Genomic DNA, 56180 nt, shown 5'->3' with positions numbered 1-56180 from the left:
TTCTCGCCCAGGATCAGCACGTTCGCGTCGGTCGGCCCGGCGCGCTCGATCAGCGAATGGACGCGCGCCATCGCGGGCGAATTGCCGAGCAGGGGAGGGCCATCGCCCGGCGCCGCGCTCGCCACCACCAGCTTGGCCCGCTCGGTCGCCACCGCCCCGCGTGACCGGCGCAGCGTCGCGGCGGTGCGCACAGTGGCCAGCAGCCGCTCGTTCGACCAGGGCTTGGACACGAAATCGGTTGCGCCATGCTTCATTGCCTCGACGGCGACCTGAACCCCGGCATGGGCGGTGATCATCACCACTACCGTGTCGGGGTCGCGCGCCAGCAGCCGGTCGAGCCAGGCGAGCCCTTCCTTCGCATCGGTCGCGCCGCGCGCGAAATTGGCGTCGAGCAGCACCACGTCGGGCACCCGCGATCCCATGCCCGCCATCGCTTCCTCGGGCGAGCGCGCCGTCAGCACTTCCGCGAACAGCCGTTTCAGCAGGAGGCGGGCGGCCAGCAGGATGTCGTCGTCATCGTCGACGACCACGCATAGATCGAATTCGGTCCCGCTCATGTCCGCTCCCGTACAGACTCTGTCCGGAATCGGACAATCAATTTGCGTGCCAGAACGGCGTGGACGCCCATCTTCCCTGCAAAACCCCGTTTGGCACGCCTCATGCTTTTACCGTTCCCGACAGCACGCAAGCGGCTGCGGAGGAAGATCATGCAAGGCGGACCGAATATCAGGATGTGGGGACGGACGGTGCTGTTGCTGGCGGCCGCGCTCTTCGCAGCGACCACCTTCAGCTCGCAGTCCGCCGGCCTCCAGCTCGCTGTCAACAACGATGGCGTGAAGTTCGAACTCAAGGCCGCTTTCGTTCGGATTGCGTTCGATATCGGACAGTCCTGTTCGAAATCGGACAGTTGTGGGGGCCTGCTCGCATGAGCGTGCTCAACCTCAAGCGTCAGGCGGAACCGGGCGGAGCAGTGTCCGGCAGCGGGATGGATCGCGTCGTCGAGCACCGCACGATCCCGATGAAGTGGAAGATCGGTGCCGGCGTCGTGCTGCTGGTCCTCGCTGCCGGTCTGTTCCTGTGGTTCGCCCCGCGCGGCAACAGCCAGACGGTGGAAGCCAGCCGCATGACCATCTCGCAGGTCAAGCAGGGAACGTTCGACGATTTCATTCCGCTGCGTGCCCGCGTCACCCCACTGCTCACCGTCTATATCGACGCGGTAGAGGGCGGCCGGGTGGAGACGATGCTGGTCGAGGACGGCGCGACGGTGGAGAAAGGCCAGCCGATCGCGGTTCTTTCCAACGCAGAGCTCCAGCTTTCGACGCTCGCCCGCCAGACCGAAGTCGAGCAGCAGATCAACAATATGCGCAGCCAGGAATTGCTGCTTGCCCAGACGCGCCTGTCGAACGAGCGTGCGATCCTCGAAGCCGAACTCGCCGTCCAGCGCGCGCGCCGCCAATATGAGCGCGAAAAGCCGCTCGCCCAGCGCGGCTTCGTCTCCGGCCGCCAGTTCGCCGATACCGAAGACGAATATGCCTATCAGCGCCGCCGCCTCGCCGCGCTCCAGCGGGGGCAGGCGAGCGACGAGCGGTTGCAGGGCAGCCAGTATTCGCAGCAGCAGCAGGCCGCCAAGTCGATGCGTTCGGGCCTGACCATCGCCCGCGCCAATCTCGACGCGCTTCAGCTTCGCGCGCCGGTCGCGGGCAAGCTCTCGGGCTTTTCGGTGCAGGTCGGCCAGTCGCTCCAGCGCGGCGAGCGCGTCGGCCAGATCGACTCGCCGGGCCGCAACAAGCTGATCGCCGGCGTCGACGAATTCTATCTCGGCCGCATCCAGATCGGCCAGCAGGCCGAAGTCGAGGCGGGCGGCAAGCGCTTCAAGGTGCGCGTCACGAAGATTTATCCGCAGGTGCAGAACGGCCAGTTCGAAGTCGATCTCCAGTTCGTCGGCGACGAGCCCGCCAATCTCCAGCGCGGGCAGACGCTTCAGGCGAAGCTGACGCTCGGCGATCCCGCCCCGGCGCGGCTGATCCCCAACGGCGCCTTCTACAACGAGACCGGTGGTTCCTGGGTATTCGTCGTCTCGCCCGACGGGCGCAGCGCGGTGAAGCGTCAGGTCCGGCTCGGCCGCCGCAACACCGATTTCATCGAAGTGCTGGACGGGCTCGATCCCGGCGAGCGCGTCATCACCAGCCCCTATACCGGGTTCGCCGACAAGGATCGGCTCGACCTGACCACGAACTGATCCACGGAGGACCTACGATGCTTCACATGCGCAATCTCTCCCGCGTCTATCGCACCGACATGGTCGAGACGACCGCGATCGACGGGATCGATCTCGATATCGAACAGGGCGAATTCGTCGCCATCATGGGCCCGTCCGGCTGCGGCAAATCGACGTTGCTCAACCTGATCGGGATGCTCGACAGCCCCTCGGGCGGTTCGTACGTCTTCAATGGCCAGGAGGTGGCCGGCCTGAGCGAAAGCAAGCTCTCCGACACGCGCAAAGCCAATATCGGCTTCATCTTCCAGAGCTTCAATCTGGTCGACGAGCTGTCTGTTCGCGAGAATGTCGAGCTGGCTCTGCTCTATCACGACGTCTCCGCCTCGGAGCGCAAGCGCCGCGCCGATGAAGTGATGGACCGTGTCGGCATCGCCCACCGCGCCAAGCATCGCCCGAGCCAGCTTTCGGGCGGGCAGCAGCAGCGCGTCGCGGTGGCGCGCGCGCTGGTGGCCGAGCCCAAGCTGATCCTCGCCGACGAACCGACCGGCAATCTCGACACCCAGCATGGCGAAGAAGTGATGAAGATGATCCAGCAGCTTAACGCCGAAGGATCGACCATCGTCATGGTCACCCACTCGCCAAGCCATGCCGACTACGCGACCCGCGTCGTCAACATGCTCGATGGCCGCATCCTGCAGGAACGCCGCCGCGCGGCCTGAGGCAAGCAAAGGGAGGATCGGGCCATGTGGCGCAATACGCTGATGATGACGCTCCGGCGGCTGACGCTCAATCGTGCCTATGCCGCGATCAACATCGGCGGGCTCGCGCTGGGGCTGGCGGGGTGCCTGATAATCCTGGGCTATGTCCGCTACGAGCAGAGCTATGATAGCTGGCTGCCCGATCACGGGCGCATGTATCAGATCCAGTCGACGATCCGTCCCCCTGGCCAGCCGGTCCTGCAGACGCAGGCAAGCCCGTTCCCCTTGCACGATCTGCTGCCCGGCGGGTTTCCGCAGATCGAGGCGCTGACTTCGGTCGCTTCGGGAAAGACCGTCACCGAGCGTAGCGGCCAGCCGATGTTCCTCGACGCGACCACCGTGGACGACGCCTTTTTCAAGGTCTTCGCGCTGCCCTTCGCGCAGGGCTCGGCGGCAACTGCATTGCCCGACACCAACTCGATCGTGCTGACCGAGAGCGAGGCGGTTCGCCAGTTCGGCACCGCCAACGCGCTGGGCAAGCTGCTGAGCCTCGGCGCTGGCGACGGCAAGCGCGACTATCGCGTCACCGGCGTGCTGCGTGATCTGCCGCGCAACACCAGTCTGAAGCTGGGCGTTCTGTTCCGCCAGGATCTGGCGCAGATCCAGTATCGCGGCTGGGGCAATATCAATCAGCAGCATTTCGTGAAGCTGCGCCCCGGTGCCAGTGCCGTGGCGATCAATGCCGCGCTCCCCGCCTGGGAAAAGCGCGCGATCCCGCCCGAAATGATCGGCGGCAAGCCGGCGGCGATGTCCGATATCCTCGACTTCCAGCTGGTTTCGCTGGGCGACGTCCATCTGGGCGCGGCGCAGGAAGCGGCGATGCGGCCCGGCGGCGATCCACGCTCGCTTGCCACCTTCGCGATCATCGCCTTGCTGACGCTCGGTATGGCGGTGATGAACTTCGTCAACCTGACCACTGCGCGGGCCGTCCAGCGCGCGCGCGAAGTGGCGCTGCGCAAGGTGCTCGGAGCGACGCGTGGCCAGCTGTTCGTCCAGTTTTTCGGCGAAAGCGTGCTGATTTCCGCCGCCGCGATGCTGATCGGGCTGAGCGCCGCCGAACTGGCGACGCCGTGGATCGCGCATATGCTCGAGGCCGACCTGCAGATGGCGTATCTGGGCGAGCGCGGCATGGCGCTGCCGGCGCTCGGGCTGTTCGCAGTCACCGCGCTGGCGGGCGGTCTCTATCCGGCTTTCTATCTCAGCCGGTTCAATCCCGCCGCGGTGCTGCGCGGGGCCAATCGCGCCTCAGCCGAGACGCCGGGTAGCGGACGCCTCCGCGCCGCGCTTGTCGTGGTCCAGTTCGCGATCGCCATCGGGCTGATCGCCAGCACGTCGATCATCTGGTCGCAGACGCGCTTCGTCGAAACCGTGGACCCCGGCTATCGCCGCGACGGTCTGGTGCAGATCGCCAATGCCTGGCGCTTCACTCAGGGGTCCGAATATGAGGCCGCGCGCAAGGAGATGCTTGCGATCCCGGGCGTCACCGGTACCGGCCGGACCGGGCTGGGGCTCGCCTCCACCGACAAGTCGGTGCGGCTGATGCGCGCGCCCGGCGCGACGGAGTATCTCTCGATGGGGATTTTCGGCATCGACGCCGATTTCCTTCAGACGATGGACATTCATCTGCTTGCCGGCCGCCTGCTCGGCGATCGCTTCGCTACCGACCGGATCACCGGCGCTGCGCCTCCCGAACTTGCCGCACGCGGGATCAACGTGGTGGTCAATCGCACCGCCGCGGCCAGGTTCGGCTATCGCACGCCACAGGCGGCGCTGGGCAAGCCGGTGCAGATCGCGTTCGATGGCTGGGTGATGGTCCCGTCGACGATCGTGGGGGTGGTCGAGGATACGCGGTTCCGCACGGCGCGCGATGCGATCGAACCGATCGTCTATGTCTATGATCCCGCGCGTACCAGCCAGGTGCTCGTCCGCTATACCAATGCGCGCCCCGGCGAAGTCATGGCGGCGCTGAACAAGGTCTGGCGCAGGTTCGAGCCCGAGATTCCGTTCGAAGCGCGCTTCGCCGACGATATCGTCCGCGAACTCTACGCTGCGGATCGCGCACGGACCCTGCTCTTTGCGGGCTTCTCTGGTCTCGCGATCCTGATCGCCTGCCTGGGCCTCTACAGCCTGGCTGCCTTCGCCACCCAGCGGCGCACGAAGGAGATCGGTATCCGCAAGGTGGTGGGCGCGCGCGTGCGCGACATCGTGCGGCTGCTGGTGTGGCAATTCTCGAAGCCGGTGGTCATCGCCAATCTGATCGCCTGGCCGGTCGCCTGGTGGGCGATGCGCGACTGGCTCAACACCTTCGACGCCCGCATCGATCTTGGCCCCGGACCCTTCGCCGTCGCGGGCATCCTCGCTTTCGCAATCGCCGTCGCGACCGTCGCGGGACAGGCGATCCGGGCCGCCCGGATGAACCCCATTCACGCACTTCGTTACGAATAGGACACGAACTATGTGGCGCAATTATCTGGTCGTGGGCGTGCGGGCGCTGGTGAAGAACCGCACCTACGCGCTGATCAACATCCTCGGCCTCGCCATCGGCATGGCGGCGTGCCTGATGATCCTGCTCTTCGTCCGCTATGAGTTCAGCTACGACAAGTGGCTGGAGAACAGTGAGAATGTCTATCAGCTCCAGAGCTGGTACGATCCCTCGGTCAATACCGGCGGCAATTCGAAGCTGCAGATGTCGCCCTATCCCAGCGCCGCGGCGCTGAAGAAGGATTTTCCGCAGGTTGAGCGGCTGGTCTATGCTCAGCCGAGCGAACCGGTGGTGATGAAGGACGGTCAGGCCTCGACCGCGCAGAACTTCCTCTATGCCAACGACGATTTCCTCGCGGTGGTGCCGCTGCCGATGTTGCACGGCAGCCAGAATGCGCTGGCTCAGCCCAACAGCGCGGTGGTGACCCGGTCAGAGGCGTTACGCCGCTTCGGCACCGAGAATGCCATCGGACGCACGCTTACCGTGATCAGCCGTGGCCAGATGCGCGATTTTCGCATCACTGGCGTGCTGCGCGACTTGCCGACCAATTCGCACATGCGGATCAATACGATCGCACGCATCGATTATGAGAGCTGGTACGCCAACGGGTCGAACAATCTCAATTGCTGGGGCTGCCAGAATGGCTGGGTATGGGCCAAGTTGAAGCCCGGTTCCGATGCGAAGGCGATGGAGGCGCAGTTCCCGGCCTGGGAGAAGCGCAACATCCCCACCGAAATGGCGGGCGATTCGCGCTTCAATGCTGGCGACGAGCAGGACTGGCGGCTGATCCCGCTGCACGAAATTCATCTGGGTCAGGGGCAGGGCGGAGCGATGACTCCCGGCAACGACAGCCGCACGATCCTGACCTTTGCAGTGATCGCACTGCTGATCCTCGGCATGGCGGTGATCAACTTCACCAACCTCGCCACCGCCCGCGCCAGCCAGCGCGCCCGCGAAGTGGCGTTGCGCAAGGTGCTGGGCGCGACGCGTCGTCAGCTGATCTTCCAGTTCATCGCCGAATCGGTGCTGATCTCGATGATCGCGATGCTGATCGCGCTGGCGTTCGTCGAACTGCTGATGCCGGGCCTTGCCCGCTTCCTCGAGGCGGATATCCCCGTCCGCTATTTCGGCGCGGGCGGAATCCTGCTGCCGGTCATCGGACTGATGCTGACGGTCGGGGTGCTGAGCGGCATTTATCCCGCCTTCTTCCTCTCGCGCTTCCAGCCTGCAACGGTGCTCAAGGCGAACAAGTCGGCTGCCGAGGCCGGGGGGACCGGCCGGTTGCGCAATATCCTCGTGGTCGGCCAGTTCGCGGTTTCGATCGGGCTGATCGTGTGCACGATCGTGGTCTATGCGCAGACGGTTTACGCGCGCACGGTCGATCCCGGCTACAAGCGGGATCACATCCTGCAGGTCGAGGAACTCAACCGCTACACCGTGTTCGACAAGGCGGAAGCGATTGCGGCGCAGACCGCACGCCTGCCCGGCGTCAAGGCTGTCGGGCTGACCGCCATCGGCATTGCGACCCGCAACAATAACGGCACCAACGTGATGGTGCAGGGCAACCCCGATCCGATCGCGCTGGGCAATTATCCGGTCGATATCGGTCTGAAGGACGCGATGGGGTTGGAACTGCTGGCCGGACGCTGGTTCGACGAGCGCGAGATGGACGACATGACCCTGCCGCTGAACCCCGACCTCGAGAAGGAAAGGGTGCTGGTGGCGCGAGGGGCGAATATCGTCGTCAATGAAAGCGCGGCGAAGCGGATGGGCTTTGCCACCCCCGCCGAGGCGGTCGGCAAGACCGTGCGCGCGGCGCTGGTCGACAATAGCCTCGGGCTGGTGCCGGTTACGATCGTCGGCGTGATGAAGGATGCCCGCTTCCGTTCGGTGCGGCAGACGCAGGACGCACTGTTCTTTTACAAGACCCGCGCCGGACAATCGCACATGATCGTGCGGTTTGAGGGCGATCCGGCGGTGGTGCGCGCCAATGTCGAGCGGATGTGGAAGGGGATGGTTCCCGACGTGCCGTTCAACGCAAGGTTCAGCGAAGAAGTGATGCTCGAACTGTACCGCGCCGAGGATTCACGCGCCAAGAGTTTCGCCGGTTTCGCGGTGCTGGCGGTCATCGTCGCCTGTCTCGGCCTGTTCGGCCTGGCTGCCTTTACCGCCGAGCGCCGCACCAAGGAGATCGGGGTGCGCAAGGTGCTCGGCGCGCGCACCTGGGACATTGTCAGGCTGCTGGTGTGGCAATTCTCGAAGCCGGTGGTGATCGCCAATCTGATTGCATGGCCCGTCGCATGGTGGGTGATGCGCGACTGGCTCAACGGCTTTGACGGGCGGATCACGCTGGGACCGGTGCCGTTCCTGATCGCCGGCGTTCTCGCGCTCTGCATCGCGGTCGGCACGATCGGCGCTCATGCCTTCCGCGTGGCGCGCGCCAATCCGATCAACGCCCTGCGCTACGAATAGGAAGTCCGGAACAGCCGATCGGCGGGCAGACCCTGAATCCCCCGCCGATCGCGCCTTCCGTCCGGGATTCGCTCGCCACCTGCCTCAAGTTGGCGGATCCCGGACGGACCCTTGTTCCAAACCCTCCCTCGCGAGGGGGAGGATTTTCTTCACGCAAACGAAAAGGGCGCCCCGTGAGGGGCGCCCTTCGTGCATCGCAAATCCCGGCACCGAAGCGCCGGGAAGCCGATTACATGGTGTTGCCTTCGGTGACGTTGGCTTCGACCGGTGCAACCGCGTTGTCGACGGTGGTGTTCGAGACGACGTCGATGTCGACGACGTTCTCGACAACCGTGTTCTCGACGACGGTGGTGTTGTTGGTGGCGGTCGGCTGGCAGGCGGCGAGAGTCATCAGGCCGGCGGCAGCAGCAACAATGAGGACCTTCTTCATTTCATTGCTCCCAATGGAAACGTTCAAGTTTCGCGGCCGGCCCGAATGCCGACGCGAAGTCCGATGCAATAACGGTCGTTACGCCTGCGTCAATTGCAATTCGATGGCCGGAATGGGGCGATTGCCTCGCTCCGTCGCAAAGTGCGTCTTCCGCACTGCAAAATGAACGACTTACAACGCAAAAGGGGCGCCCCGAAGGACGCCCCCTGATCGTTCCCGGCTCGCGAGGAGCGGGAAGGCGATTAGAGCGTGTTGCCCGTGGTGTTCTCTTCCACGACGTTCTCGACCGGAAGCACTTCGTTCTCGACGGTGTTGGTGTCGTAGTCCGAAACGTTCGCCTCGACGGTGTTGGCTTCGGTGGTGTTGTTGGTGGCGCCACCGCAAGCGGCGAGCGACAGCAGACCGGCCGAAGCCGCGACGATGAGGATCTTCTTCATTTAATAGCTCCCAATGCAAACCCAGTCACCACCCCCCAGGCTTAAACCCTATGGCGTGACGGGTGATTGCATACCGCACCGCGCCATAGGGTCAATCGTAAATTGAGCCCAGCAGGCAGAATTGGACATATTTTTGCCCAATTTACGCCACGAGTCCGCCTCGGGTCTTCCTTGGCGCGGTTTCAGAGCCCCGGGCGGGGCGTGACGGGGCCGATATCCTCCGGCGCATTGGCGACGATCGCCAGCATCGCCGTCCATGCCGCGACATTCTGGCGCAGCTGTTCCGGGTCGATCTTGTCCAGCGTATCGTCCGGCGTGTGGTGCAGGTCGAAATAGCGTGTCCCGGTCTGGGCCAGATCGATCGCGGCGACACCGGTGCGCATGATCGGACCGACATCGGCGCCATCCCCGGCGATGTCGCGGCCGCGCGTGATGCCCAGCGGGGCAAGTGCCGTCGCCAGACGGTCGGCGACCGGCGCGGCGCTTGCCGGGAGGTTCACGTCGAACTTCCAGATCCGGTCCGCGCCGAAATCGGATTCGGCCGCCAGCACATGTTTGTCGCCCTTGTGCGCTTCGGCATAGGCCCTGCCGCCGAAGATGCCGACTTCCTCCGCGCCGAACCACACCACGCGGATCGTGCGGCGCGGCTGGCCCGCGTCCATCACCCGCTTCGCGGCGGCGGCGGTGATCGCCACGCCGGCCGCGTCGTCGAACGCGCCGGTGCCCAGGTCCCAGCTGTCGAGGTGGCCGCCGATCAGCACGATCCCGGCGTCGGGATCGCTGCCCGGCACTTCGGCGATGACGTTGCCCGATTCGCGCTGGCCGACGAATTCAGGGGTCAGCAGCAAGCGGACACGCACCGGCTGGCCGCGCTTGATCACGCGCTCGAGCTGCTCCGAATCGGGCAGCGACAGCGCGGCTGCGGGAATGGGCTTCACGCCCTCGGGCCAGCTGGTGCCGCCGGCGTGCGGATTGCGGTGATAGTCGGTGCCGATCGAGCGGATGAGGATCGCGACGGCACCCTTCTTCGCGGCGGCGGCCGGGCCGGCGCGGCGCACCTGTCCGAACGGGCCGTAGGACGATCCGTCCTGCGTCGCATGCATGGCGTGGCTGACGAAGGCGATCTTCCCCTTCAGGCTGCCCTCGGGCGCGGCCTGCAGGTCGGCGAAGGTCGGGAAATAGACGATCTCGGCTTCGATACCCTTGGGACCCGTCGAGCCCGAATTGCCCAGCGCGGTGAGGATCAGCGGCTGCGGAAAGGGCGAAACGATCGCTGCCTTCTCTTCCCCGCGCACCCATACCGGCATCATGTACGTCTCGATCCGAACGTTCTGGAATCCCATCGCCTTGAGCTTCTTCACCGCCCAGTCACGGGCGCGCGCTTCGGCTTCGGTCCCGGCCAGGCGGGGCCCGATCTCGGTGGTCAGCCCCTCGGTGATGTCCCAGGCGTAATCGTCCTTCAGCGCGGCGTCGCGCAGTTCGGCGGGCGAGGTCTGGGCAAATGCGCAGAGCGGAGCGGAAAGGGAGAAGGCGAGGGCCGTCGCGGCGAGGATCGTTTTCAGCATTGCCCCTGCATATCGCCGCCGGATCGGAGCGTCACCCGTTAAGTCCCGCCAGATGCCCGTCAACTCGCGCCTCGCGGCGGAGATCCGGCGTTCCTGGGCGACGGCGTGCCGAACGGGCATTTCGAGATCGACCGCGATCTTGTGCGCAACCACGCCTATGACACCGCGTTGCGCGCGCCGGTGCGTCCGGGCATGCGTATGCTCGAGATCGACACGGGCACCGGGCATCCTCGCGCGTCCGCGTTGCCAATCGGCTGACCCGTCGCTACATCGCGGCCAACTTTCCTGCAGTCCATTTTCGTACAACGGAGCTTCCCGTGGCCGCTCAATACGCCTTCGTCATGAAGGATATGACCAAGACCTTCCCCGGCGCGCCCAAGCCGGTGCTGAGCAACATCAACATCCAGTTCTATCAGGGTGCCAAGATCGGCATCGTCGGCCCCAACGGCGCCGGCAAGTCGACCCTGATGAAGATCATGGCCGGCGTGGACAAGGATTTCACTGGCGAGGCATGGCCGGGCGAGTACATCACCGTCGGCTATCTGGAGCAGGAGCCGCAGCTCGATCCGACCAAGACCGTGCTGGAAAACGTCAAGGAAGGCGCGCGCGAGACCGCCGATCTGGTCGATCGCTTCAACGCGATTTCGGCCGAGATGGGCGATCCGAAGGACGACACCGATTTCGACGCGCTGATGGAGGAGATGGGCGAGCTCCAGACCAAGATCGACGCAGTCGACGGCTGGAGCCTCGACAATCAGCTCGAGATCGCGATGGAAGCACTGCGCTGCCCGCCGGGCGACTGGCCGGTCGAGAATCTCTCGGGCGGTGAACGCCGCCGCGTCGCGCTCACCCGCCTGCTGATCCAGAAGCCGTCGATCCTGCTGCTCGACGAACCGACCAACCATCTCGACGCCGAAAGCGTTGAATGGCTGGAAAATCATCTCAAGGAATATGCCGGCGCGGTGCTGATGATCACCCACGACCGCTACTTCCTCGACAATGTCGTCGGCTGGATCCTCGAAATCGATCGCGGCAAGTATTTCCCCTACGAAGGCAATTACTCCACCTATCTGGAGAAGAAAGCCAAGCGTCTGGAGCAGGAGGATCGCGAAGAGTCCGGCCGCGCCAAGGCTATCAAGGACGAACTGGAGTGGATCCGTCAGGGGCCGAAGGGCCGCCAGACCAAGTCCAAGGCGCGTATCGCCAAGTTCGACCAGCTGGTCGAGCAGCAGAAGAACCGCGCGCCCGGTAAGGCCCAGATCGTCATCCAGGTGCCCGAGCGTCTGGGCGGCAAGGTGATCGAGGTCGAGAACATCTCGAAGGCCTATGGCGACAAGCTGTTGTTCGAGAATCTCTCGTTCACCCTACCCGCCGGCGGCATCGTCGGCGTGATCGGTCCGAACGGCGCCGGTAAGTCGACCCTGTTCAAGATGATCACCGGTCAGGAAACGCCGGATACCGGCACGATCGAAATGGGTTCGACCGTGCGTCTGGGCTATGTCGACCAGAGCCGCGACCATCTCGATCCGTCGAAGAATGTCTGGGAGGAAATCTCGGACGGCCTCGATTACATGAAGGTCAACGGCCACGACGCCTCGACCCGCGCCTATGTCGGCGCGTTCAACTTCAAGGGCGCCGACCAGCAGAAGAATGTCGGCAAGCTCTCGGGCGGTGAGCGCAACCGCGTGAACATCGCCAAGATGCTCAAGCGCGGCGGCAACGTGCTGCTTCTCGACGAACCGACCAACGATCTCGACGTGGAAACGCTGGGCGCGCTGGAAGAAGCGATCGAGAATTTCGCAGGCTGCGCCGTGGTCATCAGCCACGACCGCTTCTTCCTCGATCGTCTCGCGACGCACATCCTGGCGTTCGAAGGCAATTCGCACGTCGAATGGTTCGAGGGGAACTTCGAGGCGTATGAGGAAGACAAGCGGCGCCGTCTGGGCGATGCAGCGGATCGTCCTACGGCGCTGTCGTACAAGAAGCTGACCCGCTGATGACGAACCGGGCGCCTGCGTAATGGCTCGCAAGGTGCCCGGCTTCGGCGAAACGCTCGACCAGTGGCTGGTCGCCGAGGGGTTGGTTCCTGACGACAATGGCGCGTCCGCCATCGCCGATGTGCGGCGCGTTCGCGCGATGCTGATCGCGGCGGCGCGCGAGCGGCGGGTGATCAGCTATTCCGAGGCGCTGGGCGGACTGGGCCTGCGCTTCACTCGCCCCAAGATGCGGGGATTCTGCAAGACCCTCGACAAGATCGACGAAGCCGGCGCTGCGGCGGGCGAACCCGGCCTCGCGGTGCTGGTCGTCCGCGAGAGCGACCGCCTGCCCGGGCAGGGCTGGTGGAATGGCGCGCGCGAGGCTTATGGCTATGACGGCGAGTGGACCGGACCGGAAGCCGCGAAGCTTGTGAAGCGGTTGCAGGAAACGGTGTTCGACTTTTGGGCGGAGCGGGCATGAGCATCACCTGTTATCGCTGGGTCGAACCGATCGAGACCGTCGTCGAGCCGCTTCTTACCCTATACCGCGCCATCTTCGAGGATGCGGACGACGCCTATCTCACCTCCCGCCTGCCCGAACTCGTCGATCCGATGCTATGGATCGCGGAGGATGGCGAGGGCTGGGTGGGGTTCAAGCTCGCCTATCGGCGCGGGGCGTCGTTGCTCTATTCGTGGCTGGGCGGAGTGCATCCGCGCGTGCGGGGGCGGGGTGTCGCCGCGGCGCTGATGCTGCGCCAGCATGAGGCTGCGCTGGCGGACGGGTACACCCATGTCGAAACCCGCACCCGCGCCGCCAACAATGCGATGCTGATCGCGAACCTGCGTCACGGCTTCCATGTCTGCGGCCATGAAGTCGATGCGCGCGGCATCCCGGTGGTGACGCTCCGCAAAGCGCTTGCTTGAACTGGCAGGTTCCCTTGATTCATGTTAACCCACATCCCTGTGCAGGCTTCAGGGGGGCACGCATGAACATCTATCATTATATCGTGATCGGTCTGTTCGTCGCCTTTGTCGCGGCGGACCATTTCGGCCGCCGGACGCAGTTTCCGGACGTGCGCTACTGGCGGGTGATGGGGGTGATTTCCTTCATCCTCTATTTCACCATCGCCACCTATGCGCCGTTCCTGTGGGACAGCTGGTTCGGCGCGAACCAGTTGATCGACGGATCCAAGCTGCCCTTCTGGGCGCAGATCGTCACCGGCTTCCTGATCCTCGAATTCGGCATCTATTTCTGGCACCGGCTGATGCACAGCTGGGATCCGCTGTGGCGCGTCACGCACCAGATGCACCATGCAGCCGAACGGGTGGATATCTGGGGCGCCTATTATTTCCATCCCGTGGACATGCTGGGCTGGGCGCTGCTCGGCTCGGCCTGTCTGGTCGGCATCTTCGGGATGACGCCCGAGGCGACGCTGATCGTCGCGATCTTGACCAGCATCCCCGGCATGTTCCAGCATGTGAACGTCCGCACGCCGCACTGGCTCGGCTATTTCGTCCAGCGTCCGGAAAGCCACATGATCCATCACCAGCGCGGCGTGCACGCCTATAATTACGGCGATATTCCGCTGCCGGACATGATCTTCGGCACCTTCCGCAACCCGCGCGAGTGGGACGGCGAGAATGGCTTTCATCCCGGATCGACGCATCAGATCGGCGAGATGCTGGTGTTCCGGAAGATCAGCTGAACGCCGTCCTCGTCTGGATCGCCGAGCGCCGCGCGAAGCTGATGCCGCTCGCGCTGGTGCTGGCGATCTTCGCGGCGCCGGTGCTTGCCACCCTGTGGATGACGGCGGTGCCCGGCAAGAGCTGGTCCGGGCCGCTACCTGCCCTCACCGGTGCCGAGCGCGATCTTGCCCGGCACCTGCGCGGCCATGTCGAGACGATCGCGGCCAGGCCGCATAATCTCGGTCATCCCGAAGCGCTGGAGGAAGCCGCCGGCTATCTCGAAACCACGCTTGCGGGCATGGGCTATACCGTCAACCGCCAGCCCTTCGACGAGGGCCGCGCGCGCAATCTCGACGTGGTGATCGAGCCCGCCGACAAGTCCGCTCCCACGCTGGTGATCGGCGCCCACTACGACAGCGCCTTCACCGCGCCCGGCGCGAACGACAATGGCAGCGGCACCGCCGCCACATTGGAGTTGGCCCGCCGCGTCGCCGATCTGCGCGGCAAGGCGCCGGTGCGCATCCGGCTGGCCTTTTTCGTCAACGAGGAGCCGCCCTTCTTCCAGACCGAGATGATGGGCAGCCTCGTCTATGCCCGCCGGCTGAAGGCCAGCGGCGAGCGCGTCGACGCGATGCTCTCGCTCGAAACGATGGGCTATTTCCGCGATACGCCGGGCAGCCAGCGCTATCCGTTCCCGCTGAGCCTGCTCTATCCGGACACGGGCAATTTCATCGCCTTTGTCGGCACCGTCTCGTCACGCCCGCTGGTGCGCCGCACCGTTGCGTCGTTCCGCGAGGTTGCGCACTTCCCCAGCGTCGGCGGCACCGCACCGGCATTCGTGCAGGGGATCGACTGGTCCGATCACTGGGCGTTCGAACAGGCGGGCTTCCCCGCGCTGATGATCACCGACACCGCGCCGTTCCGCTACCCGCACTATCACGGCGTGAAGGACACGCCCGACAAGCTGGATTACGACCGGCTGGCGCGTGTGGTCACCGGCCTGGAGCAGGTGATCCGCAGATGGCGTCCCGCGAGTTAGTGCGCCGCGGCAAGCTGGGTGATGCAGCCGCCTTCCAGCTTCACCGTCGCCTGCCCGGCGTTGCCTTCACTGCTCTTGAAATCCAGCGTGACGCTGTTGCCCTCGGCCGACTTCACATTGCTGACATCGATCCGAGCGCCGGGCGACAGGCTGCCGAGGAACCCCGCCAGCTCAAGCTGGTCCCCAGGTCCGATCACGAACATCGCGCCGGGCTTGAGATAGCTGCCCATGCCCTCCTGATCGGCAGCGTTCAGCGCGGTGAAGAACTTCTCGACCACCTGCGAATTGGTGTTGTCGGGGTTGGCCGAGGGAACGCACGTTGCGGTCACGGCGAGCAGGCTGAGCATCAACGGCATGGAATCCTCCCTTGGTTGCGGCGGAAGGTGCAGCCATTACCGGGGCTTGTCGAGCCTTCCGTAACATGAAGGAAGGTGCGATTGCCGCTGGTCGGCTACGCCTCTAGCATCGCCGCATGACCCATGATCCAGCCCTCGTCACCCGCGCCTATGAGCTCGCCCGAAAGTCGTATGACGAGGGTGGTTGCCCGATCGGTTCGGTCCTCGCGCGCGGGTCCGAAATATTGGGGGAGGGGCATAATCAACGCGTCCAGAAGGGCGATCCGATCGCGCATGGCGAAATGGACGCGCTGCGCAATGCGGGGCGTCAGGCCAGCTATGCCGGGACGACGCTCTACACTTCGCTCAGCCCGTGCATGATGTGCGCGGGGACGATCGTGCAGTTCAAGATTCCGCACGTCGTGATCGCGGAGAACACGACGTTCGGCGGAAACGAGGACTTTCTGCGCAGCCACGGCGTCACGGTCGAGATCGTGAACGACGCGCGCTGCATCGACCTGATGCAGCGCTTCATCGCCGAGAAGCCGGCGCTGTGGAACGAGGATATCGCCGAGGACTAGCGCCGCGCCGCCGCGCTCGCTTCGCGGATATTCTCGAACTCGAACCCCGCCCGCCAGCGCGGCCATTCGCGCGAATTGGCGAGTTGCTCGCCCATGTCCAGGAACAGATCGACATCCTGCGCCGCCGCCGCGAAGTTCCACTTCGGGTCCCACGCGTCGCAGGCCTGATGATAGCATTTCATATAGCCGTCGAGCCATGCCTGACCCGCGGTCGTCCCGCCCTCGCGCAGGTCGGGCGCGCCGCCCAGCTGCATGATCAGCAGCGACGGCACGCCGCGCCGCGCGACCGAGAAATGATCGGCGCGGAAAAACAGGCCGCGCTCGGAAAAGGTCTCCGGCGTCACCACGCGCTCCTGCAGCTTCGCCGCATCGGTCAGCAGATGGTCCAGCGTCGAATTGCCGTTGCCCACCAGCACGACATTCTTCGAAAAGCCGCCGGTGTTGAGGATGTCGAGCGTCAGGTTCGCGACGGTCTTTTCCAGCGGATAGAGCGGGTGGCTGCCATAATATTCGGAGCCGAGCAGCCCGCGTTCCTCGCCGGTCCACAGCGCGAACACCATCGTGCGTTCGGGCGGCTTGGCGGCCTTGAACAGTCGCGCCAGTTCCAGCACGCCGGCCGTGCCCAGCGCATCGTCGTTCGCGCCCGGCCGGATCGTGCCGTCCGCCGCCTTGCCATAGGCGTCCCAATGCGCGCCGAACATCACCGTCTCTTTGGGATACAGGCTGCCGCTGATCTTCGCGATCACATTGGCAGTCTGGATCCGCTCGACGCTGACGTTCAGATTGGCGGTGAAGTTCACGCCCTTCATCTCGACCGGGCGGAAGCTCGCCGAGCGCGCCTGTACCCGCAGCGCCTTCAGGTCGAGCCTGGCGCGAGCGAACAGTCCGTCCGACGCTTCGTTGGCGATCCAGCCCTGGAGCGGGATCTTGCTGTCGCCCGCGGCGCGGACGATGTCGTAATTCTCGCCATTGTTGGCGGTGACCGTCGACCAGCCATAGCCGACCCCGGCGCTATCGTGGACGATCAGCGCAGCCACCGCGCCGCGCTTCGCCGCTTCGTCGAACTTGTAGGTCCAGCGGCCATAATAGGTCATCCGGCGATCGCCGAACTTGCCCTTGGCATCCTCGCCGTCGAGCGCTTCGAAGTCGGGGTCGTTGATGAGGAAGACCGCGACCTTGCCCTTCAGGTCGACGCCCTTGAAATCGTCCCAGCCCGCCTCGGGCGCATGGACGCCATAGCCGACGAATACCGTCGGCGCATTGACCGCGATCCTCTCCTTCGCGCCCACCGTGGTGACGCTGATCGCCTTGCCCTGCTCGACGGTTTCACCGCCGAACGCCATCGTTCCGCCGGTGATCTTCGTATGCACCATCGGCACGCGCTGGACGAAGGTGCCGTTGTCGCCGCCCGGTTCCAGCCCCAGCGCCTTGAAGCGATCGACCAGATACGCGACCGTCTTCTCCTCGCCCGGCGTCCCCGGCCCGCGGCCTTCGAACTCGGGCGAGGCGAGGGTCTTCACCATCTCGGACAGGCGCGCCGGATCGGTCTTGCGCTCCGGCGCGCTGGCCGCCGCCAGCAGGAGAAGGGGAAGAGACAGGGCAAATAAACGCATCACTTACGCTCCAGCAAACTCATGGCGACGATCGCGATCCACGCTGCGATAAAGCCGGGCACGATCTCGTACAGGCTTGCGCTCCAGCCAAGCTGGATCCATGCGATCACCACGCCCGCGCCGACGACCATTCCGGCCATCGCGCCGTTGCGGGTCATGCGCTCCCAGGTCAGGCTCAGGATGATCACCGGCCCGAACGCTGCGCCGAACCCGGCCCATGCGTTCGACACCAGCCCGAGCACCGACGATCCCGGATCCCATGCCAGCGCCAGCGCGACCAAAGCCACTGCCAGCACCGAAAGCCGCCCGACGGTCACCAACTCGCGCTGGCTCGCGTCGCGCCGCACGAAGCGGCGGTAATAATCCTCGGTCAGCGACGAAGAGGTGACGAGCAGCTGTGCCGCGATGGTCGACATGATCGCCGCGAGGATCGCGGCATAGAGGAAGCCGGTGATCAGCGGATGGAACAACAGGTGCGAGAGGATGATGAACACCTTCTCGCCATCGTCGATCGGGACGCCCTTGATCGTCGAATAGGCGAAGCCGCTCATCCCCACGCCGATCGCGCCGATCAGCGCCACGGTCATCCACACCATGCAGATGTTCCGCGCGATCGGCATTTCCTTCACGTCGCGGATCGCCATGAAGCGGACGATGATGTGCGGCTGGCCGAAATAGCCGAGCCCCCATGCGGCGGCCGAGATGATCCCCAGCACGCTGGTTCCCGCGAACCAGTCGAGCCGCGCGGGATCGGCCGATCGGATCGCGTCGGTCGCGGCGCCCAGGCCGCCGACTTCGCTGATCGCGATCACCGGCACCAGCACCATCGCGACGAACATGATGCAGCCCTGCACGAAATCGGTGAGGCTCACCGCCAGGAAGCCGCCGAACATCGTATAGACCACCACGACCGCGGCGGTAATGAACAGGCCGGTCGCATAGCCCTGTCCGAACGCGCTCTCGAACAGCTTGCCGCCCGCCACCATGCCGCTGGCGGTGTAGATGGCGAAGAACAGGATGATCACCGTGGACGAGACCAGGCGCAGGCCGTCGCCATTGGCCCAGCGCTTGCCTAGATAATCGGGGATGGTGAGGGCGTCGCCCACCTCGACGGTTCGAGTGCGCAGCCGCGGGGCAACGATGATCCAGTTGAGCAGCGCGCCGACGACCAGGCCGACCGCGATCCATCCGGCCGAGAAGCCGGTGGCGTAGAGCGCGCCGGGCAGGCCCATCATCAGCCAGCCCGACATGTCCGATGCGCCCGCTGCGAGCGCAGTCACCGCCGGCCCGAGCGATCTCCCGCCGAGCATATAGCCGTCGATATCGCTGGTCGATTTGCGCCACGCATAGATGCCGATGCCCAGCATCAGCGTGAAATACACGCCAAGGCTGATGATCACTCCGGTTTCCATTGGCCCGCTCCCCCTACATCGTCACCCCGGCCTTGTGCCGGGGTCCACCGGGCAGTCCGGTGATGTCTTTTCGCCTCTCGCTTCAGCGTCACCACACGCCCCGCCTGTTCACCGCGTGTGGTACAGTGGCCCCCGGCGCAAGGCCGGGGCGACGAAAGGGCAAGGCGATGAATTGGTCTCAATTGATCCGCTTCACGAACATCCGCCCGTCGCGCAGCTCGGACTGGAAATTCGGCACCTTGTTCATCAGGTCCGACAGACGCTTGAAGCCATAATTGCGCACGTCGAAGCTCGACCGGTTGCCCGCGAGCGATCCGATCTCGGACAGGGCGGCAAAGCCGCGCTCGTCGCGCTTCGCGGCGTTGTAGGCGTCGATCAGCAGCGCCAGCATCCCGGCGTCGACGCCATTCTCGGCCTTGACCGGCGGTGCGGACTGTTCCGCCTCGTGCGCCCTGGTGAGCGCGGCGACATCGATGAACCGGGTACAGGCTTCGCGAAAGCCCTCCGGCGTCTTCATCGTACCGAAGCCATAGACCGGGATGCCTTCCTGGCGGATGCGCATCGCCAGCGGCGTAAAGTCGGAATCGGAGGACATGATGCCGAAGCCGGTGACGCGCCCGCCGAACAGCAGGTCCATCGCGTCGATCGTCATCTTCATGTCGGTGGCGTTCTTGCCCTTGGTCAGGTCGAACTGCTGATAGGGTTCGATGCCGTGGGTCAGCGTCTTGTCGGCCCAGGTCTTGAGCGCGGGCTTTTTCCAGTTGCCATAGATTCGGCGGATGTTGACGGTGCCCAGCTCGGCAAGGACGGTCAGCACCGGATCGAGCGATGCGGGCGACGCATTGTCCGCGTCGATCAGCAGCGCGATGTTGCCCGTTACCGGTGGGGCTGCCGCCATCGAAACGCTCTCCCGGGGCGCCGGGACGAGAACCGCCGGGCGCTAACCCCTCGCTAACGCGGGGAAAGCGCCCGGGGCAAGGTCAATCAGGCTTTGCCGAGTTTCGCATCCACGCTCAGCGTCCCGCCGCCGGCGGCCGCGAGGTAGAGGAAGATGAAGCAGTAGAGCAGGATGGTCTCGCCGCCATTGTTGATCGGCATGAAATCCTTGGGCGCATGGGCGATGAAATAGCCCACGGCCGACATGCCCGAAGCGATGAACGCCACCGGACGCGTGAACAGGCCGATCACGATCAGCGCGCCGCCCACCAGCTCGATCACGCCCGCACCCGTCAGCAGCGGGTTGAGCGGCATGGGAAAGGGCGGAAAGCCGAGCAGTTTCGACGTGCCATGCTGCATGAAGGCGAGCCCCGAGACGATGCGGAGCACGCTGAGCAGCCAGCCGGACCAGGTTGCGGGAATAGGCATTGGAACTCCTCCCTCTGTGACGAAGCCGAAACGTCTCACAGGGGGAAGGGACGGTCAATCATACCATCGGAAACCCAGGGTTTCGTCGGGCCGCGCCTGCCTTCTTCTCCCGCTCCCGCCTTCGCGGGAGAGGGTTGGGGTGAGGGCCTTCTTCTTTCTTCTCTGTAACCCGGACCGAAGCAGAAGACCCTCACCGCTGCGACCAAGGCAGCAAGCTGCCAAGTCTCGCTGCCTCTCCCGCGAAGGCGGGATAGGTGAATCCGTCAGACGTTCGCGGTAAACCGTTTCGTGAAGCCCTTTCCGGCCTTGTCGGTATCCGCCGTCGCCGAGACATGATCGACCCTCGCCAGCGGCGGGCCCTGATGGCAGGCCTCGATCAGTCGCCCGATCGCTTCTTCCTCCCCTTCGGCGAGAATCTCGACCCGGCCGTCGCTCAGGTTTCGCACCCAGCCGGTCAGGCCGAACTTCTTGGCGGTGCGAACGGTCCAGTCGCGATAACTGACTGCCTGCACACGCCCCGACACGATAATACGCTGTGTCGCCATCTTCCCCTCACTCTCACTCACTCACCCGCCGGAATGGTTGCCGGCCGGGTCAGGTTAGCACGAAGGAGCAGGGAACGAGCCGGGGTTACGTCGCGATTCACCGCAAGCTCGCCATTTTCCGGCGCTTTTTCGCGTCTGAGGGTATGATCCGTTAGGGGTAGCTGACCGCCATCACTTCATATTCGCGCTCGCCCGCGGGCAGCATCACCCGGCGCAGGTCGCCCACCGCCGCACCGCGCAGGGCCCGCGCCAGCGGCGAGTTCCAGCCGACCCGGCCCGCGCCGGCATCGGCTTCGTCGTCGCCCACCAGCGTCAGCGTGCGGTGATTGTCGTCCTCGTCGGCGATCGTCACCGTCGCGCCGAAGAACACGCGGTTGCGATCCTCCTGCTTCGCCGGATCGACCACCTTCGCCGCCTTCATCCGCTTCGCCAGCCAGCCCAGCCGCCGGTCGATCTCGCGCAGGCGTTTGCGGCCATAGATATAGTCGCCATTCTCCGAACGATCGCCATTGCCCGCCGCCCAGCTGATCGTCTCGACCAGCTTGGGCCGCTCGCCCGCGAAGAGGGAGTCGTATTCGGCCTTGAGCGCGGAATAGCCGGCAGGGGTAATGTAATTGGGGCGGTCCATCGGCTGACCCTACCGTGCCACAAACACCCCGTCACCCCGGCCGGTGACGATAGAATATTGCCTCAACCCGGCCGGTTCTTGCCCAGATACCAGCTCAGGTTCGAGGGGCCCTGGCTGCGCGCGCGCTGCGGGTTGAGCAGGTCATAGACCACGGCGTTTTCCAGCACGCGCTGGACGTAATTCTTGGTCTCGAAGATCGGGATCTGCTCGACCCAGCGGACGATGTCGCCGCCCGGCAGGCGCGGATCGCCATTGGCGCGGATCCACTTGTTCACGTTCCCGGGCCCGGCGTTATAGGCCGCCACCGCCAGCGGATAGCTGCCATATTGGGCGTGCATCCGCTTGAAATAGGTCGATCCCAGCTGGATGTTGTAGTCGGTATCCACCGTCAGCGCGTCGCGATTATACCCCAGGCCGATCTTGCCTGCGGTCTCGCGCGCGGTTCCCGGCATCAGCTGCATCAGCCCGCGCGCGCCGGCATGGCTCACCGCGGCGCGATCGAACTGGCTTTCCTGCCGGGCGATGGCGTGGATGATCGTCCAGTAATCCTGCTGCGCCTCGGGCACGCGGACCGAGGGGTAGCCTGCGGCGGTATAGTCCGACAGGCCGTTCTGCAGCGCGCTGCGGCCCACCATCACGCCCAGATCCGGCCGGCCGATCGCGCGGCTCAGTTCGGCGGCGAGCAGATGGTCGGTATCGCTGGTCGCGTCGCTTGCGATCTGGCGGATGAACAGGCCCTGCTCGTCATAGCGGTTGAGCGTGCCGAGCAGCTGCGCCGCGCGCACTGTCTCGCGCTTGTAGAAGGCGTCGCGCACCGCTGCGTCGCTGACGCGCCCCACGAAACTCGGCGGCGCCTTGAGCGGGCGGCCGGTCCGCTCGAGCGCGAGCTGGCCGTAGAACAGGTCGGGGAAGCCGGCAGCCTTGTCGTAGAAGACCGACGCGGCGGCATCCTGCCCGGCGGCTTCGGCGGCGCGCCCGGCCCAATAGAGCCCCTTCGAGTTGGTCTGCGGCGTCTTCGATCCGTGCCCGTAGCGATCGAACATGCCGATCGCGTCGGAAGGCCGGTTCAGATTGTAGAAGGCGACCGTGCCGGCCAGCCAGGTGAGGCTGGTATAATCGTCGCGTTCGCCAAGCGGCCGGTCGCTCACGTCGGTGCCCGCCGGATAGGCGTCGTCCACCTGGCTCGCGATGCGATAGGCGAGATCATACTGGCCGTCGGCCTGCGCCCCGCGCGCGGCAGTCAGCAGCACCTCGTACCATTTCTCGACATTGCCCGGCCGCGCCGAAAGCCGCCGGGGCTGGCCGAGATAGGCGCGGGCAGCCATGCCCTGATTGCTGGCGCGCAGCCAGGTCGCGCGATCGGCGATGTACCCGGCGTCGCTCCGCCCGGCGGCATCGACCGCGGCGCCCTTGTCGGCCGCGTCGGGCGCATTGGTGCGATAGGCGATCCGCGCGTCGTACAGCGCGCGCTTGCGCTGCGGGACCAGTCCCAGCAGCCGCGACGCGGCAGTGGTCGATCCGTTCCAGATCAGCAGGTCCGCGCGAACGTCATGATCGTCGGCGGTCAGCGCGCCGGGGAAGGTCGCCAGCAGCGCGGTTTCGTCCACCGGACGCATCGATCCCTTGCGCCAGGCTTGCCGCGCCTGCTCCTCGGCTTCGCCGCGCCGGCCCGACGCCAGCAGCGCTTCGGCATAGCGCAGCTTGCCCGCGGCGGTCAGCGGCGGGAAGCGTTCGAAGAAGCGCGTGATCAGCCCCGGCGCGTCGCTGCCGTTCGCCAGCACCGTCTCGGCGGCGGCGCGGCGGCTCGTTTCGCCGGGCCAGCCGGGATGCGCGATCAGGAAATTGGCATAGTCCGCGAACGGCCAATTGTCGGATTGCTGCAGCCGCCGCCATTCGTCGAGAACGGGAGCCAGCCGGCTGTCCTGGATATAGGGTGGCGCGGTTTTCGGCACGCCGCTTTCGATCGCGGTGCGATACCATTCCATCTGGCCCTGCGCCATCTGCGAGGAGGCGGCGAGGCCGGCAACGCCGACGAGCAACAGCGCGCTCTTGGTCACGGGAGCAAGCATACTGGACATGATACGGAATCGAGGCCTATTGGCCAGCCCCTGATTTCTCGAATTAAGGACTTTTCCGGGACCATGTTTTCGGGCTCCATTCCCGCGCTCGTCACGCCGTTCCGTAACGGCAGTTTCGACGAAGCAGCCTATCGCGATCTGGTTGAATGGCAGATTAGCGAAGGCTCCACCGGGCTGGTGCCCTGCGGCACCACGGGCGAGTCCGCGACGATGCCGAAGGACGAGCATTTCGAGGTCGTCCGCGTCTGCGTCGACCAGACGAAGGGCAGGGTGCCCGTCATCGCCGGGGCGGGTTCGAACGATACCGCCGTCGCGATCGCCAATGTGAAGGCTGCAGCGGCGGCCGGCGCCGATGCCGTGCTGATGGTCCCGCCTTATTACAACCGCCCGAGCCAGGAAGGCATCTTCCGCCATTTCGAGGCAGTCGTGGCGGAATGCGCGCTGCCGATCATGCTCTACAATGTGCCCGGCCGCACCGTGACCGACATCCAGCCCGCGACGATGGGCCGGCTGGTCAAGGCGTTCCCGGGCAAGTTTCCCGCAGTGAAGGACGCCACCGGCAATCTGACCCGCGTCAGCGAACAGCGCGCGGCCTGCGGCGCGGACTTCATCCAGCTATCGGGCAATGATGAGACCGCGCTGGCGTTCAACGCGATGGGCGGGGTGGGGTGCATCTCGGTCACCGCGAACGTCGCGCCGCGCCTGTGCGCCGAATTCCAGGCGGCGCTGGCCGCCGGCGATTACACGAAGGCGCTGGACTATCAGGATCGCCTGTTCCCGCTCCACGTCGCGATGTTCACCGATGCCTCGCCGGGGCCGGTCAAGTACGCGCTGGGCAAGGTCCGCCCGGGCTTCCCGACCGAACTCCGCCTGCCGATGACGCCCGCCGGCGAAGCGAGCCAGGCAGCGGTGGATGCGGCGTTGGCGTTTGCGGGGCTGATCTGACGTCCCCGCAAACCCCGCGCGGTCATTTTACCCGCGCGTTGGTGGCCGTGGCCCGTCCGGTGATCATCCGGCAGGGCGAGCGGATTTCGGTCCGTTCGAACTTGACCATGCAGCCGTCGCGATACGACAGGTAGTTGTAGATGCCGGAACCGGAGAGATCGTCTCCATTCCGGTTCCAGGTCGCGAACTTCCACGGGCCCTGCATCAGCCCGCCCACGAAGCTTCCGAAGTGATCGGCGTAGAGCGTTTCGCCGTCCTGCGTGTAATAGATGCCCATCTCGCCTTCGCCTTCGGCGAGCCCGTCCTTGCCGCATTTGCCGGACCAGGTCACCTTCGTGACTTCGCTGCCGACAAAACCATAGACCGCACCCACATTGACCACGACCTTGCAGGTGCTGGTCGGATAGACGAGCCATTCATTGGCGAATTTCGTCACGACCTGGGCCGAGGCCTGGCCCGGCAACACGAAAAGGATCGCGATCAGCGACGGCAGCAAGATACGCAGCATGGTCCATCCCCCTTGCCGCGCCCCACGCACGGCGACGGAATGATCATATGGCCGGTTGCGCCGGTCAAGCGATCGAGACGATCGGGCTTTCCCTTTATCGCCCGCGTCCCTACATCGCCCGGATCATGTCCCGTCCGCTTCCCCCCAAATTCGAGAAAGTGAAGACCGTCGCCGAGAACCGGCGCGCGCGGTACGATTATTTCATCGAGACCGTTTACGAGGCGGGCATCGCCCTGACGGGCACCGAAGTGAAATCGCTCCGTTTCGGCGAGGGATCGATCGCAGAAAGCTATGCCGAGGTGGGCGAAAACGGCGTCTGGCTGATCAACGCCAACATCCCGGAATTTTCGCACGGCAACCGATATAATCACGAAGCCAAGCGCCCCCGTAAATTGCTCCTTCATGAGCGCGAGATAAACAAGCTCCACGGCGCGGTGGCGCGGGAGGGGATGACGCTCGTTCCGCTGTCCATCTATTTCAACGGACGGGGACGCGCGAAGGTCGAACTCGCGCTCGCCAAGGGCAAGAAGACGCATGACAAGCGCGAGTCGATCAAGGAACGGGACTGGAAGCGCGATCAGCAGCGGATCATGCGCGATCGTGGTTGACGACGAGATCGATCCGCGCACCCGGATGCAGCGCTGGGTCGACAAGAATGTGCCGACCCGCGAAGCGATCGAGAGCAATCGCTGGTTGCGCCCCGTGGCCAGCCGCTTGCTCCATTCGTCGTTGTGGCGCTTCACCCGCCGTTCGGTCCCCCGCGGCGTTGCGCTGGGCATGGTGACGGGCATCATGGTGCCGATGGGCCAGATTCCCGCTTCGGCCGTACTCGCGCTGCCGCTGCGCGCGAACATTCCGGCCGCCGCCGCCACAACCTTCTTCACCAATCCGCTCACCACGCCGCCGCTGTGGATTTTCGCCTATTGGCTGGGCAGCAAGATGCTGGGCGAGCGCGCCAATCCCGCAGCGCTTCAGACGGCGAAGGAACAGGGCTGGTTCGACTGGCTGTTCCACGATGCGGGGCCCGCGCTGCTGCTGGGCCTTTCGACGGTCACGGTGATCCTCACGGTCATCGGCTATTTCGCCACCCGCCTGGGGTGGCGCTGGTGGATCGCACGAAAATGGAAGAAACGGCAGATTTTGCGCAAGGAAAATGCGCGAAATCCCTCGCTTTTGTAATGGTTTCATATCGCAATCGCTTTGATTGACGGGGCGTGATAGCTGGCTAAGACGGCGCATCCATTTTCATGGGGAAATCATGATGCGCTTTGCCCTCCTTGCCACCACGATGCTCGCCGGATCGGCGTTGCTCGCTTCCTGCGCCACCAAAGAAGCTCCGGTCCCCGTGACGCCGGCTGCGGTCGTCGAAGCCCCGGCGCCTGCGCCCGAACCCGCGAAGCCCGCGCCGCAACTCGGCGCCTTCGGCTTCGACGAGGCGGGCATGGACAAGGGCGTCAGCCCGGGCGACAGCTTCTACAATTACGCCAATGGCACCTGGGCGAAGAATACGCCGATCCCGTCGGACCGGTCGAACTACGGCATGTTCACTGTCCTCGCCGACCTGTCGCAGAAGCGTACCCAGGGCATTCTCGAGGAAGTGAAGGCCAATCCCAATTCGAAGATCGGCGTCGCTTACTCGACCTATCTCGACACCGGCACGATTGAGAGCAAGGGCCTCGCGCCGATCCAGCCCTGGCTCAATCAGGTCAAGGGCCTGAAGTCCAAGGCCGGCTATGCCGCGCTGCTCGCTCAGGCGGACCGCAACGGCGTGAGCATCCCCTTTGGCAGCTATGTCGGCCAGGACGACAAGAACCCCGAAGTCTATGCGCTGAACCTGTCGCAGAGCGGTCTCGGCATGCCGGACCGCGATTATTATCTCTCGGCCGACGCCAAGCAGGTCGCGAATCGCGCCGCCTATGAGAAGCATCTGACCAACGTGCTGACGCTGGCCGGCGAGCCCAATGCCGCCGCCCGCGCCAAGGCGATCCTCGCCTATGAGACCGAGATCGCCCGCGTCCACTGGACCCGTGTCGACAGCCGCGATGCGACCAAGACCTACAACAAGATGACGCTCGCGGAACTGACGAAGAAGGCGCCGGGCTTCGACTTCGGCGGCTATTTCACCGGCATCGGCGCGAAGGTCGATTATGTGCTGGTGTCCCAGCCCAGCGCGGTCACCGGCATCGCCAAGCTGATCCGCTCGACTCCGATCGCGGTGCTCAAGGATCAGCTGCTGGTCCGCAGCCTCGATCGCTTCTCGGCGGTGCTGCCGGATGCCTTCGACAAGGAGAATTTCTCCTTCTACGGCACCACCCTGTCGGGCACGCCCGAGCAGCAGGCCCGCTGGAAGCGCGCGACCGACTGGACCGCGGGCGCGCTAGAGGATGAAGTCTCGAAGATCTATGTCGCCAAATATTATCCGCCCGAGACCAAGGCGGTGATGGACGAGATGATCAAGAACATCATCGCCGCGATGGGCCGCCGCATCGATGCGCTCGAATGGATGTCGCCCGAAACCAAGGTGAAGGCCCATGCCAAGCTGGCCGCCTTCACGCCCAAGATCGGCTATCCCGATCGCTGGCGCGACTATTCGGATCTCAACATCGTTTCCGGCGACGCGCTGGGCAATGTGATCCGCGCCAACAACTGGGCGCACGAAGAGAATGTGAACCATCTCGGCAAGCCGCTGCAGCGCTGGGAATGGGGCATGACCCCGATGGAAGTGAACGCCTATGCCAATTTCGGCATGGTCGAGATCGTCTTCCCCGCCGCGATCCTCCAGCCGCCCTTCTTCGATCCCAACGCCGATCCGGCGGTGAACTATGGCGGCATCGGCGCGGTGATCGGCCATGAGCTGAGCCATCACTTCGACGATCAGGGCGCGAAGTACGACGCGTCTGGCACGCTCACCGACTGGTGGACTCCGGCCGACGTCGCCGCGTTCAAGGCGCGTACCGATGCGCTGGTGGCGCAGTACGATCTGTACGAGCCGCTGCCGGGGATGCACGTGAAGGGCGCGCTTACGCTCGGCGAGAATGTCGGGGATCTCGCCGGCCTGACGGTCGCCTATGACGCCTATCGTCACTCGCTGGGCGGCAAGGCCGCGCCGGTGATCGGTGGCTATTCGGGCGATCAGCGCTTCTATCTCGGCTGGGCGCAGGTGTGGCGCCGCAACTTCCGCGAACCGGCGATGCGCCAGCGCATCCTGACCGATCCGCACAGCCCGTCCGAATATCGCGCCGCGGTCGTCCGCAACCTCGATCCCTGGTACGCGGCGTTCGCGCCGGAAGCCGGGCAGAAGCTGTTCCTCCAGCCCGACCAGCGCGTCCGGATCTGGTAAGCTTCGACTTTCCCTCTCCCCTACCGGGGGGAGAGGGAAGGGGCCCGCTTGCGAAGCGAGTGGGACGGGTGAGGGGCCCGATGATCCACACCTTGCAAACCCTCACCCTTCCGCCGACGGTATCGGCTCCCTCCCTCTCCCCAAGGAGAGAGGGATTGTGTGCTTGGCACCGGGGCGTCGCTCACAAAATCCTCATCCTCATCTCATGACGAAGGCGCGCGAACCCGCGACAACGCTTCCACGCAAAGGGGAGAAGGTTCGTGTCGGCAATCATGCCCGAAGCCGAGGATGTACCGCATCATGATCGCCTGACGCCCTGGCCCGCGTGCGCCTCCTTGGCTGGCGTTTTCGTCATGCTGCTTCTGTGCAGCTTACCGCGCGGGCCAGGCGCCATATTTATCTTGATCGTGGTCCTTGGCTGGCCTGTCCCCCTCCTCGGGCTCTGCGGATGGGCCGTTATGAAGTGGTGGCGCGGGATGCGGCACGCCGCGCTCTCCATAGTGCTGGCGACCCTCGCGCCTATCATGTTCTTCAAACCAATCGTCTGGCTCACCGATTGCGCGCATGTCGGTCTGACGATGGGTTTCGGTATCGGCGAATGGGGGCCTGCGTTCGTGGCGGAGAATGGCCGGTTCGAGGTCCATGATTGGTCGATCGGGTTCGCAGGCGGCCCAGTCACCTTCCTCATCTACGACGCGACCGACCAGATCGCCCGGCCTCCCTACGACCGACATGGTATCACCTGCGCATGGCCGCCGCGCCACCTATTCGGCCACTACTATATCTGCAGGTTCTGAGCGCGTACCGAGACTGCTTGACCCGGCACGAAGCTCGGAACACAGAAAAGCATGGCGACCCTCCCGGCACCGACTCCCGCACCCAGACCGCTGCTGCCGCTATTGGCTGCGATCCTGGCCGGGTTCGCCGCGGGCGCGGTGATCCTGATCGCGCTCGACGAGCGCGCCATTGCCATCGGTTTCGTCGCCGCCGGCATTCTCGCGGCCGGCGCGATCTTCGCGGCGCGGCGCCTGTTCCAGCAGGGCGAAGCGCCCGAAGCCGCGATCGACTGGTCGGTCGCGCAGGCGCTCGCCGCCGCCAGCGACGATGCGCTTGCCGTCACCGATCGCGCGGGCCGTCTCGTCTGCGCGAACGATCGCTACGAGATTCTCTTCGCCGGCTTTCCCACGCCGCCGGGCCTTCCGGTCAGCGACGCCGCCAATGCCCGCCTCACCGAAGCCGGCCACGCCGCGTGGCGCGACGGCGAAGCGCGGCTCGAGGGGATCGACGTGTTCGGCGCGCCCGTCGCCACGCGGATCGCGCGGGTGGGCGAGGATACGCTGGTCTGGCGCTTCATCGGCGTGCAGGCGCTCGATCTCGCGGCGCAGGTCGAGGCGCTGATCGCCGGCCATACCGGCGACCGGATGGGCGGGGCGGGGATCATGACCGTCATGGTCTCGCCCGAAGGCCGCATCCGCTCGGCCAACCGCGTGTTCCGCGCCCGCGCGATGGGCAATGGCGAAGCCAATGTGGAGGGCCGCGATTTCGCGCGCCTGCTCGTCACCGACACCGGCGGCCTCGTCCATTTCGAGCGCGAGGGGCTGACCGGGACGCCATTGCGCGTCCTCCAGATCCCGTTCCTCGACGGCGAGGACGCACCGATGCTCGTCGCGCTGCTCGACGAGGAGCCGGGCCATGCCGTCACGCCCGCGATCGGCGCATCGGCCAGCGCGCATGTCCGCTCGCTGATTGCGCTGCTGCCCTCGGGGATCGCTTTGGTCGACCGCGACGGCCGCTTCGTCAGCATGAACGACGCGTTCGTCCGCGCCGCCCGGATCAACGCCGCCGCTCCGCCGCTCTATCCGGGCGATCTGGTGGTGCGCGAGGACAAGGCCGCGCTTGCCGACGCCGTGCGCCGTTTCGGCAGCGGCGCGCCCCAATCCGCGGAGATGACGGTCCGCTTCACCGACGCGCCCGACGAAGGCGTCGCGATCAAGATCGCCGGCGCGCGCGGGCTGGGCGATGCCGCCGTTCTCATCAGCCTTCGTGATTCGGGCGAGGAGGGGAAGCTAAAGCGCCAGATCGCGCAGGCGACCAAGATGCAGGCGGTCGGCCAGCTCGCCGGCGGCGTCGCGCACGATTTCAACAACATCCTGACCGCGATCATCGGCCATTGCGACCTGATGATGTCGCGCCATTCGCCCGGCGACAGCGACTATGACGACATCCAGCAGATCCGCGCCAATTCCAACCGCGCCGCGTCGCTGACCCGCCAGCTGCTCGCCTTCTCGCGCCAGCAGACGCTCCGTCCGCAGGTGCTCCAGTTGCCCGACGTGATCTCCGAAGTCTCGAACCTGCTCAAGCGGCTGCTGGGCGAAACCGTCCGGCTCGAAGTCAATCATGGCCGCAATCTCGGCCCCGTCCGCGCCGATCCCGGCCAGCTCGAGCAGGTGATCGTCAATCTCGCGGTCAATGCCCGCGACGCGATGCTTTCGAAGAGCCCCAATGGTGGCGGCACGGTGACGATCGAGACCGCCGGGGTCACCGCCGCGCAGGTCCGCCAGATGGACGACGATATCCTGCCCGTCGGCGACTATACCGCGCTGCGCATCGCCGACACCGGCACCGGCATCCCGCCCGAGCTTCTGGGCAAGATCTTCGAGCCCTTCTTCACCACCAAGGAAGTCGGCAAGGGTACCGGCCTCGGCCTCTCGACCGTGTACGGCATCGTCAAGCAGTCGGGCGGCTATATCTTTGCCGACAATATCCCCGGCGGCGGGGCCGAGTTCGTCATCTACCTGCCCGTCCACACCGCCGCCGAAGCGACCGTCGCCAAGGCGCCCTTGCCCGCGAAGGAAAAGCCCGCCGACACCTGGGGCAGCGGCACCGTGCTGGTGGTCGAGGACGAGGACATGGTCCGCGCCATCGCCGAACGCGCGCTCGCGCGGCAGGGCTATACCGTGATCACCGCCGAAAATGGCGAAGTTGCGCTGGAATTGCTGGAAACCGTGGACAAGCCCGATCTGCTCGTCTCGGACGTCGTCATGCCGCTGATGGACGGCCCGACAATGGCCCGCCACGTCCGCAAGAAATATCCCGACCTGCCGATCCTGTTCATGTCGGGCTATGCCGAGGAGCAGCTGCGCAAGTCGATCGACCTCGACAATGTCGCCTTCCTACCGAAACCCTTTTCGGTTCAGCAACTTGCGGAAGCCACTCGGGACGCTTTAACAACGAAATAGGCTTGGCGCGCGGAATCGAATCTGCGAAGCATCGGTCATGGCATCCCCGCAGCGCATCCTCATCGTCGAAGACGAACCCCTCATCGCGATGATGCTCGAGGATTTCCTCGAGATGCTCGATCGCGAGCTTGCGGGCAGCGCCGATACGGTCGCCGCCGCGCTCGATCTGATCGCGGCGGGCGGCATCGACGCCGCGATCCTCGACGTGAATTTGCGGGCGGGCGAACAGAGCTGGCCCATCGCCGACAAGCTCGCCGAACTCGGCATCCCGTTCGTCCTGGCGACCGGCGGCAGCGGCGACAGCGTGGCCGAGCAGCACCGCGACCGCCCCGTGCTGGGCAAGCCCTTCACGATGGACGCGGTCGAAAAGGCGCTCGACGCGCTGGGTTAGAATCTGATTCGCTCACACGGATGCGGTGCCGGCCCGCTCCCCCACCCGGCCACCCAACGACAGTGTATTCTATGGGTGGCCGGGTGGGGGAGCGGGCCGGCGCCGCAAGATGCAGCGAATCTGAATCCGGCTCTAGATCACGAAATGCCGGAGGAATTCCGGCATGTTCGGCAACACATCGATCGCGCCATGCAGCAGCACCACCAGCAACAGGCTGCGCGTCCGCGCCCAGACCACGCCGAAGAAGATGCTGAGCGGCGAGAGCGTCGCGATGGTGAAGGCGATCACCTGCACCAGATCGGTCGCCCAGCCGTCCACCTCCGGCCCGCCGCGCAGATACAGGCCCGGCACATGCGCCAGCGCGAAGACGATCGACGCCAGCGGCACTGCCGCCATCGGTGAACGCAGCACGGCCGCGATCCGGCTCTGCAGCACCGCGCGATAGAGGAATTCCTCGCATAGCCCGGCTTCCAGCGAGACCCACAGCCATGAAAGCGGCGCGGCCCACAGCAATGTCGTCGCGGGCACGTTCAGCTCTGCGATCTGCTTCAGCGACGGGCTGACTACCGCCAGCAGTCCGACGAAGATCGCGCTCAGCACGACCAGCACCGGCCAGAATCCGCGCCGTCCGATCCCGGTGTCGAACAGGGGCGCGATCCGCGCGCCGAGCAGCAGCAACAGGCCCGCGGGCAGCACCACATGCACCACCAGCTTGGTGCCGATCACGATCAAATCCTGCTCGGCGCCTGCCTCGGCCAGCGTCCTGATCGCGCCGATGCCCCAGCCGAGGAACGCCAGCGCATAGACGGCCAGATAGCCCAGCACCGCCGCCAGCTCCACGCCGGGGCGCGCCACCGGCACTTCGGGCGCATCGCTCTTTCGCGTCAGCCACCAGGCGATGCCGGTGCAGCCGATTCCGAAGATGCCCAGCGAGATGAACGGGAACACCCAGTCCGCGCCCTTTAAGGCAAGATATCCGGTCGCGGCTGCCCACAGGATCGCGAACAGGCCCCAGCTCGCGCTGTTGGTGCGTGTCATAAACCTCTCCCTCCGTCCGAGGTGATTTACACAACTAACACACTAAAGTACAGTCTGGCTTGAGCGGCGGGGCGGGGGATGCCAGACCCGCATCATGGCACGCTTCCTCACTCGCCGCCATCTGGCCCTTGCGGGGCTCGTCCTCGTCCTGTTGCTCGCTTGCCTCTACGCGCTGTTCGAGATCAGCCGCGCGAAATGCTGGCAGCTGGTCGGCACGCCTGTCTGTCGTGTCGACACGCAGGAAAAGCTGGTCGCACTGACCTTCGACGACGGCCCCACCCGGGGCGGCGTCGATGCGGTCCTGCCGATCCTCGCCGCGCACGATGCCCATGCAACCTTCTTCCTGATCGGCAACGATCTGGCGAGGAATCCGGGGCAGGCGCGCCGCCTGCTCGATGCGGGGCACGAGCTGGGCAATCACAGCTATACGCATGGCCGGATGTGGGGCCTGTTCCCCGGCGGCTATGAGGACGAGGTCCGCCGCACCGATGCGCTGCTCCGCGCTGAGGGCGCCGCGCCCGCCTTCTTCCGCCCGCCCTATGGCAAGCGCCTCACCGGCCTGCCCATCGCCGTCGACCGCACCGGTTATCGCACGATCATGTGGACCTTCGAGGACCCGATGGCCGAGACGGATCCGCGCCGCTATGCCGATACCATCCTCTCGCAAATCCGCCCGGGCGCAGTGGTGATCATGCATGTCATGTATCGCGGCAATCAGGTCGCCCGCGACGCACTGCCGCTGATCCTGGAAGGGCTGAAGGTGAGGGGCTATCGCGCGGTGAGTGTCGGGGAATTGTTGAAGCATGAGGGGCGCTGACGATGCGCAGGACGACATTCCTGTTCGTTTCCGGAATCGCGATCTCGCTCGTCGTGGCAGTCGCATTGGCGAATAGGGAAGGCTTGCTGTTCGTCTCTGCGGTGGCGTCGTCCGAATCGCGACCGGCCCTGCTGAACGATGCCGAATGGAACCGCCCCGAGACCGCGCGGGCGTTCGGGCGCGAATTCGCGCGGGGCACTCCGGAACCGGCGCTCCTCCGTTGGCTCCAGGCCAATGCCTTCGTGATCGATCCGGCCGCGCGAACGGCGAGGCGCCGGATCAAGGGCCTGCCCTGTAACGAAATGGTCGATATCGCATGGTCCGTCGGCAGTGCGGGCCGGATCGAAGCTGCCAGCGCCACGGTGCGCGAGGCCGGCTGTCTTTGAGACGAAGCCACGCCCGTTAGGGGCTGTCCCTCCACGCCGCTCGGGCCTATCGCGCCCGCAATGGACCTCACCTTCGAACTGATCGCTCTCCTCATGGCCGTCGCCGTCGTCGCGGGCACGATCGACGCAATGGCGGGCGGTGGCGGCCTGCTGACCATTCCCGCGCTGATGGCTGTCGGCGTGCCGCCGGTCTCCGCGCTGGCGACCAACAAGCTTCAGAGCAGCATCGGCACCGCCTCGTCCTTCCTCGCCTTCCACCGCGCGGGTCATATCGAGCTGCGCCGCTTTGCGATCCCGGCAGCGGGGGCGTTCCTCGGCTCGGTCGCGGGTGGCACGACGGTCCAGCATGTGAATCCGTCGATCCTCGCGGGTCTCGTCCCCGTGCTGCTGATCATGATGGGTCTGTATTTCCTGCTCGCCCCGCCGATGCACGAGAGCGATCGCCACGCCCGACTTGGAACCATCGGGATCACGTTCGTCGTCAGCGGCATCGGTTTCTATGACGGCTTTTTCGGCCCCGGCGCGGGTTCGTTCCTGATCACCGCGATGGTCGCGCTGGGCGGGCTCGGGCTGGTCCGCGCCATCGCCAACGCCAAGTTCCTCAATCTCGCGACCAATGTCGCGGGGCTGCTGGCGATGATCGCGGGTGGCAAGGTGTTGTGGGTCGTCGGCCTGTCGATGGCCGCGGCCAACATCGTCGGAAACCAGCTCGGCGCGCGGCTCGCGATCCGTTTCGGCGGGCGCGGGGTGCGGCCTTTGCTGGTCGTCATGTCGGTTGCGCTCACCGTGAAGCTGCTTGCCGACCCCGCCAGTCCGATCCGTAATCTATTCTGATTTAACGGATTGTTTGCGTCTCCAGGCCGCTGCGGGCACTTTTTGTTCCATTTTCGTTGTTCCGCTCTTGTTCTTTGAGAACAAAGGCGATACGAAGCGTCCAACAGTAAACGAGTGGTGGACATCTTCTAGTGGCGAGGGCATCGAAAATGGCGGCATCCCTGAAGGTCATCGATAACAAAATGGCACCCCCCACCAGCGAAAAGCAGAAGGCGCTCGACGCCGCACTGGCGCAGATCGATCGCGCCTTCGGCAAGGGCTCGGCAATGCGCCTCGGCTCGAAGGAGACGATGCAGGTCGAGGCGATCTCGACCGGCTCGCTCGGTCTCGACATCGCGCTCGGCGTCGGCGGCCTGCCGCGCGGTCGCGTGATCGAAGTCTATGGTCCGGAAAGCTCGGGCAAGACCACGCTTGCGCTCCACGTTATCGCCGAAGCGCAGAAGACCGGCGGCACCGCTGCCTTTGTCGACGCGGAACATGCGCTCGATCCGGTCTATGCCAAGAAGCTGGGCGTCAATATCGACGAACTGATCGTGTCGCAGCCCGACACCGGCGAGCAGGCGCTCGAGATCGTCGACACGCTCGTCCGCTCGAACGCGATCGACGTGCTGGTGGTCGATTCAGTCGCCGCGCTCGTGCCCCGCGCCGAAATCGAAGGCGAGATGGGCGACAGCCATGTCGGCCTTCAGGCCCGCCTGATGTCGCAGTCGCTGCGCAAGCTCACCGGTTCGATCAGCCGCTCGCGCTGCATGGTGATCTTCATCAACCAGCTGCGCATGAAGATCGGCGTGATGTACGGCAACCCGGAAACCACGACCGGCGGCAATGCGCTGAAATTCTACGCATCGGTCCGTCTCGACATCCGCCGCACCGGCCAGATCAAGGACCGCGACGATATCATCGGCAACACCACCCGCGTGAAGGTGGTGAAGAACAAGGTCGCCCCGCCGTTCAAGCAGGTCGAATTCGACATCATGTATGGCGAAGGCGTCTCGAAGATCGGTGAGATTCTCGATCTCGGCGTGAAGGCCGGACTGGTCGAGAAGTCGGGCGCATGGTTCAGCTACGACAGCATCCGCATCGGTCAGGGCCGCGAGAATTCGAAGACGTTTCTCAAGGAAAATCCCGACGTCTGCACCCGCCTCGAAACCGCCATCCGCGCGCGCACCGAAAAGGTCGCCGAGGAAATGATGGCCGGCCCCGAGCCGGATGCCGAGGGCAGCGAAGACGATCTCTGACGGCCTGACGCCGGGGAAGCGTTTTTCCCTATATTGGTGTCAACCGTGTCAACCAATTCGGCCGCTCCGGCGCTTGATGCGCCCGCGCAGCGGTCACGGGCCAGTCCCATCGGGAGGTCCGGCGCGTTGCCTCGCGCCGGACCTTTCCGGCGTCAAATCCCTCTCCCCCTTGGGAGAGCGAGGGAGCCGACGTAATCGGCGGAAGGGTGAGGGTGACCTTATCCGTCAGCGGAAACGCTTGAGGCGACAATCAATCTCTCTACGCTGCGCCAAACAGGCGAGAGGATCCGGCCCATGACCATCACCGTCCACCACCTCGAAAACTCCCGGTCGCAGCGTATCCTCTGGCTGCTCGAGGAACTGGGGTTGCCCTATGAAGTGATCCGCTACGAGCGGAACAGGCAGACCATGCTCGCCCCGCCCGAGCTTCGCCGCGTCCATCCGCTCGGCAAGTCGCCGGTCATCACCGACGGCGAACACACCATCGCCGAGACCGCGGCGATCGTCGAATATCTCGTCGAAAAGGCCGATGGCCGCCTCGGCTCCCCCGCGCACCGCGAGGATGCGCTGCGTTACCGCCACTTCATGCACTATGCCGAGGGGTCGCTGATGCCGCCCTTGCTGGTGAAGCTGGTGCTCACGCGCGTCCCGATCTTCGGCAAGGCTGCGCAGAAGCGGATCCAGCCGATGATCGATGTCCATCTCGACTGGCTCGAATCCGAACTCGCCACTCGCGACTGGTTCGCGGGCGATGCGTTCACCGCCGCCGACGTGATGATGAGCTTCCCCCTCGAAGCCGCCGTCGCCCGCGCCGGCGCGACGCAGGGCCGCCCGCACATCGCGAAGTGGCTCAAGACCATCCACGCCCGCCCCGCCTATCAGGCCGCGCTCGCGAAAGGCGGCCCCTACGCCTACGCCTGATCCGGCACTTGCAATGTAGGATTCTCGCCGCTTCAATCAAAAGAGCCGGCAGCCTCGCGGCCACCGGCTCTTTGAACTTTTGAAGGAAACGAGCGGTTACGACTTTGCGCCGTAATCCTCGAAGCTGTCGGCATCCGCGGTGCCCTGCGGCGTGCCCGCAGTGGCGACCGTCAGCTCAGCTTCCTGCGGCGGATCGAGCTGCCCCTCCCAGCGCGCGACCACTACGCTGGCGACCGCATTGCCTACCACGTTGGTCGCAGTGCGGCCCATATCGAGGAAGTGATCGACCGCGAGGATCAGCAGGATGCCGGCTTCCGGAATGTCGAAATGCGCCAGCGTGCCGGTGATGACGACCAGGCTGGCGCGCGGCACCCCGGCAATGCCCTTGCTGGTCACCATCAGGATCAGCAGCATCGAGATCATCGTCGGCCAGTCGAGATGGATGCCATAGGCCTGCGCGATGAAGATCGACGCGAAGGTCATGTACATCATCGAGCCGTCGAGGTTGAACGAATAGCCCAGCGGCAGCACGAAGCTGGCGATCTTGGGCGGCACGCCGAACCGGTCGAGCGCATCGAGCGTGCGCGGATAGGCGGCTTCGGACGATGCGGTCGAGAAGCCGAGCAGGATCGGATCGCGCAGGTAGCGGAACAGCTGTCCCGTCCGCGCCCCGATCACGAGGAAGCAGGCGCCCAGCAGCACCGCCCACAGGATGGCGAGGCCGATATAGAAACTGCCCATGAAATAGGCGAGCTGGCCGATCACTTCGACGCCCTTGGTCGCCAGCGTCCGCGCAACGGCGCAGAACACCGCGATCGGCGCGAACATCATGACATAGCCGGTGACGGTCAGCATCACCTGAACCAGTGCTTCCATCCCGCGCACGATCGGCGCGCCCTTCTCGCCCACGGCGGCGAGGCCGACGCCGAAGAACAGCGAGAAAACCACGATCTGGAGGATGTCGTTCTTCGCCATCGCATCCAGCGCCGAGGTCGGCACGATGTGGATGAAGAACTTCGCGACATCGAAGCCCGAACGATCGACGCCGCTCGATGCCGCCACGTCGGGCAGGGGCAGGTTCACGCCCACGCCGGGCTGGAGGATGTTGACGAGGATCAGGCCGAGCGACAGCGACACGAGGCTGGCGGTGACGAACCACAGGAACGCCTTGCCGCCGACGCGGCCGATCGCAGTGCCGCCGCCCATATGCGCGATGCCGACGACGAGCGTGGAAACGACCAGCGGGGCGATGATCATCTTGATCAGATGCAGGAACATCTGGGTCGGAATGTCGAGATAATAGGCCGCGCCATCGAGGACCGCTTTCCCGGCATCGCCTTGAGGTGCGTAGGTGATGTTCAGGCCATAGCCGAGCAGCCCGCCCAGAATCAGGCCGGCTATGATGAACCAGGTAAGTCGCTTGCCCACGCGGGAATCCCCCAAATCGAATATTGCCGCGCAAGGAAGGGGATTGTTGCCGCCGGGTCAAGGACCGTATCACTTTGCGCTGGAGGACCCCATGCTCGACCGCCGCTCCCTGCTCGCCGCCGCTGGCGCGATCCCGCTGCTCGCCACGCCCGGTCTGCTCCGCGCCGCTGAGCCCGATCTGTCCGAGCTGGCCGATCTGACCAAAGGCGCGACCCCGATCGGTCCGGAGGAACGCCGCGCCCGCATCGCCCGCGCGCAGGCGCTGATGAAGGCCCGCGGCATCGGCGCGGTGCTGATCGAACCCGGCTCGTCGCTGATCTACTTCACCGGGGTCCGCTGGTGGCGCAGCGAGCGGCTGACCGCTGCAATCCTGCCGGTGGAAGGCGATCCGTGCATCGTCACACCCTTTTTCGAGGAACCGTCCGTCCGCGAATCGCTGGGGATCCCGGCCGAGATCCGCGTGTGGCAGGAGCATGAGGACCCGCTGACGATAGTCGCGGGCTTCCTGCGCGACCGTAAGCTCACCGCGCGCCCGATCGGGATCGAGGAGACGGTGCGCTTCTTCGCGGTCGACGGGCTGCGCAAGGTGCTGCCCGCGACGCGCCTCGTGTCGGCCAATCCCGTCGTGCGCGGCTGCCGGATGATCAAGACCGCGCCGGAGATCGCGCTGATGCAGCTTGCTACCGACGTGACCATCGCCGCCTATCGCTGGACCTACCCGCGGATCGACGCGGGCATGACGCCGCAGGATATCGGCGCATTAATGAGCGCGGCGACGCGGAAGCTGGGCGGCGAAGTCGAATTCAACCTGATCCTGCTCGGCGAAGCGGCGGCCTATCCGCATGGGTCGGGCAAGCCGCAAAAGGTAGTGAAGGGCGAGGTCGTGCTGATGGATTGCGGCAGCGCCGTCCACGGCTATCAGTCCGACGTCTCGCGCAGCTTTGTGTTCGGCGAGGCCAGTGCCGAGCAGCGCAAGGTGTGGGACCAGATGCGCCGCGGCCAGCAGATCGCGTTCGACGCGGCAAAGCTCGGCGTCCCCGCGGGCACCGTCGATGACGCGGTGCGCGGCTATTACACGTCGCTCGGCTATGGCCCCGACTACAAGCTGCCTGGCCTGTCGCATCGCACCGGACACGGCATCGGCATGGACGGGCACGAACCGGTCAATCTGGTGCGCGGCGAGAAGACGTTGCTCGCGCCGGGCATGTGCTTCTCGAACGAACCTGGCATCTACATTCCGGGCAGCTTCGGCATCCGTCTGGAGGATTGCTTCCACATGACCGAAGCCGGCCCCAAATGGTTCAGCCCGCCGCCTTCCTCGATCGAACGGCCGATGGGCTGAGCGCAGCTCGAGCCTGCCGCAGGTCACGTTGTGATGCGTCGGTATTGCCCAGTTTCGCCTGCGCCCTGCTGCGAATCTCCAGCGCGACCGGATCGTTGGGCCGCAGCGCCAGCGATGCGGTCGCTTCCCGAACCGCCCCGGTCGCGTCGCCCTTTGCGAGCAGGGCGGCGGCGATGTCGCGGCGGATCGGATACCACCAGACCGGCGGATCGGAGTAGAATTTGATCGGCGCGACTTCCTCGATCGCGGCCGCCCGCGTGAACAGCTTCACCGCTCGGTCATGGCGCCCCTCGATCATCGCCGCACGCCCTTCCAGCACGTCGCGGCTGATCCGGAATACCAATGTCGCGATCCCGCTCGTGTCGCCTGCCAGCCGGCGCGGCATCGCCCGGGCTTCGGCGCGGACCGCCTTCGCATCGCCCTTGCGCGCCAGCGCCTCGCCGCGCGCATAGTGCCACAGCGCCTGCGCCGTGGCGTTCTGGTCGCTCGGTTCGGGTATCGCCAGCATCTCTTCGACCGGCGCGAACCTGGCCACGGCGACGAAAGCCTGGCCCAGCACCAGCTGTTGGAAATTGCCCAGTTTCGTCTTGCTGCGCTTCGACATTTCGATCATCGGCCGGGCCAGCGCGAGCCCGGTCGTCGCATCGCCGGACATCAGCGCGCCGCCAAGGCCGAAATGGACATTGTGGCCATGATAGGCGAGGGTCCAGACGCCATCCGGCTCGGGCAGTTTCAGCCGCTTCGCATTCTCGATTCCGATCTGCACCGCGCGCAGGTTCGACGTCGCGGCATCGGCATAGCGGCCGATCCAGTAATAAGTGTGCGACGGCATATGGACGAGGTGGCTCGCCGCCGGTGCGACCCCCTCCAGCCGGTCGGCAAAGACTTCGGCGCGAGCAGGATAGCCGGCGAACTCGGTGGCGTGGATGTAGAAATGGATGGCGGGGGCGTAATCGGGCGTGCGCTTCAGCACCATTTCGAGCAGCGCTACCGGGCGCTCCCAATAGGTCGCGGGCACCTTGAACGGGTCTTCCGAGGCAATCATCCACGCTTCCGCCGCCAGCACCGCGAGCGAATCATTCTGCGGATTGGCCTTGGCCAGCGCATCCATCGCATCGGCATAGCCCTTGTGATCGACCTTGCTGCCCGGATAGCGCTTCACCATCGCCGCGATCAGTTCGCGCTCCAGCGCGGGCGCGCCTTCGGCCAGACGCTGCGCTTCCAGCGCGGTCTTCGCCAGTTCGGCGGCTTGCTTTTCGTCGACGCCATAGTTGAGCGTCGGCCCCTTCGACCATGCCTCGCCCCATGCGCACATCGCGCAACTGGGATCCTGTTGCCGGGCTTCCTCGAACGCCGCGATCGACGCCTTATGCGCAAAGGCGTGGCCCAGCTGGACGCCATTGTCGAAAAATGCCTGCGCCTCGGGCTTCGCCGTGCGGATCGCGAAGCCGCCCTGACCGTAGCCCGTGAGCAGCACGGTCTTGTCGGGTTCGGACGGGGCGGCCTCGCCGGGGCCGCAAATCTGGATGAGGCCGGTAAGGTCCAGCGGCTCGGCGGCAGGCGGCGGCGCGGCGCTGGTCAGCAGCAAGAGTGTCGGTGCGATCAACCAGTTGCTGCGCATGCAATGTCCCCCGTGGCCGGATTGCAACGATAGCTGCATGAATGCATTGGAGCCACCCCGCCGCTTGTCGATGAAGTGTTGCTCGCCTAAGTCGGCGAAATGACGTCTACCAACGATATCCGCCGCTCGTTCCTCGACTATTTCGAAGGGCAGGGGCATGCCCGCGTCGCATCGGCGCCGCTCGTCCCGCACAACGATCCCACGCTGATGTTCGTCAACGCGGGCATGGTGCCGTTCAAGAACGTCTTCACCGGCCAGGAAACCCGCCCTTATTCGACTGCGACGAGCAGCCAGAAGTGCGTGCGCGCCGGCGGCAAGCATAACGATCTCGACAATGTCGGCTATACCGCGCGGCACCACACCTTCTTCGAAATGCTCGGTAATTTCTCGTTCGGCGATTATTTCAAGGAACAGGCGATCACGCACGCCTGGACCCTGCTGACGAAGGAATGGGGCCTCAATCCCGACCGGCTGACCGCAACCGTCTATCACACCGACGATCAGGCGTTCGATCTGTGGAAGAAGATCGCAGGGCTCCCCGAAAGCCGCATCATCCGCATCCCGACCAAGGATAATTTCTGGGCGATGGGATCGGACGGGCCGTGCGGTCCCTGCTCGGAAATCTTCTACGATCATGGCGACCATATCTATGGCGGCCCCCCGGGTTCGCCCGACGAGGATGGTGATCGCTTCGTCGAGATATGGAACCTCGTCTTCATGCAGTTCGTGCAGGAGAATGACGAGATTATCGGCGATCTGCCGCGCCCCAGCATCGACACCGGCATGGGTCTGGAGCGTGTCGCGGCGGTGCTGCAGGGCGTCACCGACAATTACGATACCGACACGTTCAAGGCTCTGATCGCCGAGAGCGGTTCGCTGACCGGCGCGCCGACCACCGGCGAGCATCAGGCGAGCCACCGCGTGATCGCCGATCACCTGCGCGCTTCGGGCTTCCTGATCGCGGACGGCGTGCTGCCCGCGGCTGAGGGTCGAGGTTATGTGCTCCGCCGCATCATGCGCCGCGCGATGCGCCATGCGCAGCTGCTCGGCGCCAAGGAGCCGTTGATGCATCGTCTGGTCCCCGCGCTGGTGACCGAGATGGGCGCTGCCTTCCCCGAACTGCTCCGCGCCCAGCCGCTGATCGAAGCGACGCTGAAGCAGGAAGAAACCCGCTTCCGCCAGACGCTGTCCAACGGCCTGCGCCTGCTCGACGAAGCGACGACCGGTATGGCCGAGGGCGACACGCTTCCCGGCGCGACTGCGTTCAAGCTCTACGACACGTTCGGCTTCCCTTATGACCTGACCGAAGACGCGCTGCGCGGCCAGAACCTGCAGGTCGATCGCGCCGGTTTCGACGCGGCGATGGCCGAGCAGAAGGCCAATGCCCGCGCCGCCTGGAAGGGCTCGGGCGCGAAGGCCAGCGAAGACGTCTGGTTCGACATCGCCGACGAACTCGGCGGCACCGAATTCACCGGTTACAGTTCGACCACCGGCGAAGGCCAGGTCGTCGCGCTGGTGAAGGACGGCGCGCGCGTCGAAAAGGCGGGCGCGGGCGACAGCGTCACCATCCTGACCAACCAGACGCCTTTCTACGGCGAGAGCGGCGGCCAGATGGGCGATGCCGGCGTCATCTCGAACGACAAGGTTCGCGCGCTGGTGGACGATACGTCCAAGCCACTCGGCCGCCTGCACGCGCATCATGCGACGATCAAAAGCGGCGAGATCGCCATTGGCGACAGCGTCCAGCTGTCGGTCGATGCGGTGCGCCGTGATCAGGTCCGCGCGAACCATTCGGCGACCCACCTGCTGCACGCAGCGCTGCGTAACCGGCTCGGCGCGCATGTCACGCAGAAGGGCAGCCTCGTTGCGCCGGATCGCCTGCGCTTCGACTTCTCTCATCCCAATGCACTCAGCGCCGACGACATCGCAGCGATCGAAGCCGAGGTGAACGGCCATATCCGTGGCAATGATGGTGTCACCACGCGCCTGATGACCCCGGATGACGCGATCGCGGCCGGTGCGATGGCGCTGTTCGGTGAAAAGTACGGCGACGAGGTCCGCGTTCTCTCGATGGGCCGCAGCGACGATGCGCATTACTCGGTCGAATTGTGCGGCGGCACGCACGTCAATGCGCTGGGCGACATCGCGATCTTCAAGATCATCGGCGAAAGCGCCGTTTCGTCGGGCGTGCGCCGAATCGAGGCGTTGACCGGAGACGCCGCGCGGTTGTGGCTGGTCGCGCGCGACGAGCGGTTGCGCGAGGCGGCTTCGGTGCTGAAATCCTCGCCTGATGAAGTCCCGGCCCGCGTCGCGGCTTTGGTCGAGGAGCGCCGCAAGCTCGAGCGCGAACTGGCCGAAGCGAAGAAGGCGCTGGCACTGGGCGGCGGCGGGGCTGCGGCTCCGGCGGGCCCGGAGCAGGTCGCGGGCGTGAACTTTGTCGGTCAGGTGATCGACGGCCTCGACCCCAAGGCGCTTCGCGGCGCCGTGGACGAAGCCAAGGGCCGGATCGGCTCGGGCGTCGCGGCTTTGGTCGCGGTCAATGAAGGGCGGGCTTCGGTCGCGGTCGGCGTGACTGACGATCTGGTGGCCAGCCTCAGCGCGGTCGAACTGGTCAAGGTCGCGGTCGCGGCGCTGGGCGGGCAGGGCGGCGGTGGCCGTCCCGACATGGCGCAGGGCGGCGGCCCGGATGGCGGCAAGGGCGCGGAAGCGCTTGAGGCGGTCAAGGCGGCGCTGGCGGAGGCAACTGCATCGGCCTGAGCATATGGGGGAAGCGGATGAATGACCTCTCGAACGCACCGGCGCAATCGGCGGCGCGCAGCTCGAATTTCCGCTTCTTCGACCTGTTTCGGATCACCGCCGAATTGTCGGCGATCCTCTCGTTCATCGCCTTTGCGGTTTCGGTCTGGGTCAACAGCATCGTCTTCTCCCATTGGGGACAGGACTTCCTCCAGCTTGCCAGCCCCACCGATGTGCTGATGTCGGGGATGCGGCTGTTCGGCTATTTCCTGGGACCTCTGGTGGTGGCGTTGGCGCTGACCGCGATTTTCCCGCTGCTAAACGGCTTGTCGATCGAGGACGGCAAGGCGCCCAAGAATCTGACCGAAAAGCTGTTCGTCTATTCGGTCTACGTGATCGTCGCGCTGCTCTTCCTCTTTCCGCTCGTGATCGGCGGATTGTGGCTGAGCGGCAATCTGGACCTCCGCAACACGTTCTATTTCTACCCCGGCATGGCGGCCGTCGGTTTTGCGGCGCTGCATATCTACGGAAATCTGCGCGATCCCGATCCGTGGCAGGAGATCCACGGCACGGTAGCGGCGGCAGTGATCGGCCTGACTGGGCTGGCGCTGGTGGCGGGCTGGTTCGGCGCGCGGATCCAGGATCAGGCGCGAAACGGTTTTCACCCCAACCGGCTGGCCGCCTTCTCCGGCAAGGATGAGCTGTGCGCTGGAAGCCGGGTGCTGTGGTCGGGCACGCAAACGACCGTGATCGAATGCGGCAGCGGGCGGCCGAACAGCCGTATCCTGATCCTGCGCGACGGAGAAAACCTGGCTTTCAAGCCTTGGGCGGTCGGCGAATGAAGACATTCGAAGGGTCGAAAGCGTGATCCAACCTGTCAGCGCCGACGCGTCCGGACCGAGGCAGAACTTCAGCTTGCTTCACTAATTGAATAGGGAAATATTTGAAATAGTTAAATATTATGTTCGAAGCTGATCGCCTCCCGATCAACCGTAATAATACGGTTCGTACTATCGACAGGGAGGGGTGCCGATAGTGTCAACCTCGTGTCAACTTTGACGGCGGCTAGCCCGCCTCCCAGCCCACGGCATAGCCGTCTTCGGGTCCGACCCAGATGAACTTCATCGTCATGTCGGGCTGTGGCGCGCCGTCGATCTCGGCCTCGGAGACCATCGCCTCACCCTCGACCCGAAATCGGCTACAGACCGTCTTCCCGAACATCTCCTTCATGCCTCCCGCCATCCGGTCGATCAGCGGCGCGGCGTCGGCAGCGGGCATCGCCTGACCTTCCACGGCGATCGTCGCCGCGAGGATATCCTCGTGCCGCAACTGCGCGCATACCGCATCGCCCACGATCCGGGCGTCGGAGGCCAGTTCCATCGTGATTAGCGGTGCGGCGGAGATCACGACGATGGTTGTGTTGCGATAGCCGCCCGGCGTGGCCGAGTAGCGGCTCATCGCCAGGCACTTCTTCTTGGCGACATTCGGTGCGGTACACTGGAGTTTGCCTTCGCGCGCGGGAGCCAGCGGATCGGGCGCCGACTGGCCGGTCAGCGCCGCGAGCAGCAACGCCCCGACTTCGAAGATCACGCTTCGCCCTCAGCGGTCTTGCGGACGCGGCGGATGCGCGGCTCGCGGTCCATGCCCACGGCTTCCTTGATCGCCTTGCGCATCTTGTCGCGCTCTTCATGGATCGAAGCGATCACGGGACCGACGGCGATGCCCAGATCGACGAGTAACGCTTCGGAAAGCTGGAGCGAGCTTTCCAGCGTCTCGGGCACGGCATCGGTTGCCCCGGCCTTGTAGAGCTCGGCGGCGTGGTTGGCGTCGCGGGCGCGTGTGATGATCGGCAGGTTCGGCACCCAGCCGCGAACGCGGCGGGTAAGGCGGACGGTCAGTACCGGATCGTCCATCGTCAGAATCAGCGCCTTGGCATGGCCAAGATTGAGCCGATCGACCAGTTCGCTGCGCGTCACATCACCGAACAGCACGGAATAGCCTTCCTTGCGGGCCGAGTTGACGTTGTCCACGTCGGCGTCGACGCCGATATAGGGCAGGCCATGCCGCTGGAGCATGTCGGCGACGGTACGTCCGACGCGGCCGAAGCCGATGACCACCGTGCCCGGACCGGCAGCGTCGATCGCGGCTTCGGGGGTATCTTCCTGCGCCTCGCGCCGCTCGATCATTCGCGCGATCACCTGTCCGCCCTTGGCGAGCAGCGGCGTCGCGGTCAGTCCGATCGCGGTGACGGTGGTCCAGAAGGCGGCGGTCGTCCCGCCGATCAGCCCGGCCGCTGCGGCGACGCCGAGCACGATCAGCGTGGTCTCGGACGGGCTGGCCATCAGCACGCCGGTTTCGGCGGCGGTGCCGGTACGCGCGCCGGACAATTTGAGCAGGCCAGTGGTCACCGCGACCTTCACGGTCATCACCAGCACCACCGCGCCGAGCAGCTGCGCCCAGTTCTCGATCACGAACTCGAGGTCGAGCCGCATACCGACGGTGATCAGGAACACACCCAGCGCGAGGCCCTTGAACGGTGCGGTGATCGCTTCGACTTCGGTGTGATATTCGGTTTCGGCGATCAGCAGGCCGGCGATCAGCGCGCCGACGATCGGCGACAGGCCGGACGCTGCTGTCGCAAGGCTGGCGACGATCACGACGAGCAGGCTGGCCGCGAGGAACAGTTCGGGGCTCTTGGTGCGTGCCGCCTGTCCGAACATGCGCGGCAACAGGAAACGACCACCGACGAACAGGATCGCAACGGTGATCGCGCCCTTGCCTAGGATCATCAGCAGCGGGGTCCATCCGGCCGACGCGGCGGCGGGCGCCATCGCGCCGAGCAGGAAGATGATCGGGACGAGCGCCAGATCCTCGAACAGCAGCATCGCGAAGGCGGCCTTTCCGACCGGACTCGTTGTTCCCGCGATCGGCACCACCAGTGCGGTGGAGGACAGCGCCAGCGCCAGTCCAAGCCCGATCGCGCCGCCTGCGCTAAGGCCGGTGAGATAGATGGCGGCAGCGAGGATCAGGCCCGCGCCGAACAGTTCCGCCGCGCCGACCCCGAAGACGAGGTTGCGCATGTTCCACAATCGCTTGAACGAGAGTTCGAGCCCAATCGAGAACAGCAGCAGGATGATGCCGAACTCGGCGAAAGGCTCGATCGAGTGCGGATCGGATATGGTGAGGTAATAGAGCCAAGGCTGGTTGCCGACGAGCGTACCGAGACCGGCGGGCCCGACCAGGATGCCGACCAGGATGAACCCGATCACCGGGCTGATCCGGAAACGGGCGAATGCCGGAATGACGAGCCCTGCCGCGCCGAGAATCACCAGCGCGTCGCTGAAACTGCTGTTATTCAGACTGAGCATATTCCCATTAAAGCGGCTCGACGCGCGCTTGTCATGGGGAACAGGACAAAAAACCTGTCCTAAGTGGCGATAATGATCGGATCGGTCGTTACGGACGCGTTGCTGGCGTCGGCGTGACCTTGGGTGCGGGCAAAGTGAAGCTGCGCTGCGGGCGGCCGATTGGCGCCGGTTCGGCGACCGGCGGCGTGGATCCGGTCGACGGCTCCTTGCGCCGGACGCCGCTGAGCCCGGCAGGCCCTGCGGGCCTGCCGGGCTCAGTGGTGGGGGCGGTTTCGACCGGTGGCGGAGCAGGACGCGCGAGCGGCTGCGCACGCATACACTGGACCGGGCTGGGGCGCTGATACTGGTCGCAATTCCACAGCGCCTTGGCGAAGCCCTGGTTCTGATCGCGCAGATAGCTGAACGACATCGACGCGACCTGCGACGAGCCCAGCGGCAGGTTGCGCGGGGTCTTGCCCGGATCGGCCCATGCCATGAACTTGCAATAGGTTCGCTCGCCGCAGGTGCGGATCGCGAGGCTGGCGAAGCTGTCGGGGCTCATGCCCTTGGGAATGGTGACGAGGAAGCTGTTGCCGTCGGGCGTCGGCGCCGGAACGTCGCTTGCCTTGATCGATGCCGGATCGACCGATGCGAGCGGATCCAGCGAGGCGGCGGCCGCGGCTTCGGGCAGCAGCGACGGATCGGTCGGCGCACCGGTGTGCGACGTCGAGATCAGCGCCATCTTGCCGATATTCGGCTCGATCCCGGTATAGGCGCGGGTAAAGGCGGGCGGCGTGCCCCACCAGCCTGTCCAGCGGAAGAACAGGTGGGTGTGCACTTCGGTGATCTTCTCGAGGCTGGCGCTCCAATAGGGCACCACCCAGTCGGTGTGATAATGCGTCGCGTGGCCGACCGGGGCATAGACCGAACCGTTGAGCGCCATGCGGGCAACCGCCTGTGCTCGGCCCCATGCGGCGGCGGTCGGCTTGTAGCGGAGCATCGCGCCGTCGCAGGTGAAGGTGAACTGGCAACCGGTGCTGCGTTCTTGGCCCTGAAACACCACGCCGCAGACGGTCTTGGGGAAGGCCGGGTGACGCATTCGGTTGAGGATGACCTGCGCCACGGCGCGCTGGCCGACCGCGTCGTCTCCCGCTTCGTAATAAACGCCGGCAGCGAGGCAATCGACCGCGCGGGCCTGGCTGTCGAGGCTGCCGAAGATGCGGAAGGCGCGCGCGGCCGGGTTGGGCGCCGTGGAAAAGGGGATGGCGGCGTTGATCGTCTTCGCGTCGGTCTCGGTGACCTGTTGCAGCTTGACCGGTTCGACCGCCGGCAATTCGGTCCGCGGCACCACGCGAGTGGAGATCACCACATGCGGCGGCTTCTGGAACACCACGCGCGGCGTCTTCGCGACAATCAGCGCCGGGATCGCAAGCGCCGCCAGCCCGATCACCAGCAAAATGCCGAGGATCGGCAGCGGGATGCCGAGACGATGGGGCAGGCCCAAGGGCGGAAGCGTCGTCGCCATGCGCAACCGGTCCGTCTTAGCGGACGACTATCGGGCAGGGACGATGGACACGGACGAACAAATTCACGCTCCTGGGGGTGCTATCGGTGCCGCCCATAACGCACAAAGATGACAGTTGGAACCATAGCGAAATAATCGCCACGGTATCAGTGTTTTAGGAATGCCGATTGCGAAAGGCGGTGCGCCTTCCGCTCACTCCGGCCAGAATCCGGTAGCTTCGCACATATCCCAGTGATCGGCTGCGCCCAGGCGGCACGCCGCGCTCGATCCGCCGCTGCACTGGCGGATCTCACGCTGATAGCGCTTGTAGCAGCTTTCGGGCTTGGCCGGCGCCACGACGGCAGCGGCTACCTGCACCGGCTTTACCTCGGCAGCGGCAACCGGCGCGAGGATCGCGCTGGCTTCCGCCCGGCTCTGTTCGAGCGTGGGCGTCCCTCCGCTGCCAAAAGCAAGCGGCCAACCCAGAAACACCGCCAGCATCATGCTGACGCAGATCATCGCATTACGCACGTGAGTTCCCCCCGGAATCCCCGACTCGCGTACGATACTGTTAATCTGGAATTAATGTCGAGTCGGTTCAGCTTTCCGGAAGGAAGTCCGGAACGCTCAAATAGCGCTCACCTGTATCATAATTGAACCCGAGCACGCGCGAACCCGTGGGAAGGTCGGCCAGCTTCTGCTGAATCGCAGCCAGAGTCGCGCCCGAGGAGATACCGACGAGCAGCCCTTCCTCTCGTGCGGCGCGGCGCGCGAATTCCTTGGCGACCCCGGCATCGACCTTGATAACGCCGTCGATCGCGTCGGTGTGCAGGTTGCGCGGCACGAAACCGGCGCCGATGCCCTGGATCGGATGCGGGCCTGGCTGGCCGCCGGAGATGACCGGCGAGAGTTCGGGCTCGACCGCATAGACTTTCACGTTCGGCCAGGTCTTCTTCAACGTCTCGGCAACGCCGGTGATGTGGCCGCCGGTGCCGACGCCGGTGATGACGACATCCACCGGGCTATCGGCGAAGTCGGCGATGATCTCCTGCGCGGTCGTCTTCGTATGGACGTCGATATTCGCCGGATTCTCGAACTGCTGCGGCATCCATGCGCCCTCGGTCGACGCGACAATCTCCATCGCGCGCTCGATCGCGCCCTTCATGCCCTTCTCGCGCGGAGTCAGATCGAACGACGCGCCATAGGCCAGCATCAGGCGGCGGCGCTCGAGCGACATGCTCTCGGGCATCACCAGGATCAGTTTGTAGCCCTTGACCGCGGCGACCATCGCCAGGCCGACACCGGTGTTGCCGCTGGTCGGCTCGACGATCGTGCCGCCGGGCTTCAGGCTGCCATCGGCTTCGGCCGCCTCGACCATTGCCAGCGCGATACGGTCCTTGATCGAACCGCCGGGGTTCGAACGCTCGGACTTGATCCAGACTTCGGCGTCCGGAAACAGCTTCGCGACGCGGATATGGGGCGTATTGCCGATCGTCTCGAGGATCGTGTTCGCCTTCATGTCGTCATCTCCTTGGGGGGTATCTCGAGATTGGCCGGTGGATCGAATGTACGCGCGCGACGCAGTTCCGGAAAGAGCTTCGCCCACAACATCGTAACAAGAATGGCGCCGAGCCCGCCGCCCACGACCGCCGCGATGGGGCCGATCAACGCGGCGAGGAAACCGGATTCGGCTTCCCCCAACTCGTTCGATCCGGAGATGAACAGCGTCGAGACCGCGCCGACGCGCCCGCGCATCTCGTCGGGCGTATAAAGCTGGATCAGCGACTGGCGGATATAGACCGAGACCATGTCCGCCGCGCCGAGCACGAACAGGGCGGCGAGCGCGAGCAACACGGCTGGCGCGAAATCGCTGCCGACCGCGGAAGGCCCCATCGTCCCGATCAGCAGCGGCGCGGAAAGGCCGAACACCACCGTGGCCGCTCCGAAGATCGCAACGCCGAGCAGCATCTTGCGGCCAACATCGGTGCGAAGCGGACGCCATGAGAAGAACAGGCCGACGGCGACCGCCCCCAGTGCCGGCGCAGCGCGCAGGTGGCCGAGGCCGTCCGCGCCGACGAGCAGGATATCGCGGGCGTAAACCGGCAGCATCGCGGTTGCGCCGCCGAGCAGCACCGCGAACAGATCGAGCGAGATCGCGCCGAGGACCAGCCGGTTGCGGCGGACATAGCGCAATCCGTCGATCATTTGCCCCCAAGGGCTGTCGGTGCTGGTGACGACGGTGCGCGGCACCGGCGAGATCAGCAGCAGCATCAACAGCGACAGGAGGAACAATCCGCTCGATACGGCATAGGGAAGCCACTGGTTCGCGGCGTAGAGATAACCGCCCATCGCCGGCCCGATCACGCTGGCGGTCTGCCATGCCAGCGCGCTCATCGCGATCGCCGTCGGCAGGAGCGCCTTGGGCACCAGATTGGGGGCGAGTGCGCCGAGTGCCGGCCCGGCGAACGCGCGCGCCACCCCCAGCAGCGCCGCGATCGCGAAGAGCGCGGGGAGGGTCACCGTCTGGTTATAGGTCAGCCAGGCGAGGCTGATCGCGCAGAAGGCCTCGAGCGCGACTGCCGCGCGAGCGATCCAGCGCCGGTCGATCTGATCGGCCACCCAGCCGCTGAACAGCGAGAGAACGAGCAGGGGCAGGAACTGCGCGACGCCGATCAGCCCGAGCTGGAACGCCGCTTCCTTGATGCTCATCGTCTCGCGGGCGATGTCGTACACCTGCCAGCCGATGACGATGACCATCGCCATCTGCGCGAGTGACGCCGCGAAGCGGGCGATCCAATAGGCTCTGAAATTGTGGATGGCGAAGGGGTGTCGGGCGGCTGCCATGCGCTGCCTCTAGGCGCTTCCGCAACGGAACCGCAACGAGCGATTGTGCTGGAATGCCAACTTGGCCTTTCGCGCGGCGGTGTCCGGTGCCAGCATGACGCCAGTGATTTGCGGAGAGCGAGGATGCGAGTCGGATTTCTGGTTGGCGCGGCGTGCCTTGCGCTGGCGGCGTGCACGAGCGCGGACAATGGGAACAACAGCGTTGCGGCGGCGGATGTCGCGGCGCCGGTCGCGGCGGACTGGCCCAAGTTCCGCGACGGAACGATCGAGAAATGGTTCGCGCTCGATCCGTCGTTCGCGGTCTATCAGGGCCGTCACGATTTCGACGGCAAGCTGCCCGACTGGAGCCCGGCCGGGCTGAAGGCCAAGGGTGATTTTCTCCGCTCGACGATCCAGCAGGCCAAGGCGTTCACCGGCTTGACCGGCGACGATGCGTTTGAACGCGATTATGTGGTGCAGGTGGCAGAGGGGCAGCTGTTCTGGCTGGAGGATGCGGACCAGCCGCACACCAATCCGGCCTTTTATGTCGGCGGCGGGCTCGATCCGAACACCTATGTGTCGCGCGAATATGCCGCACCCGAGGTGCGCATCAAGGCGATGACCGCCTTCCTGCAGGGTGTACCGGAGGCGGCGAAGAACATCCGCGCGAACCTCAAGTCGCCGATGCCGGCGAGCTTCATCAAGTTTGGCCGTTCGGCGTTCGGCGGCTTCGCGGATTATTATTCGGGCGATGCCGTCGCAGCCTTCGCGGCGGTGAAGGACCCGGCGCTGCAAAGTGCGCTGAAGGAAGCGGGTGCGGGCGCCAGCAAGGCGATGCGCGAGCTTGATGCGTGGCTGAAGACGCTAGAGCCGACCGCGACGCAGGATTATGGGCTCGGCGCGGACCGTTTCGCGCGGATGCTCAAGACGACCGAAGCGGTAGACATGCCGCTCGATCAGCTGACGGCAGCGGGCGAAGCGGACCTGAAGCGCAACCGGGATGCGCTGATTGCCGAATGCGCTAAATATGCGCCGGGCGCGGACATTCCGGGCTGCATGGCGAAGATGAACTCGGAGAAGCCCGAGGGCGGCCCGGTAACGGCCGCGACCGCGCAGATTCCAGAACTGCGCGATTTCGTGATCAAGCATGATCTGGTGACGATCCCCGGCACCGAACAGGCGCTGGTGCGCGAGAGCCCGCCCTATAACCGGCAGAACGCGGCCTATATCGATGTGCCGGGTCCCTTCGAGAAGGGCATTCCGTCGATCTATTACATCTCGCCGCCCGATCCGAAGTGGAGCGCGCAGGAGCAGGCCGCGTACATCCCCGGCGAAGACGATCTGCTGTTCACCACCGTGCACGAGATCATGCCGGGGCATTTCCTCCAGTTCCTCCACTCCAACCGGTCGAAATCGCTCTTCGGGCGGCTGTTCGTCGGCTATGCCTTTGCCGAGGGCTGGGCGCATTATACCGAGGAGATGATGTGGGAAGCCGGGCTGCGGAATGGTGATTCCGCGACGCATATCGGCCAGCTTTCCAACGCGCTGCTGCGCAACTGCCGCTATCTTTCGGCGATCGGGCTGCATTCGGGCAAGATGACGCAGGAACAGTCGGAGACGATCTTCCGCGAGCAATGCTATCAGGACGCCGGCAACGCCCGGCAACAGGCGGCGCGGGGCACCTATGACCCGGCCTATCTCAATTACACGCTGGGCAAGCTGATGATCCGGCGGCTGCGCGAGGACTGGACCGCCAAGCATGGCGGGCGAAAGGCGTGGAAGGCGTTCCACGATCAGTTCCTCGGCTATGGCGGCCCGCCGATCCCGCTCGTCCGCCGCGCGATGATGGGCGAGGATGCGCCGAAGGCGGTGTTCTAGCGCACCTGCTGGGCGGGCTGGACTTCCTCCGCTTCCTCTTTCGCTGGATTGCGAAGCGAGGGGCGGAGGCGAGCCACGCTGCACAGGCCCGCGATCAGCGCGAGACCCGCGGCGATCAACGGTGGAGTCATGCCGTCGCCGATCCCGAAGGCGAGCAGTGCGGCTACCAGCGTCGCGCCGATCGTCTGCCCCACCATGCGGGTGGTGGAGATGAGGCCGCCGGCCGCCGCGGCGCGGTCGATGGGCGCTGACCCGATGATGAGACGCGCATTGGGCGACAGGAAGATGCCGAACCCCGCGCCGGTCAGCGACATGCGCCACGCCAGGTCGATCCAGCCCGGATCGGCTGGCAGGAACGCCATCGAGACGAGCCCGGAAATCGCCAGCGTCATGCCGACACCTCCCATGATCCCCGCCGGATAGCGATCGGACAGCCAGCCGGCCATCGGCGCGACGAACAGGGTAGTGAGCGGCCACGGTGCGATTGCCGCGCCCACTTCGGTCGGCGAGAAGCCGAAGTCATGCTGAAGGCGGAAGGGGAGCGAGAGCAACAGCGTCATGCTGGCGACGAACGCCGTAAACGCCCCGATTACTGACAGGGAGATTACGGGACGACCGAGCAGATCGATCGGGAGGATCGGCACCGTCTCGTGCCGCTCGCGCTGGACGAACAGCACGCCGATGAACACGCCGGCGAGCACGATCGCGGCGCTAACCACCGGGCTGTCGCCATGCACGCCGCTCTCCAGCCCGCCGATGATCAGCCCAAACATTGCCGCGCACAGCACCGCGCCGAGTACGTCATAGGGTTCGCTCCGGCCCGGCGGATCGGGCAAGGCGCGGCCGAGCAGCAAGCTGATCACCGCAAAGGGCAGGGCGCAGGCGAACACCCACGGCCACGGCCCGAATGCGAGGATGATCCCGCCCAGCGTGGGCGCCAGCGCGGTGAAGCTGGAGACGACGACCGAGTTGATCCCCATGCCGCGCCCCAGATGCGCCTTGGGATAGATGCGCCGGAGCAGCGCCACCGATACGCTGAGCACCGCCGCCGCGCCCGCCGCCTGCACGCCGCGCACCAGCAGGAGGAAGGGGAGGCTCTTCGCGAAGAAGCAGAGCAATGTGGCGATGGTGAAGACGATCTGACCGAGCTGGTAGAGCCGCCGCAACCCGATCCGGTCGCCCAGTCCCGACATGGGAAGCAGGAGCATCACCAGCACCAGCTGGTACACCGTGACCACCGCAACGGCTGCCGACGGCTCGACCTGAAGATCGCGCGCGATCGTCGGCAGGGCGACCGTGGCGATCGCGCTGTCGATCACCACCAGCGCTGTGCCGAACGAGATCGCCGCGATGGCGACGAGGCGGCGGGGCTGGGGCAATCCATCGGACATTGATTCGACCTTCGTGGCTGGCGCGGAACCTTCGGCTAGGCGAGCGGGTTCTTACGCCAACGAAATCAGTTTCTTAGGAGTGATGGTAATGGGCAAGGGCATCTTGTTGTGGCTCATCGGAATTCCGCTGCCGATTATCATCCTGTTGCTGATCTTCTGGCATTGATGCCTGATCGTGGCGAGCCACGATAATTTTAGGGGATAACCATCAACGCTTCTTGCTGCGATGCAACATAATCCCTATCATGGAGCCATGAATTCGACGACCGAGCAGTCGCAGCCCGAAGTGGCGGCAAACCCGACCATGACCTTGTTCGAGGCGCTGGTGACCCGTCGTTGTGTCTCGGTGACCTATAACCGCAAGCGCATGATCCTCGCGCCGCACATCCTCTACACCCGTCGTGACTCGCTCTACATGGACGCGATCACGGTCTCGCTCGAGGGGATGCTGCCGCGCGAAGTCAAGCTGGGAACGTTCAAGGCCGACGGGCTCAGTGAAGTGAAGCTCGTCGAACGCGGGTTCGAGATCAATCCGATCTTTGAACCCGACGCCGAAAAATATCAGGGCGTGACCATGATGAAGGTCGAGCCCGAGGGCGCCGACGCCTAGACGATTTCGTCGGCGACGATGAAGACCGGGTTTTCGACCCGTGCGGCGAAATCGCCCATGATCCCCTGAACGACCGCGCCGGGCATGTCCTGCGACGTGAAGCCGTCGAGGTCGGGGATGTCGAAGATCTCGATATAGTCCATCCCTGGATCGCCTTCGCCCATCAGCAGCCCGCGAACGCGGTGATTGGAGAAGCTGGCCACCCGCGAGATCCCGCGCATCG

Annotated in this window: 53 protein-coding genes (2 of these 53 cut by a window edge); 29 read left to right on the top strand and 24 right to left on the bottom strand. The window is 65.3% G+C overall.

Going from position 1 to position 56180, the window contains the following annotated elements:
• Window positions 1-557, bottom strand: the 5' portion of a protein-coding gene (locus HHL13_RS06230) for a sigma-54 dependent transcriptional regulator (RefSeq protein WP_169554852.1). The gene continues 835 nt to the left of window position 1, outside the view; only the first 557 of its 1392 coding nucleotides appear in the window; the start codon lies at window positions 555-557; its stop codon lies off the left edge, out of view.
• 150 nt (window positions 558-707) lie between these two features.
• Between HHL13_RS06230 and HHL13_RS06225 the strand changes: the two genes are divergently transcribed.
• Genes HHL13_RS06225 through HHL13_RS06205 form a run of 5 tightly spaced genes read left to right on the top strand, consistent with a single transcriptional unit; the run spans window position 708 to window position 7930 of the window.
• Entirely contained in the window at window positions 708-929 is a 222-nt protein-coding gene (locus tag HHL13_RS06225; protein ID WP_169554851.1) for a hypothetical protein, read from the top strand.
• Window positions 926-2239 (top strand): efflux RND transporter periplasmic adaptor subunit, encoded by a 1314-nt coding sequence (locus HHL13_RS06220; protein WP_240953639.1) that lies wholly within the window; start codon window positions 926-928, stop codon window positions 2237-2239. Before HHL13_RS06225 ends, HHL13_RS06220 begins: the two co-directional genes overlap by 4 nt.
• A gap of 17 nt (window positions 2240-2256) precedes the next feature.
• Window positions 2257-2937, top strand: a complete 681-nt coding sequence (locus HHL13_RS06215; protein ID WP_169554850.1) for an ABC transporter ATP-binding protein — start codon at window positions 2257-2259, stop codon at window positions 2935-2937.
• Between the two features lie 24 nt (window positions 2938-2961).
• A complete protein-coding gene (locus HHL13_RS06210) occupies window positions 2962-5421 on the top strand; it encodes an FtsX-like permease family protein (protein WP_169554849.1) in 2460 nt (819 codons plus the stop codon).
• Window positions 5422-5431: 10 nt separating this feature from the next.
• Window positions 5432-7930 (top strand): ABC transporter permease, encoded by a 2499-nt coding sequence (locus HHL13_RS06205; protein ID WP_169554848.1) that lies wholly within the window; start codon window positions 5432-5434, stop codon window positions 7928-7930.
• Window positions 7931-8159: 229 nt separating this feature from the next.
• Here the strand turns inward: HHL13_RS06205 and HHL13_RS06200 are convergent, their stop codons facing one another.
• The 3 genes from HHL13_RS06200 to HHL13_RS06190 form a co-directional block, all read right to left on the bottom strand.
• A complete protein-coding gene (locus HHL13_RS06200; RefSeq protein ID WP_169554847.1) occupies window positions 8160-8360 on the bottom strand; it encodes a hypothetical protein in 201 nt (66 codons plus the stop codon).
• A gap of 242 nt (window positions 8361-8602) precedes the next feature.
• Window positions 8603-8797, bottom strand: coding sequence for a hypothetical protein (locus HHL13_RS06195; protein ID WP_169554846.1), 195 nt, complete (start codon window positions 8795-8797; stop codon window positions 8603-8605).
• A gap of 182 nt (window positions 8798-8979) precedes the next feature.
• On the bottom strand, window positions 8980-10362 hold the full coding sequence (locus tag HHL13_RS06190; RefSeq protein WP_169554845.1) for a M20/M25/M40 family metallo-hydrolase: 1383 nt from the start codon (window positions 10360-10362) through the stop codon (window positions 8980-8982).
• Between the two features lie 105 nt (window positions 10363-10467).
• Between HHL13_RS06190 and HHL13_RS06185 the strand changes: the two genes are divergently transcribed.
• The 6 genes from HHL13_RS06185 to HHL13_RS06160 all read left to right on the top strand — a co-directional run bounded on the left by HHL13_RS06185 (window position 10468) and on the right by HHL13_RS06160 (window position 15063).
• Complete coding sequence (locus HHL13_RS06185; RefSeq protein WP_169554844.1) at window positions 10468-10620, top strand: hypothetical protein; 153 nt, start codon at window positions 10468-10470, stop codon at window positions 10618-10620.
• 59 nt (window positions 10621-10679) lie between these two features.
• Window positions 10680-12359, top strand: coding sequence for an energy-dependent translational throttle protein EttA (ettA, locus tag HHL13_RS06180; RefSeq protein WP_169554843.1), 1680 nt, complete (start codon window positions 10680-10682; stop codon window positions 12357-12359).
• A 22-nt stretch (window positions 12360-12381) separates the two neighbouring features.
• Window positions 12382-12819, top strand: a complete 438-nt coding sequence (locus HHL13_RS06175) for a ribose-phosphate pyrophosphokinase (RefSeq protein ID WP_169554842.1) — start codon at window positions 12382-12384, stop codon at window positions 12817-12819.
• Complete coding sequence (locus HHL13_RS06170; protein ID WP_169554841.1) at window positions 12816-13262, top strand: GNAT family N-acetyltransferase; 447 nt, start codon at window positions 12816-12818, stop codon at window positions 13260-13262. The genes HHL13_RS06175 and HHL13_RS06170 overlap by 4 nt, the downstream gene beginning before the upstream one ends.
• Before the next feature lie 62 nt (window positions 13263-13324).
• Window positions 13325-14044 (top strand): sterol desaturase family protein, encoded by a 720-nt coding sequence (locus tag HHL13_RS06165; RefSeq protein WP_169554840.1) that lies wholly within the window; start codon window positions 13325-13327, stop codon window positions 14042-14044.
• A gap of 41 nt (window positions 14045-14085) precedes the next feature.
• Complete coding sequence (locus HHL13_RS06160; protein WP_169554839.1) at window positions 14086-15063, top strand: M28 family peptidase; 978 nt, start codon at window positions 14086-14088, stop codon at window positions 15061-15063.
• Here HHL13_RS06160 and HHL13_RS06155 read toward each other — a convergent pair.
• Window positions 15060-15419, bottom strand: a complete 360-nt coding sequence (locus HHL13_RS06155; RefSeq protein ID WP_169554838.1) for a nuclear transport factor 2 family protein — start codon at window positions 15417-15419, stop codon at window positions 15060-15062. The genes HHL13_RS06160 and HHL13_RS06155 overlap by 4 nt on opposite strands.
• Window positions 15420-15535: 116 nt before the next feature.
• Here HHL13_RS06155 and HHL13_RS06150 point away from each other — a divergent pair, with 116 nt between their 5' ends.
• Window positions 15536-15979, top strand: a complete 444-nt coding sequence (locus HHL13_RS06150) for a nucleoside deaminase (RefSeq protein WP_169554837.1) — start codon at window positions 15536-15538, stop codon at window positions 15977-15979.
• On the opposite strand, the gene HHL13_RS06145 is transcribed toward HHL13_RS06150, so the two are convergent.
• From HHL13_RS06145 to HHL13_RS06115, 7 genes are all read right to left on the bottom strand, one after another.
• The gene (locus HHL13_RS06145) at window positions 15976-17592 is read right to left on the bottom strand and encodes a M28 family peptidase (RefSeq protein WP_169554836.1); all 1617 of its coding nucleotides are present in this window, start codon (window positions 17590-17592) and stop codon (window positions 15976-15978) included. The genes HHL13_RS06150 and HHL13_RS06145 overlap by 4 nt on opposite strands.
• Window positions 17592-19004, bottom strand: coding sequence for a sodium/proline symporter PutP (putP, locus tag HHL13_RS06140; RefSeq protein ID WP_169554835.1), 1413 nt, complete (start codon window positions 19002-19004; stop codon window positions 17592-17594). The genes HHL13_RS06145 and putP overlap by 1 nt, the downstream gene beginning before the upstream one ends.
• A 178-nt stretch (window positions 19005-19182) precedes the next feature.
• Entirely contained in the window at window positions 19183-19902 is a 720-nt protein-coding gene (locus tag HHL13_RS06135) for an NYN domain-containing protein (RefSeq protein ID WP_169554834.1), read from the bottom strand.
• Between the two features lie 86 nt (window positions 19903-19988).
• Complete coding sequence (locus HHL13_RS06130) at window positions 19989-20369, bottom strand: DoxX family protein (RefSeq protein ID WP_169554833.1); 381 nt, start codon at window positions 20367-20369, stop codon at window positions 19989-19991.
• Between the two features lie 263 nt (window positions 20370-20632).
• Complete coding sequence (locus tag HHL13_RS06125; protein WP_169554832.1) at window positions 20633-20914, bottom strand: acylphosphatase; 282 nt, start codon at window positions 20912-20914, stop codon at window positions 20633-20635.
• 151 nt (window positions 20915-21065) lie between these two features.
• Window positions 21066-21542 (bottom strand): transcription elongation factor GreB, encoded by a 477-nt coding sequence (greB, locus tag HHL13_RS06120; protein WP_169554831.1) that lies wholly within the window; start codon window positions 21540-21542, stop codon window positions 21066-21068.
• 62 nt (window positions 21543-21604) lie between these two features.
• Window positions 21605-23611 carry a lytic transglycosylase domain-containing protein gene (locus HHL13_RS06115; protein WP_169554830.1) on the bottom strand — a complete coding sequence of 669 codons (2007 nt, stop codon included), beginning with the start codon at window positions 23609-23611 and terminating at the stop codon, window positions 21605-21607.
• 72 nt (window positions 23612-23683) lie between these two features.
• On the opposite strand from HHL13_RS06115, the gene dapA reads away from it, so the two are divergent.
• Window positions 23684-24565: a 4-hydroxy-tetrahydrodipicolinate synthase gene (dapA, locus tag HHL13_RS06110; protein WP_169554829.1), complete on the top strand. Its 882-nt coding sequence runs from the start codon at window positions 23684-23686 to the stop codon at window positions 24563-24565.
• A 22-nt stretch (window positions 24566-24587) separates the two neighbouring features.
• On the opposite strand, the gene HHL13_RS06105 is transcribed toward dapA, so the two are convergent.
• Window positions 24588-25073, bottom strand: a complete 486-nt coding sequence (locus HHL13_RS06105) for a hypothetical protein (protein ID WP_169554828.1) — start codon at window positions 25071-25073, stop codon at window positions 24588-24590.
• Window positions 25074-25198: 125 nt separating this feature from the next.
• Here HHL13_RS06105 and smpB point away from each other — a divergent pair, with 125 nt between their 5' ends.
• The 6 genes from smpB (at window position 25199) to HHL13_RS06075 (ending at window position 32043) form a co-directional block, all read left to right on the top strand.
• Window positions 25199-25681: an SsrA-binding protein SmpB gene (gene smpB, locus HHL13_RS06100; RefSeq protein WP_169556793.1), complete on the top strand. Its 483-nt coding sequence runs from the start codon at window positions 25199-25201 to the stop codon at window positions 25679-25681.
• Between the two features lie 25 nt (window positions 25682-25706).
• Window positions 25707-26252, top strand: coding sequence for a DUF2062 domain-containing protein (locus HHL13_RS06095; protein WP_169556792.1), 546 nt, complete (start codon window positions 25707-25709; stop codon window positions 26250-26252).
• Between the two features lie 82 nt (window positions 26253-26334).
• On the top strand, window positions 26335-28413 hold the full coding sequence (locus HHL13_RS06090; RefSeq protein ID WP_169556791.1) for a M13 family metallopeptidase: 2079 nt from the start codon (window positions 26335-26337) through the stop codon (window positions 28411-28413).
• Window positions 28414-28937: 524 nt separating this feature from the next.
• Entirely contained in the window at window positions 28938-29210 is a 273-nt protein-coding gene (locus HHL13_RS06085) for a hypothetical protein (RefSeq protein ID WP_169554827.1), read from the top strand.
• Window positions 29211-29261: 51 nt separating this feature from the next.
• Window positions 29262-31652: a response regulator gene (locus HHL13_RS06080; RefSeq protein WP_169554826.1), complete on the top strand. Its 2391-nt coding sequence runs from the start codon at window positions 29262-29264 to the stop codon at window positions 31650-31652.
• Between the two features lie 37 nt (window positions 31653-31689).
• Window positions 31690-32043 (top strand): response regulator, encoded by a 354-nt coding sequence (locus HHL13_RS06075; RefSeq protein WP_169554825.1) that lies wholly within the window; start codon window positions 31690-31692, stop codon window positions 32041-32043.
• A gap of 132 nt (window positions 32044-32175) precedes the next feature.
• Here the strand turns inward: HHL13_RS06075 and HHL13_RS06070 are convergent, their stop codons facing one another.
• A complete protein-coding gene (locus HHL13_RS06070; RefSeq protein ID WP_169554824.1) occupies window positions 32176-33081 on the bottom strand; it encodes a CPBP family intramembrane glutamic endopeptidase in 906 nt (301 codons plus the stop codon).
• Window positions 33082-33175: 94 nt separating this feature from the next.
• Here HHL13_RS06070 and HHL13_RS06065 point away from each other — a divergent pair, with 94 nt between their 5' ends.
• The 5 genes from HHL13_RS06065 (at window position 33176) to HHL13_RS06045 (ending at window position 37277) form a co-directional block, all read left to right on the top strand.
• Window positions 33176-33898 carry a polysaccharide deacetylase family protein gene (locus HHL13_RS06065; RefSeq protein WP_169554823.1) on the top strand — a complete coding sequence of 241 codons (723 nt, stop codon included), beginning with the start codon at window positions 33176-33178 and terminating at the stop codon, window positions 33896-33898.
• 2 nt (window positions 33899-33900) lie between these two features.
• A complete protein-coding gene (locus HHL13_RS06060) occupies window positions 33901-34284 on the top strand; it encodes a hypothetical protein (RefSeq protein ID WP_169554822.1) in 384 nt (127 codons plus the stop codon).
• Window positions 34285-34344: 60 nt separating this feature from the next.
• Window positions 34345-35118 (top strand): TSUP family transporter, encoded by a 774-nt coding sequence (locus tag HHL13_RS06055; protein ID WP_169554821.1) that lies wholly within the window; start codon window positions 34345-34347, stop codon window positions 35116-35118.
• Window positions 35119-35267: 149 nt separating this feature from the next.
• Window positions 35268-36356 (top strand): recombinase RecA, encoded by a 1089-nt coding sequence (gene recA, locus HHL13_RS06050; RefSeq protein WP_169554820.1) that lies wholly within the window; start codon window positions 35268-35270, stop codon window positions 36354-36356.
• 294 nt (window positions 36357-36650) lie between these two features.
• A complete protein-coding gene (locus HHL13_RS06045; protein WP_169554819.1) occupies window positions 36651-37277 on the top strand; it encodes a glutathione S-transferase in 627 nt (208 codons plus the stop codon).
• 96 nt (window positions 37278-37373) lie between these two features.
• Here the strand turns inward: HHL13_RS06045 and HHL13_RS06040 are convergent, their stop codons facing one another.
• Window positions 37374-38705: a dicarboxylate/amino acid:cation symporter gene (locus tag HHL13_RS06040; RefSeq protein ID WP_169554818.1), complete on the bottom strand. Its 1332-nt coding sequence runs from the start codon at window positions 38703-38705 to the stop codon at window positions 37374-37376.
• Window positions 38706-38796: 91 nt separating this feature from the next.
• Between HHL13_RS06040 and HHL13_RS06035 the strand changes: the two genes are divergently transcribed.
• Window positions 38797-40047 carry a Xaa-Pro peptidase family protein gene (locus HHL13_RS06035; RefSeq protein ID WP_169554817.1) on the top strand — a complete coding sequence of 417 codons (1251 nt, stop codon included), beginning with the start codon at window positions 38797-38799 and terminating at the stop codon, window positions 40045-40047.
• Here HHL13_RS06035 and HHL13_RS06030 read toward each other — a convergent pair.
• On the bottom strand, window positions 40007-41668 hold the full coding sequence (locus HHL13_RS06030; protein ID WP_169554816.1) for a hypothetical protein: 1662 nt from the start codon (window positions 41666-41668) through the stop codon (window positions 40007-40009). The two genes, HHL13_RS06035 and HHL13_RS06030, sit on opposite strands and share 41 nt — an antisense overlap.
• Window positions 41669-41767: 99 nt before the next feature.
• On the opposite strand from HHL13_RS06030, the gene alaS reads away from it, so the two are divergent.
• Both alaS and HHL13_RS06020 read left to right on the top strand, forming a co-directional pair.
• Window positions 41768-44425 carry an alanine--tRNA ligase gene (alaS, locus tag HHL13_RS06025; protein ID WP_169554815.1) on the top strand — a complete coding sequence of 886 codons (2658 nt, stop codon included), beginning with the start codon at window positions 41768-41770 and terminating at the stop codon, window positions 44423-44425.
• Between the two features lie 17 nt (window positions 44426-44442).
• On the top strand, window positions 44443-45246 hold the full coding sequence (locus HHL13_RS06020; protein WP_169554814.1) for a hypothetical protein: 804 nt from the start codon (window positions 44443-44445) through the stop codon (window positions 45244-45246).
• Window positions 45247-45469: 223 nt separating this feature from the next.
• On the opposite strand, the gene HHL13_RS06015 is transcribed toward HHL13_RS06020, so the two are convergent.
• The 6 genes from HHL13_RS06015 to HHL13_RS05990 form a co-directional block, all read right to left on the bottom strand.
• On the bottom strand, window positions 45470-45994 hold the full coding sequence (locus HHL13_RS06015; protein ID WP_169554813.1) for a hypothetical protein: 525 nt from the start codon (window positions 45992-45994) through the stop codon (window positions 45470-45472).
• Window positions 45991-47772, bottom strand: a complete 1782-nt coding sequence (locus HHL13_RS06010; protein WP_169554812.1) for a cation:proton antiporter — start codon at window positions 47770-47772, stop codon at window positions 45991-45993. The genes HHL13_RS06015 and HHL13_RS06010 overlap by 4 nt, the downstream gene beginning before the upstream one ends.
• Window positions 47773-47860: 88 nt before the next feature.
• On the bottom strand, window positions 47861-49276 hold the full coding sequence (locus tag HHL13_RS06005) for a cell wall hydrolase (RefSeq protein ID WP_169554811.1): 1416 nt from the start codon (window positions 49274-49276) through the stop codon (window positions 47861-47863).
• A 192-nt stretch (window positions 49277-49468) separates the two neighbouring features.
• Complete coding sequence (locus tag HHL13_RS06000) at window positions 49469-49786, bottom strand: hypothetical protein (RefSeq protein ID WP_169554810.1); 318 nt, start codon at window positions 49784-49786, stop codon at window positions 49469-49471.
• Window positions 49787-49853: 67 nt separating this feature from the next.
• Window positions 49854-50774 carry a cysteine synthase A gene (gene cysK / locus HHL13_RS05995; protein ID WP_169554809.1) on the bottom strand — a complete coding sequence of 307 codons (921 nt, stop codon included), beginning with the start codon at window positions 50772-50774 and terminating at the stop codon, window positions 49854-49856.
• Entirely contained in the window at window positions 50771-52099 is a 1329-nt protein-coding gene (locus HHL13_RS05990) for an MFS transporter (RefSeq protein WP_169554808.1), read from the bottom strand. Before HHL13_RS05990 ends, cysK begins: the two co-directional genes overlap by 4 nt.
• A gap of 123 nt (window positions 52100-52222) precedes the next feature.
• On the opposite strand from HHL13_RS05990, the gene HHL13_RS05985 reads away from it, so the two are divergent.
• A complete protein-coding gene (locus HHL13_RS05985; protein ID WP_169554807.1) occupies window positions 52223-53956 on the top strand; it encodes a DUF885 domain-containing protein in 1734 nt (577 codons plus the stop codon).
• Here HHL13_RS05985 and HHL13_RS05980 read toward each other — a convergent pair.
• A complete protein-coding gene (locus HHL13_RS05980; protein WP_169554806.1) occupies window positions 53953-55347 on the bottom strand; it encodes an MFS transporter in 1395 nt (464 codons plus the stop codon). The genes HHL13_RS05985 and HHL13_RS05980 overlap by 4 nt on opposite strands.
• 253 nt (window positions 55348-55600) lie before the next feature.
• Between HHL13_RS05980 and HHL13_RS05975 the strand changes: the two genes are divergently transcribed.
• On the top strand, window positions 55601-55957 hold the full coding sequence (locus HHL13_RS05975) for a hypothetical protein (RefSeq protein ID WP_240953636.1): 357 nt from the start codon (window positions 55601-55603) through the stop codon (window positions 55955-55957).
• Here the strand turns inward: HHL13_RS05975 and HHL13_RS05970 are convergent.
• Window positions 55954-56180: the 3' portion of an REDY-like protein HapK gene (locus HHL13_RS05970; protein WP_169554805.1), read on the bottom strand. The gene runs 88 nt beyond the window's last position; 227 of the gene's 315 nt are visible here — the last part of the coding sequence; its start codon lies beyond the right edge, outside the window; the stop codon is at window positions 55954-55956. The two genes, HHL13_RS05975 and HHL13_RS05970, sit on opposite strands and share 4 nt — an antisense overlap.

It is taken from the genome of Sphingomonas sp. G-3-2-10 (genome assembly GCF_012927115.1).
Taxonomy (GTDB): Bacteria; Pseudomonadota; Alphaproteobacteria; order Sphingomonadales; family Sphingomonadaceae; genus Sphingomonas.
Note: the sequence above shows the minus strand (reverse complement) of the source record. Positions and strands in the feature narration are given on the sequence as shown.

Coding starts and splice junctions, on each gene's coding strand:
- HHL13_RS06010 (WP_169554812.1), bottom strand. CDS start 47,772: ATGCTCAGTCTGAATAACAGCAGTTTCAGCGACGCGCTGGTGATTCTC.
- HHL13_RS06080 (WP_169554826.1), top strand. CDS start 29,262: ATGGCGACCCTCCCGGCACCGACTCCCGCACCCAGACCGCTGCTGCCG.
- HHL13_RS05990 (WP_169554808.1), bottom strand. CDS start 52,099: ATGGCAGCCGCCCGACACCCCTTCGCCATCCACAATTTCAGAGCCTAT.
- HHL13_RS06035 (WP_169554817.1), top strand. CDS start 38,797: ATGCTCGACCGCCGCTCCCTGCTCGCCGCCGCTGGCGCGATCCCGCTG.
- HHL13_RS06090 (WP_169556791.1), top strand. CDS start 26,335: ATGCGCTTTGCCCTCCTTGCCACCACGATGCTCGCCGGATCGGCGTTG.
- HHL13_RS06175 (WP_169554842.1), top strand. CDS start 12,382: ATGGCTCGCAAGGTGCCCGGCTTCGGCGAAACGCTCGACCAGTGGCTG.
- HHL13_RS05975 (WP_240953636.1), top strand. CDS start 55,601: ATGAATTCGACGACCGAGCAGTCGCAGCCCGAAGTGGCGGCAAACCCG.
- HHL13_RS06055 (WP_169554821.1), top strand. CDS start 34,345: ATGGACCTCACCTTCGAACTGATCGCTCTCCTCATGGCCGTCGCCGTC.
- HHL13_RS06165 (WP_169554840.1), top strand. CDS start 13,325: ATGAACATCTATCATTATATCGTGATCGGTCTGTTCGTCGCCTTTGTC.
- HHL13_RS06005 (WP_169554811.1), bottom strand. CDS start 49,276: ATGGCGACGACGCTTCCGCCCTTGGGCCTGCCCCATCGTCTCGGCATC.
- HHL13_RS06045 (WP_169554819.1), top strand. CDS start 36,651: ATGACCATCACCGTCCACCACCTCGAAAACTCCCGGTCGCAGCGTATC.
- dapA (WP_169554829.1), top strand. CDS start 23,684: ATGTTTTCGGGCTCCATTCCCGCGCTCGTCACGCCGTTCCGTAACGGC.
- HHL13_RS06220 (WP_240953639.1), top strand. CDS start 926: ATGAGCGTGCTCAACCTCAAGCGTCAGGCGGAACCGGGCGGAGCAGTG.
- HHL13_RS06070 (WP_169554824.1), bottom strand. CDS start 33,081: ATGACACGCACCAACAGCGCGAGCTGGGGCCTGTTCGCGATCCTGTGG.
- HHL13_RS06095 (WP_169556792.1), top strand. CDS start 25,707: ATGCAGCGCTGGGTCGACAAGAATGTGCCGACCCGCGAAGCGATCGAG.
- HHL13_RS06160 (WP_169554839.1), top strand. CDS start 14,086: ATGCCGCTCGCGCTGGTGCTGGCGATCTTCGCGGCGCCGGTGCTTGCC.
- HHL13_RS06105 (WP_169554828.1), bottom strand. CDS start 25,073: ATGCTGCGTATCTTGCTGCCGTCGCTGATCGCGATCCTTTTCGTGTTG.
- smpB (WP_169556793.1), top strand. CDS start 25,199: ATGTCCCGTCCGCTTCCCCCCAAATTCGAGAAAGTGAAGACCGTCGCC.
- HHL13_RS06075 (WP_169554825.1), top strand. CDS start 31,690: ATGGCATCCCCGCAGCGCATCCTCATCGTCGAAGACGAACCCCTCATC.
- alaS (WP_169554815.1), top strand. CDS start 41,768: ATGACGTCTACCAACGATATCCGCCGCTCGTTCCTCGACTATTTCGAA.
- HHL13_RS06145 (WP_169554836.1), bottom strand. CDS start 17,592: ATGCGTTTATTTGCCCTGTCTCTTCCCCTTCTCCTGCTGGCGGCGGCC.
- greB (WP_169554831.1), bottom strand. CDS start 21,542: ATGGACCGCCCCAATTACATTACCCCTGCCGGCTATTCCGCGCTCAAG.
- HHL13_RS06130 (WP_169554833.1), bottom strand. CDS start 20,369: ATGCCTATTCCCGCAACCTGGTCCGGCTGGCTGCTCAGCGTGCTCCGC.
- putP (WP_169554835.1), bottom strand. CDS start 19,004: ATGGAAACCGGAGTGATCATCAGCCTTGGCGTGTATTTCACGCTGATG.
- HHL13_RS05985 (WP_169554807.1), top strand. CDS start 52,223: ATGCGAGTCGGATTTCTGGTTGGCGCGGCGTGCCTTGCGCTGGCGGCG.
- HHL13_RS06215 (WP_169554850.1), top strand. CDS start 2,257: ATGCTTCACATGCGCAATCTCTCCCGCGTCTATCGCACCGACATGGTC.
- HHL13_RS06065 (WP_169554823.1), top strand. CDS start 33,176: ATGGCACGCTTCCTCACTCGCCGCCATCTGGCCCTTGCGGGGCTCGTC.
- recA (WP_169554820.1), top strand. CDS start 35,268: ATGGCGGCATCCCTGAAGGTCATCGATAACAAAATGGCACCCCCCACC.
- HHL13_RS06155 (WP_169554838.1), bottom strand. CDS start 15,419: ATGCCGTTGATGCTCAGCCTGCTCGCCGTGACCGCAACGTGCGTTCCC.
- HHL13_RS06125 (WP_169554832.1), bottom strand. CDS start 20,914: ATGGCGACACAGCGTATTATCGTGTCGGGGCGTGTGCAGGCAGTCAGT.
- HHL13_RS06170 (WP_169554841.1), top strand. CDS start 12,816: ATGAGCATCACCTGTTATCGCTGGGTCGAACCGATCGAGACCGTCGTC.
- HHL13_RS06030 (WP_169554816.1), bottom strand. CDS start 41,668: ATGCGCAGCAACTGGTTGATCGCACCGACACTCTTGCTGCTGACCAGC.
- HHL13_RS06210 (WP_169554849.1), top strand. CDS start 2,962: ATGTGGCGCAATACGCTGATGATGACGCTCCGGCGGCTGACGCTCAAT.
- HHL13_RS06060 (WP_169554822.1), top strand. CDS start 33,901: ATGCGCAGGACGACATTCCTGTTCGTTTCCGGAATCGCGATCTCGCTC.
- HHL13_RS06195 (WP_169554846.1), bottom strand. CDS start 8,797: ATGAAGAAGATCCTCATCGTCGCGGCTTCGGCCGGTCTGCTGTCGCTC.
- HHL13_RS06200 (WP_169554847.1), bottom strand. CDS start 8,360: ATGAAGAAGGTCCTCATTGTTGCTGCTGCCGCCGGCCTGATGACTCTC.
- HHL13_RS06135 (WP_169554834.1), bottom strand. CDS start 19,902: ATGGCGGCAGCCCCACCGGTAACGGGCAACATCGCGCTGCTGATCGAC.
- HHL13_RS06205 (WP_169554848.1), top strand. CDS start 5,432: ATGTGGCGCAATTATCTGGTCGTGGGCGTGCGGGCGCTGGTGAAGAAC.
- HHL13_RS05980 (WP_169554806.1), bottom strand. CDS start 55,347: ATGTCCGATGGATTGCCCCAGCCCCGCCGCCTCGTCGCCATCGCGGCG.
- HHL13_RS06190 (WP_169554845.1), bottom strand. CDS start 10,362: ATGCTGAAAACGATCCTCGCCGCGACGGCCCTCGCCTTCTCCCTTTCC.
- HHL13_RS06115 (WP_169554830.1), bottom strand. CDS start 23,611: ATGCTTGCTCCCGTGACCAAGAGCGCGCTGTTGCTCGTCGGCGTTGCC.
- HHL13_RS06085 (WP_169554827.1), top strand. CDS start 28,938: ATGTTCTTCAAACCAATCGTCTGGCTCACCGATTGCGCGCATGTCGGT.
- HHL13_RS06225 (WP_169554851.1), top strand. CDS start 708: ATGCAAGGCGGACCGAATATCAGGATGTGGGGACGGACGGTGCTGTTG.
- HHL13_RS06150 (WP_169554837.1), top strand. CDS start 15,536: ATGACCCATGATCCAGCCCTCGTCACCCGCGCCTATGAGCTCGCCCGA.
- cysK (WP_169554809.1), bottom strand. CDS start 50,774: ATGAAGGCGAACACGATCCTCGAGACGATCGGCAATACGCCCCATATC.
- HHL13_RS06020 (WP_169554814.1), top strand. CDS start 44,443: ATGAATGACCTCTCGAACGCACCGGCGCAATCGGCGGCGCGCAGCTCG.